Below are 44,697 nucleotides of genomic sequence, written 5' to 3' on the forward strand. Positions count from 1 at the left end.
ACTAACCCAGGTGGTGGCACTAACCCAGGTGGTGGCACTAACCCAGGTGGTGGCACTAACCCAGGTGGTGGCACTAACCCAGGTGGTGGCACTAATCCGGGTGGCGACATTAACCCAGGTGGTGGCACTAATCCGGGTGGCGACACCAACCCAGGCGGTGACACTAACCCAGGCGGTGGCACTAATCCGGGTGGCGATACTAACCCAGGTGGTGGCACTAACCCAGGTGGCGACACGAACCCAGGTGGCGGCACTAATCCGGGTGGCGACACTAACCCAGGTGGTGACACAACTAACCCAGACGGGTCGACAAATGTAGGCGAGCCATCAGGAAGTACGGAAACTACTGGTCAAGCTACTGGTCGGATCACTTTGCCAGACACGTCAGCCGAGTCTGAAAAGACGCCAGCTGACCTGAAGGCAAAGACTGCGGCAGCCTTGAAGCAGCAAAGCACAAGGGCTTCACGCAAGTTACCGGCCACTGGTGAAGCGTCTAACAACAAATTAGCAGTGTTAGGGCTAGCGATGATTGGCAGCCTGTTCGCTTTGGTCAACCCACGGCGGAAGCGCGATTAGCAAGACAGATCAAAGAGAGAGTCGGTTCACAGTGATGTGAACCGACTCTTTTTTGATGCAAATTGGTTGACATCCTTAAGCAAATCGGGCAAAATGGCTTTTATGTTAATGGCATTGACATTTACTGCTGTTAACAAAACTTATTTGGGGAAGTGGCTATTTGTGCTATCAGTGAAAAAACATGCACGATTCATCACTTTGATTGGGCTCGTTGTGGCGATCCCGTTGTTGTTGCTCTATATCGCGTTGCAATTCGTGAACTACGAACAGGCAAACACAACGCAACATATCAAGGTGGCGGTGGTTGACCAGGATCAGCCCGCGAAGTTTCAGGGCGTTTCGGTTCACGCCGGCCGCGATGTGACGCAAAAGCTACGGGACAATCACGACGTGGACTGGGCGTTTGTGTCCGCGCAGGCCGCACAAACGGGATTGAAAAAGGGCACCTATCTGATGGCGGTGACCCTGCCGGAAGACTTTTCCAGCAACGTCACCACCGCACTAAGCCCAACACCAAAGCACAGCACGCTGAAAATCGCGCTGTCGCCGCACAACAATTTCGCCTCGCACCTGATCAACACGACGGTGGCCACCAAGTTGCAGGCGCAGGTCGTGCAAAACGTTCAGCAGGCTTATGACGGGGCTGCCCTGACCGCCTTGAATTCGCTGGGCGACGGGGTAAGCCAGGCCCACGCGGCCACGGCGCAACTGGCCGATGGGTCGGATCAGGTTCAGGCTGGGCTGATGCAGCTGACGGCCAACAACGAAAAGCTCACCAATGGTGCCAAGCAGCTGCCTGATGCGATCACCAAGCTGCTGGCGGGGAACCAGCAGCTGCTCGCGGGCAATCAGCAGGTGGCAGGCGGCGCCAACACGCTGCGCCTGAGTCTTCAGCAGGCGGCGGCGCAGATCCAGCAGCAGCTCGCGGCCGGCGCACCTGACCTTGCTCGGCTTGACCAGGCCCTCACCACGATGACTGCCGGCGTCAACGCGCTGGCGGCAGGGGTCAATGACCCCGCGATGGTGACGCTGAACGGCAACATTTCGACGAATATGAAGAAAGTGGGCGCGAATGCGGCTGCGATGCAAGCCGCACTGGTCGACTTGAACGGCCAGCTTTTCGACAAGGAAAATGCGAAGTCAGCCGCCGTTCAGCTGGCAACCGCCGGCACCAACTTCACCACTGCCGGCGAGACGCTTAAGACGCTGCAGGGGCAGCTGATGAAAGAACCGGCGGTCCTGGCGCTGGCGGCGAAAAACCCAGCGCTGCTGCAGGAACTCCAGACGATTCAAAAAACGATGACCGACGGCGCGGCCGCACTGCAAGGCGCTGGCGTCTCGCTGACCCAAGGCGGGGCTGCTGCGACCAAGCTCAAAGTCGCGCTCACCGATACTGGCAGCACGCTGCCCAAGCTGGGCAATGACCTGACCACGCTCAGTGGCAAGATGACTGACTTGAAGGACGGCATCAACCAGCTGGCTGACAAAAAGCAAGGCGCGCCTGCCCTGGCTGCCGGGGTGCGACAAGCCATCGGCACGCTGCAAGGCGGTTTGAACACCGTCCAGGCTGGGCTCACGCGCACCGGCAGCACCCCAAGCACCATGGGGGCCGTGCAAGGTGCCGGTCAGCTCGCTGCCGGGTCCGGAAAAGTGCAAAGCGGCTTGGATCAGGTTCATTCCGGGTTGCAGCAGGTGGCTGCCGGTCTGAACGGGACGAGCACCAATCCCGGATTGATTGCCGGCATCACTCAGTATACGGATGGCGCTACCAAGCTTGCGGATGGTAATCAGCAGGTCGCAGATGGAATGAGCAAGCTCAACGTCAAGCTGGGCAGCGGCGCCGGGCAAGTCGTCAACTTAAGTACCGGCAAGGCGAATGTGGCACAGTTTGTCACCCCAGTGGCGACGCAAACGGCCAGTGATCCACTGGCCCGGCCACTGGCCAACATCTTAGCGCCGCTGGTGCTGCTGATGGTCAGCTTCATCGCGTCGCTTCTGACCGAGCTTGGCTTTGGACGCTACTCGAAGAGTTTTGCCGCGCAGAAGCTGGTCACCCGAATCGGGGTCGTGGGCCTGGCTGTGGCACTGCAGGCCGTCGGGATCGGTTTGGTCGCCACCGCCATGGGCGTTGCGATCGCCCATCCGATCAGCTTGTTCTTGACCCTGTTGGTTGCCGGGGCGGTCTTCACCATGATCATCTTTGCCTTTGACCGCTTCATGGGGACGCTTGGGGTCCTCGCGACGCTGGCGCTTCTGTTCGTTCAGCTGATCGTCTCTGGCGGACTGCTGCCAAACGCCATGCTGTCAGGCTTCTACCAATTTCTGGCGCACCTACTGCCCGGGACGTACCTGCTTGACTTGCTGAACCAAAGCCTCAACGGGCTGCAAACCGGCAGCCTCCTGGACGTGATTGCGTTGCTGCTGTTTGGCGTCCTCTTCGGCGTGATTCTTTGGGTGCCGCGTCGTATCAAGCAGCCCTCAGATGTGGTAGAGTAAGTGTAAGAAAATTTGAGGAGGGCTTTTTGTGGCAGAGCGCGATTTACTAGATGATTACATCGATGTCTACCTCTCTGGGTTCAAGTACATCAGCGAGCTGGTTTCTGTGCCGACCATGACCTACCACCTGTCGTTTGAGCAGTTTCTGATCATGCGTGACGTCGCGGCGGGCCAGCGCTTGTCGCTGTCAGAAGTCGCCAAGCACCGGCATGTCACGCGCGCGGCCATTTCTCGCCAGCTCAAGTCGCTGCTGGATGCCGGCTACATTGTGCAAACGCCGGACCCTAAGGACCGCCGTCGCCAGTACTTGGATCTGACCGATAGCGGCAATCAAGTGACGGTCGAGATTAACCAGGCCATTCACAAGCGCTTCTATGGGTGGGTCGAGGTCATCGGTGAAAAAGACGCCAAAGAACTGCTGCGCATTATGCGCCGCGTCAGCGATGAAGTCATTAAAAACGATCGGTCGAGCGATTAACCACAAATTGAACTCTGAAGCCTCCGAGCAGCTGCGTCTGCCCGGGGGCTTTTGCGTTGGGACGCTTGGCACAAAAAAGCCCCACAATCATCAGACTCTTTGGTCTGCGATTGTAGGGCTCTTCAGCTGAGGACGCTGCCTTGCTTAATCCTTATGGTGGCGCTGCTTGCCGGCGTTGCGGTTGCGCTTGGCAGTCGGGGCAGGTTGGTCGTTGCCGGTCAGCTCGTCCACGGTGGTCGTGGTTTCTGCTTCCGGCTCTGGTTCGTCGAAGGTGTGCTCATCAACGACGATCACCGGCGGGTTTTCCGCGATTTCCGCGTCCATGCGCTTGCGAATGTTTGGCGTGATGACGTAGGTGACGATGGCCTGCTGGATCAAGACGATGATCCCACCGGCGAGGAAGTAAAGCCCCAGGCCGGCGTTGTAAAACATACAGAAGAAGAACGTCATGATCGGGTTCAGCATGGCCGAGGTCTGCATCTGCTTGCGCTGCGCCTTCGGGTAGGCCTGCAGCATGATCATGCTTTGAGCAAAGTACAGCAGGGTCGCCGCAATGGTGATCAGCATGCTGGATTGGCCGAGCGCGATGCCGAAGAACTTGGAGCTCGAGATCTCAGGTGAGTAAGCGACCGCTTGGTACAGCCCGGAGAAAATCGGCAGCTGGATCAGCATGGTCAAGCAGCCCATTGACGGGATCATCGAGGTCCCGTTTTTCTTGTAAACGTCCTGCATCATCGCATTGAGGCGCAGGGTTTCTTCCTGCGTGATGCCCGGCTTTTTCATCTGCTTTTGGATAATGTCGAGCTGCGGTTTCAAGACGCGCTGTTTTTCCTGCGATTCGGTCATGTTCTTCTGCTGGTTCAGCATCAGCGGGAGCAGAATCAAGCGCACGGCCAGCGTGATGATGATGATCGCGATGCCGAAGCCAGAGGCGGTCGAACCGCCAAAGAACCCGGCGATCCAGACCATTAAGTGCTGAAGCGGCTTGCCGATCACGTTGTAGAAGGCGCCGAAGAAGCCGGTGGGCGGCTTCAGCTGGGTGGACGCTTGCCGGCTGCAGGCTGCCAGAAAAAGTGGAATCAGGGCCACGCCACTGAGGGCGAGCCACCGTTTAGATTTGTGCATGAGTGAATTCCTTCCTAAACTTACTGCCGACTATCTTACTTGACCGCTCGCCGGCTTTCAACCAGTAACGCGGAACTTGTCATATGCCGGGATCGGGTCGAGCAGCTTTTCTTCATATGAAGTGACCTTGCCGCTCGGGGTCGGGCTGGCTTTAATGGCGGCCGTGAAGCGCGCCATGTCGGCTGGATCGCCGACCGCTTCGATGTAGACTGAACCGTCCATATTATTCTCGACTTTGCCCACGATGTGCAGCTGCTGGGCCACCATTTGGGTCATCCAGCGGAAGCCGACGCCTTGGACACGCCCGTTTACTGTGATGCTTTTGGCAATTTTAACCATAGTATCCCTCCGCAAAGTACGATATCTCTATTAGTTTAGCATAAAGCTTAAGCGGATATGTTAGACTTAAGCCCGAGGAGGATGATCATGGAATATATCTCATCTGCAAAAAACGACCACATTAAAGCCGCCAAGAAATTGACGGTCAAAAAATATCAAAAACAAGCTGGGGCTTACCTGCTGGAAGGGTGGCACTTGGTGCAAGAGGCCATCAAGGCCGGCCAGCAGCCGCGGCGCATTTACGCCACCGAGAAGTTTCTCGCCGAGCGGGAGCTGAAGCCGTTTTACGACGTGACCACCGAGATTTCGCCAGACGTCGCCAAGCACCTGGCCGAAACTGAAACTCCGCAGGGCATTTTTGCTGTGCTGCCGCTGGAAGAGCAGAAGCTGGACAGCGCACTGAGCGGCCAGTACCTGCTGCTGGATGCCATTCAAGATCCCGGCAATGTGGGTACTTTGGTGCGGACCGCGGATGCCGCTGGCGTCAAAACCGTCGTCTTTGGCGGCGGCACCGCTGATGCGTTCAATCCTAAGGTGCTGCGCGCCATGCAGGGCAGCCAGTTCCACGTCAACATTGTCTCCGCGCCGCTGCCGCGCTTAGTCGAGAACCTGAAGAAGGCCGGGATCCCGGTGTACGGCTCGGAGCTCAACGAGGCGGCCAAGCCATACCGCGAGGTTGACCCGAGCGACCAATTCGCGTTGATCGTTGGCAACGAAGGCAATGGCATGAGCCGCGACCTGCTTGCCGCGACCGACCAGAACCTGTACATTCCAATCAAGGGCCGGGCGGAGTCGCTGAATGTGGCGATTGCTGCGGCTGTGATCTTGTTTCACCTGACGGCTTAAGAATGGCTTAACAGGCGCAATTTTTCACTGCGACCTGTTATACTATAACTGTGTTGGACAACAACACAATTGCGAGCGAAAAGGGGCCACTGAATGAGTCATCAAAAATGGTCTGACGATCAGGAGTATTTGGACTGTGTCCAAGATCTGTTGGCGCAGCCGGCGGTGCAAAAGCTGGCCGACTACACGCAGCATCATCACTCGACTCGTCTGGATCACAGCATCAGTGTTTCTTACCGCAGCTTCCTGTTGGGCAAGAAATGGCATCTGAACACTCGTGCGTTGGCGCGAGCAGGTCTGTTGCACGACTTGTTCTATTACGACTGGCGGGTGACAAAGTTTTCACTGGGCACGCATGCCTTCATTCACCCGCGGATCGCTTTGCGCAATGCAGAGAAGCTCACCGACCTGTCTGACATGGAAAAGGACATCATCATCAAGCACATGTGGGGGGCGACCCTCGGCATGCCGAAGTACAAAGAAACCGTGGTGGTGTCTTTGGTCGATGACTACGCCGCAGTGGATGAATACCTGCTGCCTGAGCTGCAGAAGGTCATGCACCCGTTTCGCCGATTAGAACATGCACATCAATAGGGAAGTCCGGAGCAGCTCCGGGCTTCTTTTTTCATGCCTGCCACCGCCTCGGGCAAAAAACTTGTAATTGATGGTGGATGGGTTATACTAATACTATCAATTTGTAAGCGTGAAAAATCATATGAGGTGATTACATGGCAGAACAGGTAGCGGTGAAAGAACCGAGTAAAGCGGAACTAAGCTTGTGTCCGAAATTTACTCAGACTTTCGTGATTTTGGGGAAGAAATGGAACGGCCTGATTTTGGAGACCTTGCTTGAGCATGGTCCTTCTCGGTTCAAGGTCATTGCAGGCACGATCAAGAAGTGCTCCGATCGCGTACTGGTTGAGCGGCTGAAAGAACTAGAAAGCCAGGGGCTGGTCGATCGCATCACCCATTCTGATTCCAGCCTGATCGAATACGCCTTGACCGCCAAGGGGGCGGCGCTTCAGCCAGTGATGGCCGCGGCGCACACCTGGGGCGACAGCTGGATCACTGACGCTGAGTGCCAGAACTAACCACGCGATTTTAGGGCAGCCTTGACGAATCGCGGTTTTTTGCTACACTGGAAGCATATATGATGCAAATACAGTGAGAGAAGCGCGAACCGGCGGCCCAGTCAGGAAAGGTGTTCAATGACTGAAAGACACCGCGGCGGCCAAAGGTTGGTTTTCACTTCTTGAGTAGACAGTCGAAAGGCTGCTCCGGTCCTGCCGTTATGAAGTTGAGTGCATGCCTATTTGGCGTGAACAAGGGTGGTACCGCGACGCTTCGTCCCTTTTAGAGGGGCGGGGCGTTTTTTTTGTGCAGGCTGCGAAGCGAGGCGCACTTAGCTCGACGGCTAGCCTAGCTCAAGGCATTGCCGGCGTTTTTTGCCGGCGAGGCTTTGAGCCTAGCTGGATGCTCACCCGTTGCCCGCCTTAGCACGACTGCGCCTTTCAAAGCATCACTAATCCAGTTTTTCAGCCCTAAAAGGAGGACAATCATGGATCTTAAAACCAAGCTGGAACAGCTTCGGGAAGAAAACAAGAAACGCATCAAGGAAACCGAAGATCTCGATGCGCTGAACCAGATCCGCGTCAATCTGCTCGGGAAAAAAGGCCCGATCACAGAAGTGTTGCGCGGCATGAAGGATCTGCAGCCGGAAGAGCGGCCAAAGGTGGGCGCGTTTGCCAACCAGATTAAGGCTGATTTGCAGGAGAATCTGCAAAACCGCAAGGAGGCCCTTGAACAGGCCGCACTGACGGCCAAGCTGGCGACGGAGACCATCGATGTCACGCTGCCTGGCGACCAGGTGGTCCAAGGAACCCCGCACATCATCGACCAGATCATGGATGACATCGAGGAGTTCTTCATTGGCCAGGGCTACCAAGTCGTTGACGGCCCTGAAGTTGAAGAGGATCACTACAACTTTGAGATGATGAACATCCCCAAGGACCACCCGGCCCGCGACATGCAGGATACTTTTTACATCGATGATCAGCTGCTGATGCGGTCCCAGACCAGCCCAGTTCAGGCGCGCACGCTGGAAGTGCACGACTTTAGCAAAGGCCCGCTGAAAATGATTAGCCCCGGGCGCGTGTACCGCCGTGACACCGATGATGCGACTCATTCTCACCAGTTCCACCAAATCGAAGGCCTGGTGATTGATAAACATATCACGATGGCTGATTTAAAGGGGACCCTGCTGGCCCTGGCGCAGCATGTCTTCGGCAAGGACCGGCAGATTCGGTTGCGGCCAAGTTACTTCCCGTTCACTGAACCAAGCGTTGAGGTCGATGTGTCCTGTTTCCACTGCAACGGCAAGGGCTGCGCGATTTGCAAGTACAGCGGCTGGATCGAGGTTCTCGGGGCCGGCATGGTCCACCCGAACGTGCTGACCAACGCCGGCGTGGACGCCGACGTGTACGGCGGTTTTGCGTTTGGCCTGGGCCCAGACCGGTTTGCCATGCTGAAATACGGCATTGACGACATCCGCAGCTTTTACCAAGGGGACGTGCGGTTCCTGTCACAGTTCAAGGAGGAGGGTTAAGCGATGAAGGTTTCATATGATTGGTTAAAAGAACTGGTCGATTTTCCTGCCACTCCCGAAGAACTGCTGGACAAGGTCTCGCGTACCGGCATTGAGGTCGATTCGGTGTCGCGCATGGCTGACGGTCTGAAGAAGGTTGTGGTCGGCCGCGTGGTCAGCTTGAAAATGCACCCTGATTCCGACCATTTGCATGTGGCCATGGTCGACACCGGTGAAGACGAGCCGCGCCAGATCGTGTGCGGTGCGCCAAACATCGAGGAAGGCCAGACGGTCATTGTGGCGCTGCCAGGCGCCCGTATCGGTGATAACGTCAAGATCAAGCGCGGCAAAATGCGCGGCGTTGAATCTGACGGCATGATCTGCGCCTTGCAGGAGCTCGGTTTTTCCAACGACATTGCACCTAAAGCCTACGATGCCGGCATCTATGTCTTTGACGAGCCGCTTGAACCCGGCAGCGATGCCCTCAAGGCCCTGGGGATGGAAGATGCCGTGCTGGACTTTGAAATCACGCCGAACCGCGCTGATGCTTTGGGCATGCGCGGGGTGGCCTGGGAAGTCGGCGCCACTTACGGCAACAAGCCGCACTTTGAGGACAAGCCGGTCGTTGAAACCGGCAAGCCAGTGGCCGACTACCTGAGCGTCAAAGTCGCTGATGAAAAGGATGCGCCTTCCTATCAGATGCGCGTGGTCGACAATATCACGATCAAAGACAGCCCGCTGTGGCTGCAGCGCCGCCTTTGGAACGCGGGCATTCGGCCGATCAGCAACATCGTTGACGTGACCAACCTGATCATGCTCGGCTATGGCCAGCCGCTTCACGCGTTTGACTACGATAAACTCGGCAGCAAACAGATCTTGGTCCGTCGGGCAACGCCAGGCGAGCCGCTCACCACGCTTGATGGCAATGATCATGAGCTAACCCCAGACGACATCGTCATCACTAACGGCGAAAAGCCCATCGCGCTGGCCGGGGTCATGGGCGGGCTGAACTCGGAAATCACCGCAGGAACAACCACCGTCGCCATCGAGGCAGCCATGTTTGCCGGCACGCCGATCCGCAAAACGGCGCTGCGGTACAACCTGCGCTCTGAAGCCTCGTCGCGCTTTGAAAAAGGCATCGATGTGGGCAGCATCAACAAGGCTTTGGACGAGGCGGCCCGGCTGATGGCCGCGCTCGGCGACGGGGAAGTGGCGACTGGCACCATCAGCGCCAGCCATGTGGACCCAGAGCCGGTCGAAGTGGACATTTCGCTGGATCGCATCAACCACATTTTAGGCACGCAGCTGGATGCCAAGACCGTGACGGGCTTGTTCGACCGCCTGGGCTTTGAGGTGACCGAAGCAGACGGCTTGTTCTCCGTGCTGGTGCCCACGCGCCGCTGGGACATTCACATCGAAGCTGACCTGATTGAGGAAGTGGCGCGCTTGTACGGCTTTGACAACCTGCCGAGCACACTGCCGACGACGACCATGACCGTCGGCGAGTTCACGGCCAGTCAGGCCCGCCGCAAGCGCAGCCGCAAGCTGCTGGAAGGCCTCGGCCTCACCCAAATCATTTCTTACGCGCTGACGACGCCGGCAAAGGCCGCCGCCTTTGCCATCGACGACAGTGAGGAGACCCATGTGGCCTTCCCGATGACCGAAGACCACCAGACGCTGCGGTGCAACCTGGTCTCCGGGTTGATCGATGCGGTGGCTTATAATGTCGCCCGCAAGCAAACCGACTTGGCCCTTTATGAGCAAGGCCGGATCTTCCCTCGAAGTGCCGGGCATACCCGGCCGCAAGAGGTCGAGTACATCGCCGGGGCACTCAGCGGTAATGTGATTCAGGCGGGGTGGCATCAGGCCGCTAAGCCAGTTGATTTTTACTATGTGAAGGGGATTGTCGACAGTCTGCTGGCAGACTACCGGCTCGCCGGGCCAGTCGAGTACCAGGCGCTGGTTGACGACCCGTCGCTGCACCCAGGGCAAAGTGCCAAGCTGGTGCTGGATGGTGAAGTGATTGGGCTGATTGGCCGGCTCCACCCGCAGTTTGAGCGCGCGCAAAAGATCAACGAGACCTATGTGTTCGAGTTGAATCTGGATGCGCTGCTGGCGGCTAGTCGCACGGAGATGACCGCTGTTGCGGCACCGAAGTTCCCGTCGGTCACCCGCGACATCGCCGTGCAGGTCACCGCGAATATCACCAATGCGGAGATCCAGGCCGTGATCGCCAAAAATGGCGGCAAGTTCCTGCAGGATGCGCACCTGTTTGATGTCTACAGCGGCAAGAAGCTGGCACCAGGGCTGAAGAGTCTGGCGTACACGCTGACCTACCGCCGCAAGGATGCGACCTTGACTGACGATGAGGTCACCAAGGCGAACGACCGGGTCGAGGCCGCCTTGAAGTCAGAGTTAGGCGCAGTCATTCGTTAAATCCCGGTTACAATCGCGTGGTGGTGGCGAAAACCTGTCGCATTTTGCGGCGGGCTTTTGTATAATTCACGTAGGTTTTCGGGCGTAATCCGCTGCATGAGGCAGCCCGCTTCTGGGCTGCCTTTTTGTACATTGCGCCGGGATGGGAGGAGAAACGTGGAGCAACAACCAAGTTCCAATCAGAGACGCAGGCGCGACCACCAAGTCGACCAAGCGTCAAGGCACGTGGTTCGCTGGGTGATCGGGATCGGACTGACGGTGCTGGTGCTGGTCGTGCTGATGGCAGGGGTCTTTGTCCACTCGGCGCTTCAGCCGGCGGATAAAGCGGCGAAGGCACCAATCCTCGTGACGGTCAAAACCGGCGAGTCGACCGACGAGATCGGGACCAAGCTTCAGCAAAAAGGGCTGATCAAGTCGGCGCTGGTGTTTAAGTTCTACGTCAAATTCCATAATGTGCCCAGCTATGAGGCCGGCCAGTACAGCTTCACCAAGGCCAATACCATGCAGGAAATGCTGGACACGCTGCGCGGCGGCAGCAGCACGACCGGCATCGGCACGGTGCTGGTCAAAGAAGGGGTGGACGCGGAGACCATCGCGGACGCGGCGGCCAAGCTGCACAAGAAAGACCCCAAGCTGACGCGCGCCAACTTCATCGCCGCGCTGAAGGATGAGGCTTTCTTCAAGCGCCTGCAAAAAGCCTATCCGCAGCTGCTGGAAAGTGCCGGCAAGGCCAAGGGCGTGCGCTACCGACTCGAGGGCTACCTGTTCCCGGCGACTTACACCGTGACGGAAAATGAATCCGCGCAGGCCCTGATCGCTCAGATGGTCAACAAGACTAACGCGGTGCTGACGCCGTACATGGCCAACATCCAAAAACAAAAGCTGAGTGTGCAAGAAGTGCTCACCCTGGCCAGCCTGGTTGAGCGTGAAGGTGTCAATGACTTGGACCGTGGCAAGATTGCCGGCGTCTTCTTCAACCGCCTTGACGCGGGGATGCCGCTTCAGTCAGACGTGGCAGTGATGTACGCATTGAACAAACATTCGACCCACCTGACGAACAAGGACACGAGCGTTGATTCTCCTTATAACTTGTATCGCAACAAGGGATACGGGCCGGGACCATTTAACTCGCCGTCAGAGTCGGCCATTAAAGCCGTTCTGACACCGCTGCAGCGTTCCGCCGGGTACTTGTACTTCGTGGCCAACCTGAAGACGGGTGAGATCCGCTACGCTCACACGCTGGCCGAGCAGAATGTGAACACAGCAGCGTTTGCCGCCGACAACGGTCAGGGGGCTAACTGATGAAACAAAAACCGATCGTGATCGGCGTCACCGGCGGCTCCGCCAGCGGCAAAACCAGTGTGTCTCGCGCCATTTTCAACCAGTTCTCAGGCCACTCGCTGCTGCTTTTGGCGCAGGACGCTTACTATAAGAAAAGCGACCTGCCGTTTGAAGAGCGCCGCAAGATCAACTACGACAACCCGCTAGCCTTCGACACACCGCTCCTGCATGACCAGCTCGAGGCGCTTATCGCTGGCCGCGCGATCGACCGGCCGGTGTACGACTACACCATTCACAACCGATCGACCGAGGTCGTGCACATGGAACCAAAAGACGTGATCATCGTCGAGGGCATCTTGATCCTCGCCGATGAGGAGCTGCGCAACCTGATGGACATCAAGGTTTACGTTGACACCGATGACGACATTCGGGTCATCCGTCGCGTTCGCCGCGACATGCGCGAGCGCGGGCGGTCTTTGGACGACATCATCGACCAGTACCTGAAAACGGTGAAGCCGTCGTACCATCAGTTTATTGAGCCGACGAAGCGCTACGCCGACATCGTGGTGCCAGAAGGGGGCCACAACATGGTCGCCATCGATTTGCTCACGACCAAGATCCGGGCGATTTTAGCGGCCCGCGGGCTGAGCGAGTGAATTGACAAATTCGCTAAATCCGTTACTATCAGCTTAGACAAAAGAATTGAGGAAAAATTATGGCAGATAAAACATATCCAATGACCGCAGAAGGTAAAAAAAAGCTTGAGGACGAACTGGAACGGTTAAAGACCGTCGAGCGCCCCAAGGTGGTTGAGCGCATCAAGGTTGCCCGCGGCTTTGGCGACTTGTCTGAAAACTCTGAATACAGCGCCGCCAAGGACGAACAGGCGACGCTCGAGACCCGCATTGTGCAGGTTCAGACCATGCTCCACTACGCCGAGATCATCGACTCCAACGAAGTGCCTCAGGACGAGGTTTCACTCGGCAAGAAGGTCACCTTTGTGGAGGACGGCGACGACGAGGAAGAAACTTACGAAATCGTCGGTGCGGCTGAGGCGGACGCATTCAATGGCAAAATCTCAAACGACAGCCCAATTGCCAAGGCCCTGATTGGCAAGAAAGTTGGCGAAAACGTCTCGATCGCAACGCCGGGTGGCGCGATGAACGTTAAAATCGTCAAAGTCGAAGCTTAATCATCAAACCAAGTGCGGTGACGCACTTTTTTTGTATGGTGCGCAGGGTTCGCGCACTTAGGGGAATGGGTAGCCTAGCTCGAGGCATTGCCGCTGGTCTTTGGCGGCGAGGCCTCGAGCGTAGCTAACCACTTCCCCGTTGCGAACCCGTAGCCCGATTAAACAAAGGTGCGAGGAACGGCGCACTTAGCCCGACGGCTAGCCTAGCATACGTCATTGCCGGCGTTTTTTGCCGGTGAGGGCGTATGCGTAGCTAGACGCTCGGGCGTTGCCGTTCCGAGCCCGATTACTCAAGGTGCGCAGGACCGACGGTTTTAGGCCAATTAGGTGCAACCAAGCTTTATTCCCAAAATCGGCCTCTGGGCGGACGGTCCCATGCCGATTTTTGGGTATACTGGAGGAAACGGAGGAGGCGGCAGCGTGAAGCGGCGATGGCAACTATTTTGGATCATTGAAATCGCACTGACCATGGTACTCGGCTACCAGATCGTCACCAATCCCGCCAGTTGGATCGGCGTCGCCAGCGGGCTGATTGCCTTGGTGATCGGCATCAAGGGTCATTTCTGGCGCACGTTCTGGCTGCTGCTTGGCGGCGTCCTCCTGGCGGTGGGTATTTTTATCAACCCGATGATTTGGGTCATTCTGTTTGTGGGGCTGGTCGGCGCCTTGTTCGGCTTGTCTGGCAAGCATGGCAGACGGCTGCCTTGGCAGCAGAAACACTACGCGGCCGTTCACGTGGTGGCGCCGACTGCCAAGGGCGGCACCACCACGCGCCATCCCTGGTTTGGTGATGAAACGATTGGCAGCTCAACGTATGAATGGGATGACATCAACATCACCGTGGCGGCTGGTGATACCATTATTGACTTGGGCAACACCTTGCTGCCACAGGGCGATGCCACAATCGTGGTCCGCAAAGGCATCGGTAAGACGCGCATCTTAGTGCCAGTCGGTGTCGGCGTCATGGTCGATCACTCCGCGCTGGCCGGCACCTTGTCGGTCGACGGCGCCGAATGTGGCCTGCATAACCAAACCGTGCGGCAATACAGCGATGATTACGACACGGCCAAGCGCCGCGTGCACATCCTCACCAACGTGTTGATTGGTGATTTGGAGGTGCTGTCGGTATGAGGCTGAAGCAAATAAGTTGGACTTTCGCGACGGTCACGCTGGCGACGGCCGCGCTGGAACTTGGGCTGGTGTTCCTGGTGAGTGTCGCAGCGGGGGGACAGTTCTTGGCGCTGCTGATGACGCAAGTGCTGGGGATGCCACTGGCTGCGTACTTGATCACCGGCGCAGTGTTGATCGGCCTAATCGCCACCACCCTGCAGTCGGCGTTTGACCAGTACCAGCACCGGCAGCTGACTCGCCGCTTGACGCAGCTGGTCGCCGGCCAAACCGACGCACTGGTACTCGCCAGGCAAAGTCAGGCGAAGGCCGCGCTCGGCCAGGACGTGGCGGCGGAGCTTGAAGCCCTGCGGCAAAAAATGATACGCTTGCAGCAGGAAATCGAGCGGTATTCCAACACCCCGGTGGTCCTGGATGGCCAGACCAAAGAGCAGATCCTCACCGAGGAGCGCCACCGCCTGGCCCGCGAGTTGCACGATTCCGTTTCGCAGCAGTTGTTTGCGGCGATGATGATGCTGTCGGCGCTGCGCAGCGTGGTCGACCGGGATAACCCAGACGCGCCAGAGGCCAAGCAGATTGAAACCATCGAAGGCGTGATCAACGAGGCCCAGTCGGAGATGCGGGCGTTGCTGCTCCACCTGCGGCCGACCAATCTGGCCGGCAAGTCCCTGAAAGACGGCATTATCAGCCTGCTTCAGGAGTTGCAGACCAAAATCAAAATCGCGATTTCCTGGGACTTGCAGGATATCCACCTGTCCCATGGCAGTGAGGACAACCTGTTTCGCATCGTTCAGGAGCTGCTCTCGAACACCCTGCGCCACGCTAAGGCCAAACACTTGGAGGTTTACCTGAAACAGGTCGAGGCCACGGTGGTGCTGCGCGTGGTCGATGATGGGGTCGGCTTTGATCCCAAAACAGAAAATACCACCGGCAGCTACGGGCTGTCGAACATCTCGGAGCGTGCGGCGGCCATTGGTGGCACCGCGAAGGTGATCAGCTTTCCCAAGCAAGGGACGAGCGTCGAGATCCGCGTGCCGTTAACAAAGGAAGAAGCACATGATTAAAGTATTGATCGTTGATGACCACGAAATGGTGCGCTTGGGCGTGTCGACGTACCTGGGGGTGCAAGATGACATCACCGTTGTCGGCGAAGCGGCCGATGGCAAAGAGGGCCTCGACAAGGCGTTGGCGCTGCGGCCTGACGTGATTTTGATGGACCTGGTGATGCCGAACATGGATGGCATCGAGTCGACCAAGCGGATCCTGGCGGCTTGGCCCGAGGCGCGAATCATCATCCTGACTTCGTTTATCGATGACGAAAAAGTCTATCCGGCCATCGAAGCCGGGGCGGCCAGTTACATCCTGAAAACCGCCACCGCGGAGGAAATCGCCGCCGCGATCCGTAAGACCGCGGCCGGGGATTCCGCGCTTGATCCGCAGGTCACCACCAAGATGATGAACCGCCTGACCAAAAAGCAGGCGCCGGAGCTGGCCGATGAGCTAACCAACCGCGAACGCGAGGTCCTGATGCTGATCGCGCAGGGCAAGTCGAATCAGGAAATTGCCGATGAGCTGTTCATTACGCTTAAAACGGTGAAGACCCACGTGTCAAACATCCTGGCCAAGCTGGAAGTTGAAGACCGCACCCAGGCGGCGATTTATGCGTTCAAGCACGGGCTGGTCAAGCAGAACGGGGAAGCCAATCAGTGATTTGGGCAGTCCGGGTCACCAGATAAAAAATGCGTTGCTCAAACGAAGAGCAACGCATTTTTAATGGCGTGAGCGGAGCCGACCTGGGGCGACCGGCGTACCGCGCGGCGGGAACCGCAGCCAGAGCAGCAGCAGCCCAATCGCCACCAAACTGATCAGGACCCCTGGCCAGAAGTACGGCGGGGTGTAGGTCATGGTGATGTCATGTTGGCCCTTGGTCAGCGGGATCGCCATCAAATAGCCGAGGACTTTTTTCACCTTGACCGGCTGACCATCGACTTTGACTCGCCAGCCGGCCGCGTAAGGAATCGAGGTCATGAGGACCTGGTGCTTTGAAGTGGCGGTGGCCGTTGCGGTCAGACCGCGGTCGGTGCGGTTTGTGAGCTGCCAGGCCTGGTCTTTCAGGGCGTTCAGTTGCACTGCCGTTTTTGACATGTCTAAGCTGAACAGGCGGAGATCGCCGAAGTCCGCGCTGTCTTTGCTCAGCGTAAAGACCAGGGTCTGCTTCTTGCCTGGGGCACTCGGGGTCACATTCAGCAGCTCGCGGTCGCGGAAGGTGTCGTAAATCGGCACGCTGCGGCCGTTTTGCGTCAGGCTCACCAAGTTGTCGGTGAAGTTAGCCCCAATTTGCAAGTAGTAAGGGTCGGTGGTGCTGGCGGTGAAGGTGTACGTGACGGTGGTCTGCTTGGCCACCGGCTTTTTGGTGACGTTGTTAGCACTGACGGTGCCGCCATGGACTGCCATCGGACTGAGGGGTTGAGCGGTGAACAAATCAGGAACCGTTTGGCCGCCGCTCAGCGCGGCCAAAATGCGCTCCTGATTGATCACCGGTTCAGACGCCATGAGGGTGGTCTTCAGGATCCGGTTTGAAGCGACAAACCCCAGCCCTGGCGCGTACGGGTTCTCGTAAACCGTGAAGGCGGTGGTTTGGGCGACCTGATTGTAGTCGAACAGGTCAGGCCGGGCAGAGACCTGGGGGAGAAAGATGCTTAGCGGTGCGTCGAGGCGCGGGGTGATAAACCCTTTGAGGTCCAGTAAAGCATCCGTGATCACTGTGCCGTCGGTGTAAGCGACAAACCCATCGCCGGCGCTTTGACCGATGGCCCCGAAGAACTTAGGGGCGGCCGGTTCCATCATGGACGTGAACTGATCGGTCCCCAGGTAACCCACCTGCATCGGGTCATTTTTCGAGCGCAAGGTGGTTTTGCCAATGCGATCGTCATCGCCGACATGCGCCTTCGCGGCCGCGATGCCGCTGCGTAGCGCTTCAGTGTAGGTGTGATAATCCGAGTGGCTGATATAAGACAGCTGGTTCAAGGTGAGCACCGCATTGCTGCCGGCATCGACCAGCATCAGCAAGCAGACGCCAATGGCAAAAGCCGGCCGCCGGTCCGACAGCATGGCCAGCCCCACCAGGGCCAGCGCGTCCAAAATGATGGTCAGCCAGATGGTATTAGTGGTGAGGTAAGGGTACTGGGCCCGGCGCAGGAACACCGTCAGGTCAAGTGCGGTGAAGACCACTAGGCTGAGCAGCAGCTGGGGCACGGTGATCCCGTTTGGCCGCAGGCGCAGCGCACGCCAGGCCAGCGCCATCATCCAGAAGCACACCACGAACGAGAAGCGGTATGGGTACCAGACCGGATACTGCATCCCGTGCCACAGCAGGTCAAGCGGCGACCAGCTGAGCGACACGGCGAGGAAGGCGGTGAACAGGAACGCGTAGACTTTTTCCTGCCAGCGGATCTCCTTGGTGAAGAAGTAAAGCAAAAAGCCGATTAGCGCAATGCCGCCGATGAAAATGTTGGCCTGCCCCGACGGCATTTGGCCGTAGGAAAACGAGCCGGCGAAAAACTTGCCCAGCTGTTGCAGCGGCGTGGTGTCAAAGTGCGTCCAGCGAATGTGGGTCTCGGTGTAGGTGCCTTTGCTTTGGCCGAGCTGGAAAACGGTCGGCAGCAGCAGCCACGCTGACAGCCCGCCGGCTAAGAGCCCGGCGCCAGCGAAGCGGCCGCATGCCCGCAGGCTTTGGCGCAATGACAGTCGCGCTTCAATCAGACGCAGGCCGAAGTAGCCCACAATGAACAGCACGGTCATGTAGGCCATGTAGTAATTGGTGATGATGGCCAAAGTCAGCCAGCCCAGAAACGGCCACGGCCGCAGCCTTTTGATCAAAGTGTCCACGCCCAGTGCAATCATTGGCAGGAACACTGCGGCGTCCAGCCACATCAAGTTGAGCTGATTGGCCAGCGCCCAGCCGGAGAGGGCGTAGGCGGTGGCAAACCCCACGACCCATGGCCAGTCGCCGCCGTGGCGCTTGACGTACAGGCCCATGGCCGCCCCGGCGGCCGCATACTTGGCGAGGGTCATCACCGTGATGGCGAGATCCAGCGCGCTTTGCGGAAACAGCAGCAGGATCAGGTTGAAGGGGCTCATCAGATAGTAGGCCCAGATCCCCAGGGCATCCCCGCCCAGGGCTTTGTTGAAGGCGTAGAAAAACTGCCCCGGATGACCGAAGAGGGTTTGCCGGTAGTAGCTGTAGTAATCGATGTACTGCTGCCCCATGTCGACGGTCATGATCGAATTGTTCCCGAATGGCCAGACTTTGGTGGCGATGTAGTAGCCGGCCATGATCAGGGCCGGGACGCACGCGGCCAAGACGAGGGGATGGTGTTTGAGCCAGTGAACCAACCGCATGGCAGGCTCCTTTCCAGCGCGCTTACAAAAGAGTAAACATTCAGGCTTCCAGCGCACGAATTTGCTTGTTCCATAGTAACATGAAAGCCAGCAAGGCGTGGCGGAGCCGGTCGGTTTTTGCTACACTTGAAGGGTTACAAAAGGAGAGAGACCGTGAAATACATTCGTACCCCCAAGCCGAAGCGCGAGCGCTCGCACATTCCCGCTCGGCTCAACATTTTATTCTTCTTCGTGTTTCTGCTGCTGGCCGCGCTGGTGGCGCAGTTAGCGTACCTGCAGATCATGAACGGGTCGAAGTTTCGCGCGGATGTAGACTCGACGGATTCCGCCGTGGTCACCTCTGCCGTGCCGCGCGGTCAGATCTATGACTCCGAAGGGCGGCTGCTGGTGGCAAATGCGGCCAACAGCGCCATCGTCTACACCAAAAGCGTCGGCGTCGCGGCGGAAAAAATGCGTCAAACCGCCGATGAGCTGGCCAAGTACGTGACCATTGATGAATCTGGTATGCGCAAGCGCGACTACGCGGACTACTACCTGGCGGATAAGACCAACGAAAAAGCGGTGATCGCCCAGCTGCCCAAGGCGCTTCAAACTACGACCGACACCAGCAAGCAGTACAAGGCGGAAGTGGCCTACGCGATGAAGCACCTGCCAGACTACTCCGACCGGGAGAAAACGGCCGCGGCGTTTTATAAGAAGATGAACGGTGCTGCCCAGCTGACGACCGTTTACCTGAAGGACCGTGACGTGACCCAGGACGAGGTCGCGCAAGTCGGCGAGCACCTGACGGCCATGCCGGGCATTAACCTGGGCACCGACTGGGACCGCTCGTATCCGAACGGCAAGTCCATGCTGAGTATCATCGGCACCGTGTCCTCGGAAAAAACCGGCTTGCCTGCCGAAACCGTCAACGAGTATTTGGCCAACGGGTACGCGCGCAACGACCGCGTCGGCACGTCCTACCTGGAAAAAGAATACGAAAACGTGTTGAAGGGTGCCAAGTCGCGGACTGAGGTCGGCATCGGCAGCAATAACAACATTGTCAGCCAAACCACCGAGTTCAAGGGCGAGCAAGGCGCCAACCTGAACCTCACCATCAACTCGGCCTACCAGCAAAAGGTGGATGCCGACGTCCAAAACGTCTTCAACCAGGCGAAGTCGGCCGGTATGACCAGCGTCTCCGACGGGGCTTACGCCGTCGCGATGAATCCCAAAACCGGCGCAATTCTCGCCATTTCGGGGCTGCACCAAGACGCTAAGACGCATGAAGTCACCAGCGACTCGCTGGGCGTGTTGAACCGCTCGTTTGCGATGGGGTCCATCGTCAAGCCGGCCATGGTGCTGGGGGCGCTACAAGACGGCGTCATCACGGTCAACAACAACACCCAGGCCGACACCGCCATTTACCTGAAGAACACCCCGGTCAAAAAATCCGACTATGGGATCAACACCTTTAGTTCCCTGAACGCGACCAAGGCCCTTGAGGTGTCCTCAAACACGTACATGATGCACTTGGCGATGAAGGAGGGGCACGCTAATTACGCACCTAATTCTCATTTGTTCATGGACAAGGACATCTTCACCAAGATGCGTGGGTACTTTAATCAGTTCGGCCTTGGTCAGAAAACCGGCATCGACCTGCCAGGAGAGATCAGCGGCCAGGAAGGGCCCACGACCATGGACGGGCTGTTCCAAGTGGGTTCGGCACTGGACTTATCCTACGGGAACTTTGATACTTACACGCTGATCCAGGCGATTCAGTACGTCAGCACGCTGGCCAACAACGGGTACCGGATGAAGCCGTACATCGTCAAGAGCGTCAGCCAGACCCTCAGCAACGGCAGCGAAGGCCCAGTGCTCGACACCACCACCCCGACTGTCCTGTCTAAGGTCAAGAACACCCAGGACCAGATCAATTTGGTCAAGCAGGGCATGTGGCAGGTCGTTCATGGGACCTCCGGTTACGCGACCGGGACGGCGCTGGGCTCCCTGAATCCGGGCGTTGCCGGCAAGACCGGGACCGCGCAGACCTTCACGCCGAATCCGACCAATCCCAATGGTGAGCCGATCGAGGCCATCACGCAGAGCTTCATCGGCTACGCGCCCGCGAAGAATCCGCAAGTCGCCGTCGCGGTCGTCGTCCCTAACCTGGGGAAGATGTCCAGTTACGCGTACGACATCGCCAAGCTGATGTTCCAGGACTACTACGATCTGTACAAGGTGCCGGCGGAGAAGAACTATAACCAAAAGGCCGCCAATCCCGGTTAATGACCGGGTTCACCGCGCCTTGGCTAGGAAAAGCCAGGCAAAGATGCTAAACTATTTAGTGAGCTTGGGAGCGTTTTTCCCTGGTCACTTGTGGCAGCCGGCAGCGGGTCCACCCGGTGCCGGTTTGTTGTCTGAAGTCTCAGGAAGGAGCCAAGCGGTTGCAATATTCACTTAGACGATTGAAGAATCAGCCGTATATGACGTACGTACTGTTTGCCCTGACGGTGTTGGTGTTCCTGCTTGAAACCGTGAACGGCGGGTCCACGAACAATTACGTGCTGGTGCGCTTTGGTGCGCGGTGGAATCCGCTGATCGAGGCCGGCCAATGGTGGCGGCTGATCACGCCGATTTTTGTTCACATCGGGCTCATGCACATTCTGGTCAACGGCGTCACGCTGTTTTACCTGGGCAGTCTGACCGAGCGGATTTTTGGGCACTGGCGGTTCTTAGTGCTGTATCTGGTGTCCGGCTTCACCGGTAACCTCGCCAGTGCGGCGTTCAACCCCACGGGGCTGGCGGCAGGGGCGTCGACGGCGCTGTTTGGCATGATGGGCGCCTATCTGATGCTTTACGACGGGTACCGCGACAATGCCGGGATCCGCGCGATTTCGCGGCAGTTCGTGATGCTGGCGGCGCTGAACATTGTCTTCGATCTGTTTATGACCGGCGTCGATATTTACGGTCACATCGGCGGCTTCATCGGCGGCTTCCTGATCGCCTACGCGCTGGGGGCCCCGAACCTTGGGGAAACCTCGATGCCGCGCCGAGTCGGGTCGCTGTTCGCACTGGTCGCGGCCAGCGCGGCACTGCTGATTTTCGCCTTTGGAAGTGCGCTATGAAGACTTTCTACGATGTACTGCAACTGCTTAAGCGTTACGGGACTTACATTCACGTCGGTAAGCGGCTCTGGGACATTGAGCTGGCCGCCGTGGAAGTGGACCGCCTGCACGAATCAAGCCTGATCGATGACCGCACCTATGCGTCGGCCAAGATCATTTTGCGCCACGAGCACGAACAGGAAGAAAAGCATCCCTTGATTAATGATGATGGAGGAAAAAGCAATGGCTGACAAAAAATTGATGGGGGTCGACCTTGGCGGTACGACCTGCAAGTTCGCAATTCTCACCGAGGACGGCGAGATCCAGCAGCGCTGGAGCATTGACACCAACATTCTGGACGAGGGTAGTCACATTATCCCGGACATTATTGCCTCGATTCAAGATCACCTGAAACTGTACAATATGACAGCCGATGATTTTGTTGGCATCGGCATGGGGACCCCGGGCACAGTCGACTCGGTCCAGGGCACCGTCATTGGCGCCTACAACCTGAACTGGAAGACCATGCAGTACCCGAAGCGCGAGATTGAAGCCGCCACTGGCATCCCGTTTGCCATCGACAACGACGTCAACGTCGCCGCGATGGGCGAGCAGTGGAAGGGCGCCGGCGACAAGTCGGATAACGTCACGCTGGTTGCTTTGGGCACCGGAATCGGCGCCGGCATTGTCTCTGACGGCATTCTGCTGCACGGCGTGGCGGGGTCGGCCGGTGAGGTCGGCCACGTCACCGTTGAGCCGAACGGCTACATGTGCACCTGCGGCAAGCGCGGCTGCCTGGAAACCGTTGCGTCGGCCACGGGTATCGTGCACGTGGCCCGCGACATGGCAGAAGAATACGCCGGGGACTCCAAGCTGAAGCAGATTCTCGACGACGGGGATGACATTTCCTCCAAGATCGTCTTCGACTGCGCACAGGCCGGTGACAAGCTGGCGCTGATGATTGTTGACAAGGTTTGCTACTACCTGGGGCTTGGCCTGGGCAACCTGGGCAACGTGCTGAACCCAGAGTACCTGCTGATCGGCGGCGGCGTTTCCGCAGCCGGCGACTTCCTGCTCACGCGGGTGCAGAAGTACTTCGACCAGTTCACGTTCCCGAACGTCCGCAACACGACCCACCTGCGCCTGGCAACGCTGGGCAACACGGCCGGCGTGGTCGGTGCGGCCAGTCTGGCGCGCCCATAGGACAATTTACGCAAAACCTTCGGCCTCGGGTCTATACCTGAGGCTTTTGTGATACACTAGAATTAACTTGTGCCGCCTGCAGACGGCGATTGAAAGGACGTTTTTGGTTATGGGGAATTTTTTGCTGGTGTTGATTGGTCTGGGCCTTTTGGTCTGGGCGGCAAATTGGCTGCTGACACAGTGGCAGAAATCGCGCCTGAAGTCAGTCGGCGGCGAGATCACGCCGGAAGAGTTTGAGCAGAACATGCGCAAGGCGCAGATCATTGACCTGCGTGAAAAAAAGGACTTTGACGCCGGCCACATTCTGGGCGCACGGGACCTGCCGTACACCCAGCTGAAGCAGCGGATGATCGAGCTGCGCAAGGACCTGCCGGTTTACATGTACGATCTGACTGGCGCCGTTTCCGTCAAGGCGGCGCGCCGCATGAAAAAGGCCGGGTTCGAGCACCTGTACTTCCTCAAGGGCGGCTACGATAACTGGTCTGGTAAAACGAAAAAAGCCAAAGAATTTGAAGACTAAATAAAACCCCTGCGCTTTGGCAGGGGTTTTATTGTGCTTAGCCTTGGTGTGATGCGTGCTGCTTGCGGTTGGCCTTGCGCCGATTCTCATTGATCTCGTCGACTTTGGTTTCTACGGGCTCGATGTAAGACTTCTTGAATGCAAACACGGAGCTGGCCACTGCGCCGGCCGAAGCGACGACGCCAACCAGGAACCCCTTCAAAAATTTGTGCTTCACGAAAATCCCTCCCTCTCTGGAACTTTAGGTGCTAATTTCATTATACTAGATGACATGACAGAAAGTGAGCAAAATCCATTGAAAACTCAAGTGTTGATGATCGGCGGCCCGACTGCCACCGGTAAAAGTGCACTCGGCGTGAGACTGGCCCAACAGTTTAACGGCGAAGTGATCAACGGGGACGCCTTTCAGATTTATCGAGGGATGGACATTGGCACCGCCAAGGTCACGCCGGAAGATATGGAAGGCGTGCCGCATCACCTCATTGACATCGTGGCGCCTGGCGAGCCGTTTTCCGCCGCGCAATTTCAAAAAAGGGCAGAGGCGGCGATTGCCGACATCAAAGGGCGCGGCAAGCTGCCGATCATCGTTGGCGGCACCGGCTTTTACCTCAATGCGCTGCGCCTGGCGCTGCCGCTGGGGGAGCACGCCGAAAGCCCCGCCCGCAGCAAGTGGCAGCAGGCCTTGGCTGACCGCGGCGAGGACTGGCTGTGGGCGCAGCTGAACGCGCAAGACCCTGAGGCCGCGCGCAAAATCCCGGTGGGCAACAGCCGGCGGGTGATCCGGGCGCTCGAGGTGATCGAAACCACCGGGCACAAGTTTTCTGCGCAGATTATTCCAGAGCCTGCTTTTGACGCGCTGGTGCTTGGCCTGACGACCGACCGCGCCGTGCTTTACGCTCGCATCGATCAGCGGGTCGACCAGATGGTGGCAGAAGGGCTTGAAGCCGAGGTGCGGCGGGTGCTTCAAACCAGCGCGTCGGATGCGCAGGCGCTCAAAGCCATTGGCTATAAGGAGTGGCTGCCGTATTTTGCCGGGGCGGCGAGCCTAGCAGACACAATCGCGCTGATCAAAAAGAATTCGCGGCATTACGCCAAGCGCCAGTTGACGTATTTTCGCCACCAGCTGCCGACGCACTGGTTGGACCTGATTGCAGAGCCCGACCAGGGGCTGCGGGAGGCCGATACCTTGGTCGCAAACTGGTTAAGCTAGGCCTTTGAAGATAAAAATTTATTTGTTTGTCAGGTTATCTGACATCAACAGTTGACGCCTTTTTCGTCTATTGGTATGGTTGTCTGCGTGAAGGAGGGACTGCCATGCCGGAACTCAGTGATATTCGCACGCGGGCGGTGCTGCCGATCAGCACAGTGATCGCGCTCACCGACCTCACGGCGCGGCAGATCCGTTATTACGAGGCGCAGGGGTTGCTGCATCCGCTTCGCACGCCTGGTAATCACCGCATGTACTCCTTGAAGGACGTTGACGACTTGGTTGAGATCCACAGTCAGCTGGCGGCAGGGTTTTCGTTGGCCGAGCTGAGGGATGCCCAAAAGCAGCCAAAGCCGAAGACAAAGCTTTCCGACGAGGAAGTCCGGGCGGCGCTTCGCTCGGAGTTGTTGAATCAGGGACGGCTGAACCCGCGTGGGGATAGTCCAACGCAGGGATTTGGGTTCAGACTGTAGGATAAACGCAAAGGAGTGGCTCATGGCTAAAGAACCGATTACTGCCGACATGATCCGGCAGAGTGTTAAGGATCAAAACGTTGAATTTTTGCGCCTGATGTTTACCGACATTAACGGCATCAACAAGAATGTCGAAGTGCCGGTCTCCCAGCTGGAGAAGGTCTTGGCCAACAAAATCACCTTCGACGGCAGCTCGATCGACGGCTTTGTCCGCATCGAGGAATCGGATATGCTGCTGTACCCGGACCTGGACACCTGGCTGCTTTTTCCGTGGGAAAACGACGGCGGCAAGATCGCCCGGCTGATCTGCAGTGTCCACACGCCGGACGGCAAGCCGTTCATGGGCGATCCGCGCAACAACTTGATTCGCGTGATGGAAGACGCCCACAAGGCCGGCTACACCGCCTTCAACATCGGCCCAGAGCCGGAATTTTTCCTCTTCAAGCTGGATGAAAACGGGGACCCGTCCCTGAAGCTTAACGACAAGGGGTCCTACTTCGACTTTGCGCCGCTGGACATGGGCGAAAATTGCCGCCGCGACATTGTGCTCGAACTGGAAAAGATGAACTTTGAAGTTGAGGCCTCTCACCACGAAGTTGCGCCTGGCCAGCACGAAATCGACTTCAAGTACGCCGATGCGGTGGACGCCGCCGATAACATCCAAACCTTCAAGCTGGTCGTGAAGACCATTGCCCGCAAGCACGGCCTGTACGCGACCTTCATGCCAAAACCAATCCACGGCATCAACGGGTCGGGGATGCATATCAACATGTCCCTGTTCGACAAGGACGGCAACGCCTTTTACGACGCCAGCACGGATGATCAGCTTTCAAGCACCGCGATGCACTTCTTGGCGGGTCTCTTGGCCCATGCCCGCGGCTTGACCGCCATCAACAACCCGACGGTCAACTCCTACAAGCGTTTGGTCCCAGGCTTTGAAGCCCCGGTTTACATCGCCTGGTCCGGCACCAACCGCAGCCCGCTGATCCGCGTGCCACAGTCCCGCAAGCTCGGGACGCGCCTGGAGATGCGCTCGGTTGATGCGACTGCCAACCCATACTTGGCCATCGCGGCGGTCCTCGAGGCCGGCCTCGACGGCGTGCGCAACCAGCTTGATCCAGAGGAAGCGGTCGATCGCAACATCTACAAGATGCAGGACACCGAGCGCAAGGCCAACCACATCCAAGACTTGCCGTCTACCTTGCACAACGCACTGAAGGCGCTGGAAGCCGACCCAATCGTCAGTGGTGCTTTAGGCGACCACTTGTACCACAGCTTCGTGGATTCCAAGGATCTCGAATGGGCAGCTTACCGCCAGAGCGTTTCCGAATGGGAACGGGATCAATATTTGGAGCTGTACTAAAAGGTGCGCAGGGTTCGCGGCTTTAGGGGGACAGGTAGCCTAGCTGAAGGCATTACCGCTGGTTTTTGGCGGGGAGGCCTTCAGCGTAGCTAGCTGCTCCCCCGTTGATCAGCCTGTCCGAGCGCAGCGAGTTACAGGCTGACATGCGTTAGCTGCGAACCCGGGGCCCGATTAGGTACCCCGCCCAAAATCTTTCCATGAATAAAAACAGACCCAGCTGAGAAAATTCTCAGCTGGGTCTGCTTTTGTATTACTTCCGGTACCGCAGTGTCAGCGTGCTGTTTGCCAGATCGATGTGGAAGTTGACCACCGTTTCCGTGCGCTGGGTCTGGGCCATATCGGCACCATGGATGATCAGGGCGAGGTGGCGGCCGGCTGGCAGATGCAGGTGAGTCGGCTGCAAATCGAAGTCTACGGTGAATGGTTCACCCGGCTTAACCGGGACGTTCTCGTAAGCGTTCTGTTGGTTTTGAACGTTGACGTGGCCGAAGGAGACCAGTTTGCTATCCGTTTCCTTGGCCGGCTTGAACTCCTGGATGCTGACGGCCTTGTAGTCGTAGCCCAGGTCCCAACCAGCGGGATCAACGACCCCGGCTACAGGGGCGAAGCGCTTGGCTTCACCGACGTCGACCAGCCGCGCGGACAAAATCGCGGTCGGCTGATCGATCCACAGGCGCAGTTTCAGATGCGGGACGCCTTCAAGCGTGACATCGTGAGTGTCGGCCGGCAGGTCCAGCCAGAGCCGCGCACCGTTGTACTTAGAGTCTGGCTTAATGATCTCAGCCTCAAAGCCGTCTGAGTCTTCCTTATCCTCATTGAAAATCGCGGTGGCGTTGTCCGGGAACCCGGCGCGCTTGCTGGCCATGTTGTCTTGCAGGTTGTAAGTTTTGTCTTCGTGCTTCGCATCTGCGGTGCCGAATTCGTCGTAGGTGTGCCAGGTCTCGGGTGCCACGTTGTCTTGAACCGTGACGTTTGGCAGGGCTGAAGGGGCGCCGTTATCAACGTCAAGCAGCTCGTAGGACAGCCACAGGTTCAGCTGGTCGGCAAAATCCAGCGAGCGAATGTTGTCGAGGTAAGTGTGCTGACCTTGATGAAGAAACAGCTTCTTGTTGATGGGCAGGTCCTGGATGCCGTTCCAGTACCGAATCGCGTTGGCTGGCTTGACGTTCCAGTCGTTCAGGCCGTGTTCGATGATGACGTCAGCCTTGATGTTTTTCAGATTGTTGCGGTAGTTGCGTTCGTCCCACCATTTGGTGTAGTCGCCGAATTCACGGTCCTGATCCTTCGTGATGGCCGCCAGGGTCTTGTCCCACTCTGCCTTGATTTTAAGCAGATCGCCGGCCTGCTTTTGCCGGGAAAAGGTGTCCACGGCCAAAACATCGGCATCTTCGCCTTGGAACCCTCCGGGCGCGACCACCAGGCCGTTTTCGCGGTAGTAGTCGTACCAGCTGGAAATGGCGGATTCGGAGATGACCGTCTTGAGCCCCTCAACGCCGCTGGTCGCGGCCGCAATCGACAGGGTGCCCAGGTAGGACTTGCCGGTCATCGCGACTTTGCCATTGCACCACCAGGCCTTGATCTCGATACCGTCGGTGCGGTTCGTGAAGGCACGGCGCTTGCCGGTGAGCCACTGGATGACGGCCACGGCTGAGTCGGTCTCGCTGGTGCCACCGGTCGACCGCATGCCGTCGGAGCCGCGCGTACCGACCCCGCCAGAGTAAACAGTGACAAAGCCGCGGCCCAGCATGTAGTCATTGAACATGTAACTGCCGCCTTGGTCGGAGTAGACCTCGGCGGTTTTGCTTTCACCGTTCACTTGCTGGTGCGGCAGCTCGGCGAGGGCCACCGGCTGGTACGTGACTTCATCCTTGGTGTAGGAATGCGTCTTCACCGCCAGCTTAGGATCCGGTTTGTGGGTGATCCAGTCGACATCGTTGGTGCCGTGAAAGTAGGGGTTAGCGGTAAATAATACAGGCATTTTGACCCCTTGGTCAGTTTCCTTCGGCCGAAAAATCGTGGTTTCCAGCATGTCGCGCTTGCCGTCGTGGTCGGTGTCCATGTCGGATTCGACCCAGACCACCTCGCGGTATACTTTGCGGGCGTCAAATACGTCCTGCGCTTTACCATTGAAGAACAGGAACTCGGGCGTGGCCTTGCCAGTCTGAAAATCGCGGTAAAAGCCCCGTGCGGCCAGCGCGTCGATCAGCGTCACCAGGTGTTTGGTGCGGGTGCACAGCAGCAGGTACAAGGCAGCCCAGAAGTCAGCGGTGGTGGTGATGTCACTGGCGACTACGGGCAGTTTGGTCTCAGCCATGAATGCGAGGCTATCTTTCAGCTGGTAATCAGTGCCTGCCTCAAAGCCCAGGAGCTGAAGGGCGACAGCGTAAAAGTCGGTGCGAGAAATCTGGTTTGGTTTGCTGGCCAGCAGCTGTGCCAGGTCCTGGGAGTCGGTTACCGCGATGGCGGCTAAGGCTTGCTGTTTGGCAGTTTCACTAAAAGCTTCTGGGAAAAGTTTGCGAAAGGCGCCGTTGGCAGCGTCTGCCAGCGATTGCACCAGGTCAGGGGCAAAGCCGATGGCCTGCAGTTCCTTGAGCTGAGTGGCATGGTCGGCTTGAATCCGGCCGTTTTGGTTGAGTTTCAAATTGATTCCTCATTTCTTTTTCATTAATAGCACCAGTGTAGCCGAGCGGCGCCTGTCATTCAAGCCGGGGCGCGTTGACAGGGCCAGCGGCGCATCCGTATAATAAACAGGTTCAATGTGCCAGTAGCTCAGTTGGATAGAGCAATGGTCTTCTAAACCATTTGTCCCGGGTTCGAATCCCGGCTGGCACAGCAAAGCTGCATTCCAAACGAGGAATGCGGCTATTTTAATGTGGTTGGCTGTGTCTGGCTATGTCTAGCGTATGGCGGATCAGGAGCAGCTCGCGGTGCGACAAGGGCTTGCCTTGATACAAAATGGTGTTGGTGTCAGCCGCCAAATCGACGACGCCAACGCCGGCCGGCGTACCGTAGCGCGGATCGATCTGGTCGCGAGACACGTCGAAAAAGGCGGCGAGCTTGCTGGCGTTGACCGCGCTCGGGGTCGTGGTGCCTTTGAAGTAGCCGGTCAGGGTGCTGCGAGGGATGTGCGTCGCGTCGCTGACCTTGGCCTGGGTCGTGCCTCGGGCCAGCAGCAAGGCGTTGAGGTGCTTGCTGATGATTGCCTTATTTGCCATTTCTTGTGGCGTTTCCGGATGACGTGCCATTGTCAAAAGCCTCCTTGAAGCTTTGAAAAGAAAAAAGCCGCCCAGTAGGCGACAGGTCATGCGCTAAAAGTTCAAATCGTCGTGCTCGCCCAGGATCTTGGCTTTTTGGCGGTCAAATTCTTCTTGGGTGATGGCGCCTTCGTCCAGCAGCTGCTTGAACTGCCTGATCCGATCGGCGACGTCTGCCTCGGCTTGTTCTTGCTTGGCCTTAGCCTCGGCCGCCGCCTTTGCTTCGGTTTGCTTGCGGTGATAGTAGTACCACACGGCAAACCCGATCAGGCCGATGGCCACGAACACGTACCAGTAGGTAACCAGAAACGAGAACAGAATAATCAGGACGATGGCGCCGCCGCAGCCCAATTTATTTTCCTTCTTCATTGGTATCACTCCCGTCATCGGCGATGATCTGCCCGGCCGCCGTCACGATTTTCGTGGTGCCGTCAGAAGCTGCCACGACGAACTGGATCGGCGCCGAAATCGCGACGGTGCCGCTGACTGTATGCCAGTCCTGGTCGCCCAGCTTGCTGGTCAGCAGCGCTTCAGCGTCCTGTGCGGACTTGACCGGTTCCCAGTCCAGCGGCTGGAAGTGGTTATCTGTTTCTGCCCGGGAGATGTCCGAGCGGTTGGTGGGGTGACCGTCCTTGGTGGGGATGTGCGTCAGGATGTGCCAGCTAACCCACCCGCCGAGCACCAGGGTGAGGGCCCCCCAGAGCCACTGGTGGGCGACAAACAACAGCCCGCCGAGGATCAAGACGACGACACCGGTGATGATGGCGCCGCGAACATCGACAAATTTTTTAGCAGTGCGTTTTGTTTCCATAGTCAACCTCGGTTTCGGTATGATAATTATATCTTCGCACAACGATGGGTGATAGACACGCGTTTTCACCAAAGTATTCTCTTCTCAGACTTAAGACTGATTTTGTCGTACTAAAAATGACAGCGCTTGACATGCTTACATAAATATAGTAAAGTAATAGACAGTCGCAATTGAAACAACCCATTCATGTGCGATACGAATGGAGGTAATATATATGAAATATCGGATTCAGTTAGATACCCAGACGCAGCAGTTCATTGCCATCGACCCAAGCAACCAAAACCACATTGGCCGCGGTGCCACGATCGAGCAAGCCGTTGCGCAACTTAATCGGTAATCAAGCTTAACCTGAGACAAAATTGTCTCGGGTTATTTTTTTGCCTGCGGGATCATGCTATACTTAAGGTCCTTGGCAGGGGCGGGTCCGCGCATTTAGCGGGCCTTTTTCTCTGCCCGCAGGTAGGTTCGCAATACCAGCAAGCCGGCAACGATGGCGACCATCCAGAGCAGGTAGAGAATGGTAAACCAGCCCCAGCCGAAGAACTTGCTGGCGAGAAGCAGCAGGATCAGGGCGACCAGCCCGGTCACCACGTAGTCAACCGGCTGCTTCAGCCGCGCGAGGGTGGTCGCGAGCAGCCCGCCGGTGATGAGAAAAATGAGGATGTTCAGGGTAATCGTCATAGCGCCACACTCCTTGAGACCAGTATAGTCGAGCGGCCAGTCGGCAACAATCATCTTTCATCGCAAGTGGCAAGGATTTTTCCTTGACAAAGCCGCAGATTCTGCTTGCGTCAAGGGGTTTAATCTGATAAACTCGTTACGTTGTATTTGTCACCCCTCATCTGCAACCGCACAACGTCAGGTATCAAAGCCTAGCACCTGGCTTGGCGAGTCCTCAGGGGAAAAAGCCTACGGGCAACAGGAGGTGCACAAGATGTACGCAATTATCAAAACCGGCGGCAAGCAGTACAAAGCCGAAGTCGGGGAAGCACTTTACGTCGAAAAGCTCGATGTTGAAGAAGGCGCAACTGTCACGTTTGACCAGGTGATCTTGGTCGGCGGTGAGGGCGATGCCAAAATCGGCACGCCAACGATTGCTGGTGCCACCGTTACTGGTAAAGTTGAGAAGCAAGGGCGCGAAAAGAAGGTTGTTACCTACAAGTACAAGCCTAAGAAGCATCAACACCAGAAAAAGGGTCACCGTCAGCCATACACAAAGGTTGTTATCGACGCGATTAACGCCTAATGAGGTGAACGCATGATCAAAGCACGCTTTCAGCGGGATGCCAGTGGTGACATTGTTCATTTTAACCTGACCGGCCATGCCGACTCAGGGGAATATGGCCATGACATTGTCTGCGCAGCGGTCTCTGCAGTCTCGATCGGCGCCGTCAACGGCATTGAGGCCTTGGCTGGGTTTGAACCCAACGTCAAGGCTGATGAAGTCAACGGCGGCCACTTGGAACTGACCTTGGATCAACCCCAGGATGGGGAGCAGGCGCACATCGCACAGATTCTCCTAGAGAATTTGCTGCTGTCCCTGCAAAGCATCCAAGAAAGCTACGGCGATTATCTCTCGATTTCAACCAAAACAGCCTAATTCAATTTCGGAGGTGTACACAATGTTGAAAATGAATCTTCAGTTCTTCTCTCACCATAAGGGGGGCGGCTCGACTTCTAACGGCCGTAACTCTGCAGGTCGGCGTCTTGGCAGCAAGCGCGCTGATGGCCAATTCGTTTTGGCTGGGAACATCTTGTACCGCCAGCGCGGCACCAAGATCCACCCAGGTGTAAACGTCGGCCGTGGCGGCGACGATACGCTCTTTGCAACAGCTGATGGCGTTGTTAAGTTCGAACGCCTTGGCCGCGACAAGAAGCAAGTATCCGTTTATCCAGCAGAAGCAAAAGCTGAATAATCAAGAGCGCTCCGGTGACGGGGTGCTTTTTTATACCCAAGGTGCGAAGGGTTCGCGCACTTAGGGGAATGGGTAGCCTAGCTCGAGGCATTGCCGCCGTTCTTTGGCGGCGAGGCCTCGAGCGTAGCTACCCACTTCCCCGTTGCGAACCCGTAGCCCGATTAGTCAAGGTGCGAGAAACGGCGCACGTAGCCCGATTACAAGTCCCCACCCGCACTTCATTTCTTCCAAGGAGGTTCATCACATGTCCCGTTTACAAAACCTGCAGGCCGAGCTGCCTGCACTGAAAGTTGACGCACTGCTGGTTACGGATCCGGTCAACGTCACGTACCTGACCGGTTTTACCGGCAACGAAAGTGCACTGCTGGTCGCCCAGGACTACGCCTGGTTTATTACCGATTCGCGGTTCACTGAGCAGGTCAAAGTCGAGGTCCACAATGCGGAATTGGTGCTTCACTCGCACGGCCTGTTGGGCGAAGCGGGCGTGATTGCCGACGCCAACGGTTTGAAGACATTGGGTTTTGAAGCCGACGTGATGACTTACGCAGACTTCCAGAAGCTGCCGGCCAATGTGACCTGGCAAGCGACGACCAACGTGGTGCCTGCGCTGCGCGAGGTCAAGGACGAAGATGAGCTAAAGCTGATCGAAAAGGCGATTCAAATCGCTGAGGCCGGCTATCAGCACGTTCTGGACACCATCAAGCCTGGCATGACCGAGCTGCAGGTGGCCACCGACTTGGACTTTTACATGCGCTCGCTGGGTGCCAGTGGCACGTCATTTGAAACGATTGTGGCTTCCGGCAAGCGCGCCGCGATGCCGCACGGTGCCGCTACCGACAAAAAAATCGAAGACGGCGACGTGATCACCCTGGACTGGGGCTGCATCTACCAAGGCTATGTCTCCGACATCACGCGGACCTTTGCGGTGGGTGAGCCAGACGAGAAGCTCAAAGCGGTTTACAAGATTGTTTATGATTGCAACAAGGCGACCGCGGCTATGATGGCACCAGGCGTTTTGGGCAAGGCCATCAACGGCTTTGCGCACCAGTACATCGAAGACAAGGGTTATGGCCAGTACTTCGGCCACGGCACCGGGCACGGCATCGGCCTGTCGATTCATGAAGGCCCAGGGGCCTGGGGCCCATACGCCAACACGCCGCAGGCAGAAGGCAACGTCGAAACCGATGAGCCTGGCATCTATATTCCTGACCTCGGCGGCGTGCGGGTCGAAGACGACCTCTTGATCACCAAGAGCGGGGCCAAGTACCTGACGACGCCGGCGCCAAGCGAGCTGCTGGTGGTCCCGGTCCGCAAGTAAGCGGCCGCCTTTTCCTTGCAAGGGCTTTTGGCGATTGATATAGTTAGTGTTAGCTAAAGAAGATAAGTGGAGGAATTACATGATTTCTGTTAACGATTTTAAAAACGGTCTGACCATCGAAGTCGATGGTGACCTCTGGCGCATCGTCGAGTTCCAGCACGTTAAGCCTGGTAAGGGCTCCGCGTTCGTGCGCTCGACTTTGAAGAACCTGCGCACCGGTGCCGTTCAAGAAAAGACCTTCCGTTCGACCGAAAAAGTCGAGAAGGCGCAGATCGATACGAAAACCATGCAGTACTTGTATGCCGACGGGGATTCTTACGTCTTCATGGACACCACCACGTACGAACAGCTGACACTGCCCGCCGAAGAGCTGACGGATGCGCTGAAGTACATGAAGGAAAACATGGAAGTCAAGATCATGATGCACGGCAACGAAACGCTGGGCGTTGAAGTGCCGAACACCGTTGATCTGACCGTCACAGCCACCGAGCCTGGCGTCCGCGGCAACACCAGTTCAGGCGGCTCGAAGCCGGCGACGCTGGAAACTGGCTTGGTTGTTCAGGTGCCGTTCTTTATCAATGAAGGCGACGTTTTGACTATCAACACGCAAGATGGGACATACATCTCCCGCGCGTAATTTTTAGGAGGCAGCTCATGGCTGAAGATTCGAATATCATTCTGGCAAATCGCACTGATGCGCAAGGCACGATCGAAATCGTGCCGGAAGTCCTTGAAGTGATTCTGGGAATCGCGGCGGTTTCGGTGGACGGCGTCTATCAAATGCGCGGCACGATGGCCAGCACGATCAATTCCTGGTTCGGCCGGGCCAACCACGGCAAAGGGGTTGACCTGACCGTGGACGGCAAGCGGTTGACCGCCGACGTGTATGTCTATCTCGACTACGGCGTTTCAGTGCCGAAGGTTGCGATGGCGATGCAGTCGACATTACGCGAGCAGCTGCTTTACATGACCGATTTGACGCTGGATGAGGTCAACGTTCACGTGGTCGGCGTGGTGCCGGAAAAGGCCCCGAAGCTCGATCCTGACAACTTATTCGCGGGTGACGCGGATGATGCCAATCCAGAGGAAGACAAGTAATGCTAGATAGACATGATACCCGAGCAGCAGCGTTTAAGGCGCTGTTTGCCATTGCGAGCAACGCTGATGCCGACCGCAGCGCGGTTTACGAAGAGGCTCTGCCCAAGGATGAAGAAGCGCCCGCTTACCTCACCACGCTGGTTGACGGCGTGCTTGCTCACCAGGACGAACTGGACGCGCAAATTAGCGCCAAGTTAAAAAAGGGTTGGACCCTGCAGCGGTTGAGCAAAACGGACCTCATTTTGTTGCGCCTTGGGCTGTTTGAGATTCAACAGGTCCCAGACGTCCCGGACAAGGTCGCGGTGAACGAGGCGCTAGAGCTCGCTAAAACCTACAGCGACGAAACAGACGCCAAGTTTATCAACGGCATCTTGGGCCATTTTGTGCAGGCCTGAATGAACGCTGGCTGCCGCGACCGCGGTGGCCTTTTTTAGTAATCAGGCGTCATTCTGATGAGAACCATGGACGGCCCCTGCGTAATCTAGGTAGAATGTAATGAAGTTCGACGAGCACTGGCACGATACACAAGGGGGAACAACCATGACAACGATTCTTGACGGCAAACAAACATCTAACGCTTTAATGGCTGACCTGCAAACTGAAGTGACGGCACTGAAGGCCCGTGGCATCGTGCCGGGCCTGGCGGTGGTCCTCGTCGGCGATGATCCGGCCAGCGCCATTTACGTGCGCAATAAGCAGCGCCGCGCCGACCAGCTTGGCATTCACTCGATCATGCGGAACCTGCCGAAAACGGCGACCCAGGCTGAGGTCCTTGCAGTAGTGGACGAGTTGAATCACGATGCCACCATCGACGGGATTTTGGTCCAGCTGCCGCTGCCTGAACAGGTCGACCCGGACGCGGTGATCGCGGCAATCGACCCGGACAAGGACGTTGACGGGTTCCATGCCTACAACGTCGGCCGGTTGTGGGAAAATAATCCGGGCGTGGTCGCCTCGACGCCGTTTGGCATCATGGCGCTGCTGAAGCATTACGGCATCACCGTTGCCGGCAAGCGCGCCGTGATCATTGGCCGCTCCAACATTGTCGGGCGGCCGATGGCGGCACTGCTGTTGAACGCCGATGCGACGGTGACGGTCACGCACAGCAAGACCCCGGACTTATTTGCGGTCACCCGCGAAGCCGATATTCTGGTCGTCGCGATTGGCCGGGCGCAGTTTGTCACTGCGGAAGCCGTTAAACCCGGCGCCGTGGTGATCGACGTGGGGATGGATCGCAATGCCGCTGGCAAGCTGGTCGGCGACGTGGATTTTGACAGTGTGGCCAAAGTGGCATCGGCGATCACGCCGGTGCCCGGGGGCGTGGGTCCCATGACCATCGCCGCGCTGATGATTCAGACGGTAGAACTAGCAAAGAGGCATCATCATGGCTGAACCCGATTATCTCACGGTCAGTTTGCTGACCGAATACCTGCGCCGCAAATTCGACCTTGACCCGTACCTGAGCAAGGTCTATTTGACGGGCGAAATCACGAATTTTCGCAAGCGGCCCGGCCATCAGTATTTTTCGCTCAAGGACGAGCACGCCAAGATCAACGTTGTGATGTTCAAAAGTGCGTTTGCGCGGCTCAAGTTTGAGCCCAAGGAAGGCGACACCGTCCGGGTGGTCGGGCGCGTGACGCTGTATCCGGCCAGCGGTCAGTACCAAATCGTCATTGAGCAAATGGCGCCTGAGGGCATCGGCGAACTTTACCTGCAATACGAGCAGCTGAAAAAGAAGCTCGAGGCGGAAGGCCTGTTCGCCAAGAACCAGCGGCCGCTGCGGCAGTTCCCGCGGCGCGTTGCGGTGATCACCAGCCCCAGCGGCGCCGTGATTCAAGACATCATGACCACGGTGGCCCGACGCTACCCGATCCTGCAGATTGTTCTGTTTCCGGCCCAAGTTCAAGGTGACCAGGCCGCGCCGACCATCGTCACACAGCTGCGCCGGGTGAAGGCGATGGGCGGCTTTGACGCGCTGATCATCGGGCGCGGCGGCGGGTCGATCGAAGACCTGTGGCCGTTCAACGAGGAAAGTGTCGCCCGCGCCTTGGCTGACATGCCGATGCCGATCGTCAGCTCGGTCGGGCACGAAACCGACACCACCATCACAGACTTTGTGGCGGATCATCGCGCCGCGACCCCGACGGCCGCGGCTGAGCTGGTGACGCCGGTCAAGCTGACTGATGGCCTCACTCGCATTCAGGAGGATCAGCTCCGTATCCGGCAAGCGATGCAGAATCGGATTCAGGCGGCGCGTGAGCGGCTGAACCGCTCAGCGCAGTCAGTGGTTTTGACCCAACCCGGACGGCTTTACGATCAGTATCTGCAGCAGGTCGATCAGCTGACTAACCGGCTGACCAGTGCGACGCAGGTACAGGTCACGGCGCTTGCTCAGCGCGTTCGGCTGGCCCGGACGAGTTTGAACCCTCGCCAGCTGACCGTGCGCGTTGAAAATACGCGGCAAACCGTGGCTAACGACCGGCGGCGTCTGCAAAGCGCCGCGCAGGCGATTGTCCAAAGCAAGCGGCAGGCGTTCGCGCTGGCCAATGAGGCGCTGGATCACCTCGGACCGGACCAAATCCTGGGCCGCGGGTACAGCTATGTCACCGGGCCGCGCGGCAAAGCGCTGACCAAGGTCAAAGATTTCAAACCCGGCGCCAAGGCGCTGATTCACGTTGAAGACGGCACCGTACCAGTGGTGGTCGAAGAAAGGAAGCAAACCAATGGCTGAATCACAGGAACCGACATTTGAGGAAAAGTTGCAGCAGCTGGAAACCATCGTTAATCAGCTGGAGCAGGGCCAAGTCCCGCTCGAAGAAGCGCTGAAGCAGTACAAGGCCGGCATCAAGCTTTCCAGTGAGCTGGAGGCGACCCTCAAGAACGCTGAGCAGACAGTTACTCAGATGGTCAAGGACGACGGGACCGTTGAAGCGTTTGACCCAAAGGCAGCAGACAAGAATGCTTGAGGAAACGGCGGCGTGGCGGCAACCGGTTCAGCAGACGCTGGATCAATACTTGGCCACGGTGAAAAATCCGCACCTTGAGGCCGCCATGGCGTACTCGGTGGATGCCGGCGGCAAACGGCTGCGGCCACTGCTGCTCTTGGCGGTGGTGACGACGTTTGGCGGCGACGGGCAGCAGGCGTTACCCGCGGCGGCCGCACTGGAGCTGCTTCACACGTACTCCTTGATTCACGACGACCTGCCGGCCATGGACAACGATGACCTGCGCCGCGGCAAGAAAACCAGTCACAAGCAGTTCGATGAAGCCACGGCGATTCTTGCCGGGGATGCGCTGCAAAGTGCCGCGTTTGACCTGCTGGCGCAAACCAACGTGAGGCCTGAGACGATCGTCCGCCTGGTGCAGCTGTTTGCCCGTGCGGTCGGCCCGAACGGCATGGTCGGCGGTCAGGTGATGGACATGGATGCGCAGGGGCACCAAATCGACCTGAGCACTTTGCAGCAGCTGCAGGCGGAGAAAACCGGGGCGCTGCTGGCTGCCGCGGCTGACATGGGCGCCGTGTTGGCCCAGGCCAGCGCCGACGATGCGGCTCAGGTGCATGCGTTTGCCACCGCGTTTGGCCGCGCTTTTCAGATTCAAGACGACATCAATGACGTCACGGAAACCGCGGCCCAGCTGGGCAAAACGCCTAACAAGGACGTGGCGGAAGGCAAGGCCACCTATCCCAGTCTGGTCGGGCTGGCCGGTGCCCGCAAGGCGTTAGGTGACGAGGTCGCCAAAGCCAAGCGCGCGGCGAGCCAGTTGAGTGTGCCGGCGCCGCAACTGTTAGCCCTGCTGGATTACTTTGAAACGGAGAAGCAATGAGTAAAGAACGAGTCGATGTCCTGCTGGTCGAGCAAGGGCTGTTTGAGTCACGTGAGCAGGCTAAACGCGCCGTCATGGCGGGGGAAGTCTATGATCAAAATAACGAGCGACTGGACAAGCCGGGGGTGAAAATCGCCGGCGATTCGGTGCTGCACGTGAAAGGCAAGAAGATGCCTTACGTCAGCCGCGGCGGCCTGAAGCTGGCCAAGGCGCTCAAGGTCTTCGACATTGATCTCAAAGGCAAGACGGTGCTCGACATCGGCTCGTCCACTGGCGGCTTTACTGACGTGGCCCTGCAAAATGGCGCCAAGCTCGGGTACGCCTTGGACGTCGGCACCAACCAGCTGGCCTGGAAAATTCGGGAAGACCCCCGGGTCGTGGTGATGGAACAAACCAACTTCCGTTACAGCAAGCCCGAGGACTTCACGCGCGGCCCGGTCGAGTTTGCGATGACCGATGTGTCCTTCATCTCGTTGAAGCTGATCCTGCCGCCGCTGCACGCGATTTTGCAGCCAGGCGGCCACGCCGTCGCGCTGATCAAGCCCCAGTTTGAGGCGGGTCGGGAGCACGTCGGCAAAAAAGGCATCATCCGCGATCCGGCGGTTCACAAGGCCGTGCTTCAAACGATTGTCGACTTTTCACTGAGCGCCGGCTACAACGTGCTGGGGCTGGACTTTTCCCCGATCACTGGCGGCGAAGGCAACATCGAGTTTTTGATCCACCTGCAAAATTCGACCGTTCCGGGCACTAAAGCGCCAGACGTTGATGTGGACAACACTTTAGCTGCCGCATACGCCGAGCTTAAGCCAGGCCACCCGAAGGCTTAGTGAATATCTATTCACTTGTTTTAGATTTTATGCAAGCTGTTGTATAATTAACGGTGAAAGCAGGTGAGCAGATGCAAAAAAATGAGCGTCAGGCGCAGATCAGAGCGCTTGTAGAAAGCACGCCGATCGAGCGGCAGGGAGATTTTGTCGCTGCGCTGGCCGCGCGCGGCATCACCGTGACGCAAGCGACGATTTCGCGGGACATCAAGGAGATGCAGCTGGTCAAGGTGCCAATGGTCAATGGCCATTACCGCTATTCGCTGCCGCCGGAGCGCCAGCTGGCTCCGCAAGATAAGCTGCGGCGCACCTTGCAGGCCGCGTACCTGCGCGGGGACGTGATGGATCAGTTTGTGTACCTGGTGATGTCACCCGGCACGGCCCCGGCCGTTGGTAATTTGATTGAGCACCTGGACGATCAGCGCATTTTTGCCACGGTGGCTGGGGATGCCTCGATCCTGTTAGTCTGCCGTGGGGCGGAAGAAGCCAATCAGGTGCTGCGGATGCTGGACGAAATGGTGTGAGCGGATGCTACAAGAATTAGTGATTCATGACTTTGCCATTATCGAAGACCTTGAGCTGAGCTTTGAGGCCGGCATGACGACTTTGACCGGCGAAACCGGGGCCGGCAAGTCGATCATCATCGACGCGGTGGGCCTGCTGGCAGGCAGCCGCGGCTCGGCTGATTTTGTGCGCACCGGCGCCAATAAGGCCACGCTGCAAGGCTTATTTGACGCGACGGCCAACCCGAAGACCCCAGAGGTGATGGCGCAGTTTGGCCTGGCGCCAGACGATGGCATGGTGCTGCTGCAGCGCGAACTTTACGCCTCTGGGCGCAACTTATGCCGCGTCAACGGTGAGCTGGTCAACACGGCCACGCTGCGCGCAATTGGCGAGACGCTGGTCGACATTCACGGCCAGAACGAGCACCAGCAGCTGGTCCATCCAGATACCCACCTGGGGCTGCTGGATCAGTTTGCCGGCGCTTCGGTGGGAGACTTGCTGGCCGACTATCAAACGCAGTACGCGACCTATCAAAAGGATCAGGCGGCGCTCACCAAGAAGCATCAAAATGAGCGGGAGTGGGCTCAGCGCCTGGACATGTTGAAATTTCAGGTCAACGAGATTCAAAGCGCCGAGCTCAAACCGACCGAAGAAGATGAGCTGATCGCCGAGCGCGACCGGTTGGCCAATTTTCAAAAGATTTCTGACGCCTTGAAGCAAAGCTACGAGCTGCTGACGGAATCGGAAGTCAGTCCGCTGGATCAAATCGGGGAGATCATGGGCAACCTGCAAAGCATCGCCGACCTCGACCCGGCCTACGCCAAGCTGGCGGATTCGATTCAGTCGGTTTACTACGGGCTGCAGGATGTGCAAGGCGATTTGTCGCGGCAGGTGGACACCCTTGAGTACGATGACGGCAGGCTGGACGAGGTCGAAAAGCGCCTGGAGCTCATTTCCCAGCTGGAACGCAAGTACGGCGCCGACCTGAAAGCGGTTATTGCCTATGGGGAAAAGGCCGCGGATGAACTGGCCTCGATGACTGCGAACGACGCGGACGAAGAGGGCTTGGAAAAGCGCGTGGCGACCGAGCATCAGGCGCTGCTTAAACTGGGGGCGCAGCTGCGCACGGCCCGCAAGCACGCGGCCACGAAGCTGATCGATGCCATTCACGGGCAGCTCAAAGCCCTGTACATGGAAAAAACGGTCTTCTCGGTGCGCTTCAGCAAGTTGCCGGCGGACACCTTGCGGCCGGATGGCATTGACAATGTGGAGTTCTACATTCAAACCAACCCCGGTGAAGCCGCCAAGCCGCTGGCGAAAATTGCCAGTGGCGGGGAGCTGTCGCGGATCATGCTGGCGCTGAAGACCATTTTTGCCGAGACTGATGGCGTCACCTCGATCATTTTCGATGAAGTCGACACCGGCGTCTCCGGCCGCGTTGCGCAGGCCATCGCCAATAAGATCTCGGCCATCGCCCGGCACTCGCAGGTGCTGTGCATCAGCCACCTGCCGCAAGTCGCCGCAATGTCCGACCACGAATTTCTGATTCAAAAGCAGGTCGCGAAGGGCCGCACCACGACCAGCGTCACCAAGCTTGACCACGCTGGCCGGGTGCAGGAAATCGCGCGGATGCTGGCCGGCGAGCAGGTCACCAAGCTCTCGGTGGCACACGCCTCAGAGATGCTTAAACTGGCAGATGCTGCGAAGGCAAAGTAATCACAGAACAAAAAAAGCGCCGCCATCAATGCTGATGGCGGCGCTGCTGCTTGGGTCAGGCCCGCTGCAGGTAAGTCACCTGGGCGAGATCGACGACACGGTAGAGGTTACTGCGGTATGCTTGAAGTAGATACCGATCATTGCTGAGCCGGCGGGTGAGGTGGCCGACCAGCGCGTCTTCTTCGCCTTCAAAGTTCAAGGCGACGCGGTAGTGCCGGGAGAACGCCTGGTCTGCAAACTGACTGACTTGGGCCGCCGGCATCACTACGGCTGGCTCTGTCAGCGCGAAGAACTCGCGCGTTGATTTGATTAACTGGTGAGAAACAGACTGCAGTGCACTCGTTTTATTTTCCATAATGGCGCCTCCGAACACTCGTTCTATTTGATGACTTCATTATGCAAACAATCGTTCGGCTTGTCAACTGGTTTGGCAAAAAACTTTTTCGCGGAAAGGGGTAATGATCATGACAGTAGGCTTAGTGCTTGGTGGCGGCGGCGCGCGCGGGGCGTTTCAGGCGGGGGCTTTGGCCGCGCTTGGGGCCGGCGGGCTCGTGCCCGACTTTGTGCTGGGGACGTCGATTGGCGCGATCAACGCGCTGGGGACGACCAAGCTGCCCCCGGCGGAGCTGGTGCAGTGGTGGCTGACGAAAATCCCGCGGAACATGTTTTTTCGGCGGCAAGGCGAGGTGCCTTACGCGACGCTGCTGCGCGAGCTGGTGGCACGGCCGACTATTCACCCTTGGCCGGTGCTCATTTTGACTGCGGCACTGCCGAAAATGCGCCAGCACGTGGTGACCATCACAGGCAAGCCCGCCGCAACGCAGCTGCAGTGGCTGCTTGCCAGCTCGGCGATCCCGCGCGTTTATCCCAAGGTGAACATCGCAGACACGCATTACGTCGATGGCGGCATGGTCAATGACCTGCCCGTCGACGTGGCGCATGATCTGGGCGCGACGCATATCATCAGCATCGGCGCCGGCGGGCTCGGCCCCAAGCCGAAAGTCGCGACTCGGCTGCACCTGGATGTCCCCAAGTGGGCCCCGCACATTTTGGATTTTCGGCAAAAGCCCCGGCCGCGTCTGATGCAGGCCGGCTGGCAAATGGCGCAGCAAATGATGAAAACGCCTGAATTTAAGGCTTTGACCGCCAGTCGGGCTTGATATTTCACAGGGCAAACTGCATAATGTTTTTAACACTAATGATGAAAGAGGTTAAATCATGCATGAACGGGGAATGCTGATCGTTTTGTCGGGACCAAGTGGGGTCGGCAAGGGGACGGTTCGGCAGGCCATGCTCGCTGATGATTTCCGCGATTTTCAGTACTCGGTCTCGATGACGACCAGAAAACCGCGGCCTGGCGAACAAGACGGGGTCGATTATTATTTTCGCACGAAGGAACAATTTGAGGCCGAGATCGCGGCCGGCCAAATGCTCGAGTACGCGAAATACGTCGACAACTACTACGGCACCCCGTTAAAGTATGTGAATAAAACCTTGGACAGCGGCCGCGATGTGCTGCTTGAAATCGAGGTCAAAGGCGCGATGCAAGTCCGCGAAAAGTGCCCAGATGGCGTGTTCATTTTTCTCACCCCGCCGGATCTGATGGAGCTGAAGCACCGCTTGATCGGGCGCGGCACCGATTCCGCCGACGTCATCAACAAGCGGGTCAAACAGGCTGCTGAAGAAGTCAAAATGATGGAAAACTACGACTACGCGGTGGTCAACGACGAGGTCCCGAAGGCCTGCAAGCGCATCGAGCGCATCATCGAAAGCGAGCATTTGCGCGTCCCACGCGTTATCGATAAGTACCGGAATATGGTACAGTAGAGAGGAAAGTGCGGAGCTGGCCGGTTTTAGCCCGACGATTAGCCTAGCTGCCAGCATTGCCGCTGGTTTTGGCGGCGAGGCTGGCAGCGTAGCTAAGCGCTCGGGCGTTGGCCAGCGGAGTACGTTTATGGTGCATGCGGAGCAGCTAAGCGTTCGGGCGTTGGCCAGCGGAGCACGTTTAGCAGACAGTGCATAGCTGGCGAAGCACGTTTACGACGCACCCGCCAAAATTCCCAGATTCATCCCTGACGTAATTAAGGAGAAGACAAACATGATTATTTACCCATCGATTGATACGTTGCTCGACAAGATTCCATCCCGTTATTCGCTGGCAGTTCTGGCCGCCAAGCGGGCCCACGAATTGGAGCAAGGCGGCATCAAGATGCTGCCGAATTACAAGTCCTTGAAAAAGGTCGGCCAGGCGCTTGAGGAAATTGCAGCCGGCGACGTCATCATCGACCCGGAGTCGAAGATGAAGGAACGCGACGCCGAAAAGCTGGACCACAAAGAAGAGTAAGTGACTGGTGCGGAAGAACCTGACAGGGTTTTGCCGCTTTTATTTTGGAAAAAATCGTGGGGCTGAGCGATTTACTCAGCCATTTATTTCCGTTAGGATTATAATCAAATTTATGGGTTGATAGGGCCGCTCCTTCGAACATGTTTAGGGAGTGTTTGTTTTTTCCTGGCTTAATGCCTAAGCACAAAGCGCTAATTGTAGAAGCTTGAGCAACCAAAACCTCACTTCGTGTCTGGGGACACGGGGGCAGTCATGCGGCAACGTCAGCCGCGTGACTTTTTTTTATAGAGGCTTTAGCCGGGCTCGCGCGGAGACGCGCGAGGCTCAAAACCACCCGCTGTGCGGGTGGAGTC

General features: G+C 57.7%; 50 protein-coding genes and 1 tRNA gene. 41 read left to right on the plus strand and 10 right to left on the minus strand.

Annotated features, from left to right (window positions below; genetic code table 11):
- The 3 genes from JUF21_RS08570 to JUF21_RS08580 all read left to right on the plus strand — a co-directional run.
- On the plus strand, positions 1–576 hold a 576-nt coding region (locus JUF21_RS08570; RefSeq protein ID WP_203664009.1), incomplete at its 5' end, for an LPXTG cell wall anchor domain-containing protein.
- Between the two features lie 162 nt (positions 577–738).
- A complete protein-coding gene (locus tag JUF21_RS08575; protein ID WP_203664012.1) occupies positions 739–3,072 on the plus strand; it encodes a YhgE/Pip domain-containing protein in 2,334 nt (777 codons plus the stop codon).
- Between the two features lie 28 nt (positions 3,073–3,100).
- Positions 3,101–3,550, plus strand: a complete 450-nt coding sequence (locus JUF21_RS08580) for a MarR family winged helix-turn-helix transcriptional regulator (protein WP_225419374.1) — start codon at positions 3,101–3,103, stop codon at positions 3,548–3,550.
- A gap of 144 nt (positions 3,551–3,694) precedes the next feature.
- Here JUF21_RS08580 and yidC read toward each other — a convergent pair whose 3' ends face one another.
- Together yidC and JUF21_RS08590 are read right to left on the minus strand one after the other, a co-directional pair.
- Entirely contained in the window at positions 3,695–4,675 is a 981-nt protein-coding gene (yidC, locus tag JUF21_RS08585) for a membrane protein insertase YidC (protein WP_203664014.1), read from the minus strand.
- Positions 4,676–4,732: 57 nt separating this feature from the next.
- Complete coding sequence (locus JUF21_RS08590) at positions 4,733–5,014, minus strand: acylphosphatase (RefSeq protein WP_203664016.1); 282 nt, start codon at positions 5,012–5,014, stop codon at positions 4,733–4,735.
- A gap of 87 nt (positions 5,015–5,101) precedes the next feature.
- On the opposite strand from JUF21_RS08590, the gene JUF21_RS08595 reads away from it, so the two are divergent.
- The 11 genes from JUF21_RS08595 to JUF21_RS08645 all read left to right on the plus strand — a co-directional run bounded on the left by JUF21_RS08595 (position 5,102) and on the right by JUF21_RS08645 (position 16,191).
- Entirely contained in the window at positions 5,102–5,860 is a 759-nt protein-coding gene (locus JUF21_RS08595) for an RNA methyltransferase (RefSeq protein WP_203664018.1), read from the plus strand.
- Between the two features lie 93 nt (positions 5,861–5,953).
- Positions 5,954–6,454 (plus strand): hydrolase, encoded by a 501-nt coding sequence (locus tag JUF21_RS08600; protein ID WP_203664020.1) that lies wholly within the window; start codon positions 5,954–5,956, stop codon positions 6,452–6,454.
- A 134-nt stretch (positions 6,455–6,588) separates the two neighbouring features.
- Entirely contained in the window at positions 6,589–6,951 is a 363-nt protein-coding gene (locus tag JUF21_RS08605) for a helix-turn-helix domain-containing protein (protein WP_125756370.1), read from the plus strand.
- Positions 6,952–7,418: 467 nt separating this feature from the next.
- Positions 7,419–8,465: a phenylalanine--tRNA ligase subunit alpha gene (gene pheS / locus JUF21_RS08610; protein WP_203624398.1), complete on the plus strand. Its 1,047-nt coding sequence runs from the start codon at positions 7,419–7,421 to the stop codon at positions 8,463–8,465.
- 3 nt (positions 8,466–8,468) lie between these two features.
- The gene (pheT, locus tag JUF21_RS08615; RefSeq protein ID WP_203664022.1) at positions 8,469–10,880 is read left to right on the plus strand and encodes a phenylalanine--tRNA ligase subunit beta; all 2,412 of its coding nucleotides are present in this window, start codon (positions 8,469–8,471) and stop codon (positions 10,878–10,880) included.
- Between the two features lie 156 nt (positions 10,881–11,036).
- Positions 11,037–12,182, plus strand: coding sequence for an endolytic transglycosylase MltG (gene mltG, locus JUF21_RS08620; protein ID WP_239061385.1), 1,146 nt, complete (start codon positions 11,037–11,039; stop codon positions 12,180–12,182).
- Positions 12,179–12,817: a uridine kinase gene (udk, locus tag JUF21_RS08625; protein ID WP_203664040.1), complete on the plus strand. Its 639-nt coding sequence runs from the start codon at positions 12,179–12,181 to the stop codon at positions 12,815–12,817. The genes mltG and udk overlap by 4 nt, the downstream gene beginning before the upstream one ends.
- 59 nt (positions 12,818–12,876) lie before the next feature.
- A complete protein-coding gene (gene greA, locus JUF21_RS08630) occupies positions 12,877–13,353 on the plus strand; it encodes a transcription elongation factor GreA (protein ID WP_125756360.1) in 477 nt (158 codons plus the stop codon).
- A gap of 420 nt (positions 13,354–13,773) precedes the next feature.
- Complete coding sequence (liaF, locus tag JUF21_RS08635; RefSeq protein ID WP_239061439.1) at positions 13,774–14,484, plus strand: cell wall-active antibiotics response protein LiaF; 711 nt, start codon at positions 13,774–13,776, stop codon at positions 14,482–14,484.
- Entirely contained in the window at positions 14,481–15,545 is a 1,065-nt protein-coding gene (locus JUF21_RS08640; RefSeq protein ID WP_203624394.1) for a sensor histidine kinase, read from the plus strand. Before liaF ends, JUF21_RS08640 begins: the two co-directional genes overlap by 4 nt.
- The gene (locus JUF21_RS08645) at positions 15,538–16,191 is read left to right on the plus strand and encodes a response regulator transcription factor (RefSeq protein WP_203624393.1); all 654 of its coding nucleotides are present in this window, start codon (positions 15,538–15,540) and stop codon (positions 16,189–16,191) included. The genes JUF21_RS08640 and JUF21_RS08645 overlap by 8 nt, the downstream gene beginning before the upstream one ends.
- Positions 16,192–16,251: 60 nt before the next feature.
- Here JUF21_RS08645 and JUF21_RS08650 read toward each other — a convergent pair whose 3' ends face one another.
- The gene (locus JUF21_RS08650) at positions 16,252–18,882 is read right to left on the minus strand and encodes a YfhO family protein (protein WP_203664025.1); all 2,631 of its coding nucleotides are present in this window, start codon (positions 18,880–18,882) and stop codon (positions 16,252–16,254) included.
- A 153-nt stretch (positions 18,883–19,035) separates the two neighbouring features.
- Between JUF21_RS08650 and JUF21_RS08655 the strand changes: the two genes are divergently transcribed.
- The 5 genes from JUF21_RS08655 to JUF21_RS08675 all read left to right on the plus strand — a co-directional run bounded on the left by JUF21_RS08655 (position 19,036) and on the right by JUF21_RS08675 (position 23,691).
- Entirely contained in the window at positions 19,036–21,150 is a 2,115-nt protein-coding gene (locus JUF21_RS08655) for a penicillin-binding protein 2 (RefSeq protein ID WP_203624391.1), read from the plus strand.
- 158 nt (positions 21,151–21,308) lie between these two features.
- Positions 21,309–21,989, plus strand: a complete 681-nt coding sequence (locus JUF21_RS08660; RefSeq protein ID WP_374706448.1) for a rhomboid family intramembrane serine protease — start codon at positions 21,309–21,311, stop codon at positions 21,987–21,989.
- Complete coding sequence (locus JUF21_RS08665) at positions 21,986–22,219, plus strand: YqgQ family protein (protein WP_125756348.1); 234 nt, start codon at positions 21,986–21,988, stop codon at positions 22,217–22,219. Before JUF21_RS08660 ends, JUF21_RS08665 begins: the two co-directional genes overlap by 4 nt.
- Positions 22,212–23,171, plus strand: a complete 960-nt coding sequence (locus JUF21_RS08670) for an ROK family glucokinase (protein WP_203624390.1) — start codon at positions 22,212–22,214, stop codon at positions 23,169–23,171. The genes JUF21_RS08665 and JUF21_RS08670 overlap by 8 nt, the downstream gene beginning before the upstream one ends.
- Before the next feature lie 109 nt (positions 23,172–23,280).
- Positions 23,281–23,691 carry a rhodanese-like domain-containing protein gene (locus JUF21_RS08675; protein ID WP_203624389.1) on the plus strand — a complete coding sequence of 137 codons (411 nt, stop codon included), beginning with the start codon at positions 23,281–23,283 and terminating at the stop codon, positions 23,689–23,691.
- Between the two features lie 37 nt (positions 23,692–23,728).
- On the opposite strand, the gene JUF21_RS08680 is transcribed toward JUF21_RS08675, so the two are convergent.
- A complete protein-coding gene (locus JUF21_RS08680) occupies positions 23,729–23,908 on the minus strand; it encodes a DUF3042 family protein (protein WP_056989194.1) in 180 nt (59 codons plus the stop codon).
- Between the two features lie 54 nt (positions 23,909–23,962).
- On the opposite strand from JUF21_RS08680, the gene miaA reads away from it, so the two are divergent.
- The 3 genes from miaA (at position 23,963) to glnA (ending at position 26,734) form a co-directional block, all read left to right on the plus strand.
- Positions 23,963–24,901, plus strand: a complete 939-nt coding sequence (gene miaA, locus JUF21_RS08685) for a tRNA (adenosine(37)-N6)-dimethylallyltransferase MiaA (protein WP_203624388.1) — start codon at positions 23,963–23,965, stop codon at positions 24,899–24,901.
- A 104-nt stretch (positions 24,902–25,005) separates the two neighbouring features.
- Entirely contained in the window at positions 25,006–25,371 is a 366-nt protein-coding gene (locus JUF21_RS08690) for a MerR family transcriptional regulator (protein WP_203624387.1), read from the plus strand.
- Positions 25,372–25,393: 22 nt separating this feature from the next.
- Positions 25,394–26,734 carry a type I glutamate--ammonia ligase gene (gene glnA, locus JUF21_RS08695; protein ID WP_125756338.1) on the plus strand — a complete coding sequence of 447 codons (1,341 nt, stop codon included), beginning with the start codon at positions 25,394–25,396 and terminating at the stop codon, positions 26,732–26,734.
- Between the two features lie 250 nt (positions 26,735–26,984).
- Here the strand turns inward: glnA and JUF21_RS08700 are convergent, their stop codons facing one another.
- Positions 26,985–29,375, minus strand: coding sequence for a Xaa-Pro dipeptidyl-peptidase (locus JUF21_RS08700; protein WP_203624386.1), 2,391 nt, complete (start codon positions 29,373–29,375; stop codon positions 26,985–26,987).
- A 117-nt stretch (positions 29,376–29,492) separates the two neighbouring features.
- On the opposite strand from JUF21_RS08700, the gene JUF21_RS08705 reads away from it, so the two are divergent.
- Positions 29,493–29,566 (plus strand) — tRNA-Arg (locus tag JUF21_RS08705).
- 35 nt (positions 29,567–29,601) lie between these two features.
- Here JUF21_RS08705 and JUF21_RS08710 read toward each other — a convergent pair.
- The 3 genes from JUF21_RS08710 to JUF21_RS08720 all read right to left on the minus strand — a co-directional run bounded on the left by JUF21_RS08710 (position 29,602) and on the right by JUF21_RS08720 (position 30,799).
- Positions 29,602–29,979, minus strand: coding sequence for a helix-turn-helix transcriptional regulator (locus tag JUF21_RS08710; protein WP_203624385.1), 378 nt, complete (start codon positions 29,977–29,979; stop codon positions 29,602–29,604).
- Positions 29,980–30,042: 63 nt separating this feature from the next.
- Positions 30,043–30,357 carry an SHOCT domain-containing protein gene (locus tag JUF21_RS08715; RefSeq protein WP_239061384.1) on the minus strand — a complete coding sequence of 105 codons (315 nt, stop codon included), beginning with the start codon at positions 30,355–30,357 and terminating at the stop codon, positions 30,043–30,045.
- The gene (locus JUF21_RS08720; RefSeq protein WP_203624383.1) at positions 30,341–30,799 is read right to left on the minus strand and encodes a hypothetical protein; all 459 of its coding nucleotides are present in this window, start codon (positions 30,797–30,799) and stop codon (positions 30,341–30,343) included. Before JUF21_RS08720 ends, JUF21_RS08715 begins: the two co-directional genes overlap by 17 nt.
- A 214-nt stretch (positions 30,800–31,013) precedes the next feature.
- Between JUF21_RS08720 and JUF21_RS12045 the strand changes: the two genes are divergently transcribed.
- Positions 31,014–31,136 (plus strand): hypothetical protein, encoded by a 123-nt coding sequence (locus JUF21_RS12045; RefSeq protein ID WP_255533311.1) that lies wholly within the window; start codon positions 31,014–31,016, stop codon positions 31,134–31,136.
- A 95-nt stretch (positions 31,137–31,231) separates the two neighbouring features.
- On the opposite strand, the gene JUF21_RS08725 is transcribed toward JUF21_RS12045, so the two are convergent.
- A complete protein-coding gene (locus JUF21_RS08725) occupies positions 31,232–31,480 on the minus strand; it encodes a hypothetical protein (protein WP_203624382.1) in 249 nt (82 codons plus the stop codon).
- Between the two features lie 253 nt (positions 31,481–31,733).
- Between JUF21_RS08725 and rplU the strand changes: the two genes are divergently transcribed.
- The 14 genes from rplU to recN all read left to right on the plus strand — a co-directional run bounded on the left by rplU (position 31,734) and on the right by recN (position 42,000).
- Entirely contained in the window at positions 31,734–32,045 is a 312-nt protein-coding gene (gene rplU, locus JUF21_RS08730; protein WP_203624381.1) for a 50S ribosomal protein L21, read from the plus strand.
- Between the two features lie 12 nt (positions 32,046–32,057).
- Positions 32,058–32,399, plus strand: a complete 342-nt coding sequence (locus JUF21_RS08735; RefSeq protein WP_125756325.1) for a ribosomal-processing cysteine protease Prp — start codon at positions 32,058–32,060, stop codon at positions 32,397–32,399.
- 22 nt (positions 32,400–32,421) lie between these two features.
- Positions 32,422–32,715, plus strand: a complete 294-nt coding sequence (gene rpmA, locus JUF21_RS08740) for a 50S ribosomal protein L27 (RefSeq protein ID WP_054663471.1) — start codon at positions 32,422–32,424, stop codon at positions 32,713–32,715.
- 244 nt (positions 32,716–32,959) lie between these two features.
- The gene (locus JUF21_RS08745) at positions 32,960–34,033 is read left to right on the plus strand and encodes a Xaa-Pro peptidase family protein (RefSeq protein ID WP_203624380.1); all 1,074 of its coding nucleotides are present in this window, start codon (positions 32,960–32,962) and stop codon (positions 34,031–34,033) included.
- A gap of 79 nt (positions 34,034–34,112) precedes the next feature.
- Positions 34,113–34,670, plus strand: coding sequence for an elongation factor P (efp, locus tag JUF21_RS08750; protein WP_125756321.1), 558 nt, complete (start codon positions 34,113–34,115; stop codon positions 34,668–34,670).
- Between the two features lie 17 nt (positions 34,671–34,687).
- Complete coding sequence (locus JUF21_RS08755; protein ID WP_203664027.1) at positions 34,688–35,131, plus strand: Asp23/Gls24 family envelope stress response protein; 444 nt, start codon at positions 34,688–34,690, stop codon at positions 35,129–35,131.
- Entirely contained in the window at positions 35,131–35,526 is a 396-nt protein-coding gene (nusB, locus tag JUF21_RS08760) for a transcription antitermination factor NusB (protein WP_203624379.1), read from the plus strand. The genes JUF21_RS08755 and nusB overlap by 1 nt, the downstream gene beginning before the upstream one ends.
- A 145-nt stretch (positions 35,527–35,671) precedes the next feature.
- The gene (gene folD / locus JUF21_RS08765) at positions 35,672–36,523 is read left to right on the plus strand and encodes a bifunctional methylenetetrahydrofolate dehydrogenase/methenyltetrahydrofolate cyclohydrolase FolD (protein ID WP_203624378.1); all 852 of its coding nucleotides are present in this window, start codon (positions 35,672–35,674) and stop codon (positions 36,521–36,523) included.
- Entirely contained in the window at positions 36,513–37,862 is a 1,350-nt protein-coding gene (gene xseA, locus JUF21_RS08770) for an exodeoxyribonuclease VII large subunit (RefSeq protein ID WP_374706449.1), read from the plus strand. Before folD ends, xseA begins: the two co-directional genes overlap by 11 nt.
- The gene (locus JUF21_RS08775) at positions 37,855–38,097 is read left to right on the plus strand and encodes an exodeoxyribonuclease VII small subunit (protein WP_203624376.1); all 243 of its coding nucleotides are present in this window, start codon (positions 37,855–37,857) and stop codon (positions 38,095–38,097) included. Before xseA ends, JUF21_RS08775 begins: the two co-directional genes overlap by 8 nt.
- Positions 38,090–38,956 carry a polyprenyl synthetase family protein gene (locus tag JUF21_RS08780; protein WP_203624375.1) on the plus strand — a complete coding sequence of 289 codons (867 nt, stop codon included), beginning with the start codon at positions 38,090–38,092 and terminating at the stop codon, positions 38,954–38,956. The genes JUF21_RS08775 and JUF21_RS08780 overlap by 8 nt, the downstream gene beginning before the upstream one ends.
- A complete protein-coding gene (locus JUF21_RS08785; protein ID WP_203624374.1) occupies positions 38,953–39,783 on the plus strand; it encodes a TlyA family RNA methyltransferase in 831 nt (276 codons plus the stop codon). The genes JUF21_RS08780 and JUF21_RS08785 overlap by 4 nt, the downstream gene beginning before the upstream one ends.
- A 71-nt stretch (positions 39,784–39,854) precedes the next feature.
- Positions 39,855–40,304 carry an arginine repressor gene (locus tag JUF21_RS08790; RefSeq protein WP_125756305.1) on the plus strand — a complete coding sequence of 150 codons (450 nt, stop codon included), beginning with the start codon at positions 39,855–39,857 and terminating at the stop codon, positions 40,302–40,304.
- 4 nt (positions 40,305–40,308) lie between these two features.
- Positions 40,309–42,000: a DNA repair protein RecN gene (recN, locus tag JUF21_RS08795; RefSeq protein ID WP_203624373.1), complete on the plus strand. Its 1,692-nt coding sequence runs from the start codon at positions 40,309–40,311 to the stop codon at positions 41,998–42,000.
- Between the two features lie 55 nt (positions 42,001–42,055).
- Here the strand turns inward: recN and JUF21_RS08800 are convergent, their stop codons facing one another.
- Complete coding sequence (locus tag JUF21_RS08800; protein WP_239061383.1) at positions 42,056–42,355, minus strand: hypothetical protein; 300 nt, start codon at positions 42,353–42,355, stop codon at positions 42,056–42,058.
- A gap of 109 nt (positions 42,356–42,464) precedes the next feature.
- On the opposite strand from JUF21_RS08800, the gene JUF21_RS08805 reads away from it, so the two are divergent.
- The 3 genes from JUF21_RS08805 to rpoZ all read left to right on the plus strand — a co-directional run bounded on the left by JUF21_RS08805 (position 42,465) and on the right by rpoZ (position 44,344).
- Positions 42,465–43,160, plus strand: coding sequence for a patatin-like phospholipase family protein (locus JUF21_RS08805; RefSeq protein ID WP_203664036.1), 696 nt, complete (start codon positions 42,465–42,467; stop codon positions 43,158–43,160).
- A 58-nt stretch (positions 43,161–43,218) separates the two neighbouring features.
- Positions 43,219–43,827, plus strand: a complete 609-nt coding sequence (gmk, locus tag JUF21_RS08810) for a guanylate kinase (protein ID WP_203664038.1) — start codon at positions 43,219–43,221, stop codon at positions 43,825–43,827.
- A gap of 271 nt (positions 43,828–44,098) precedes the next feature.
- Positions 44,099–44,344: a DNA-directed RNA polymerase subunit omega gene (gene rpoZ, locus JUF21_RS08815; RefSeq protein WP_203624369.1), complete on the plus strand. Its 246-nt coding sequence runs from the start codon at positions 44,099–44,101 to the stop codon at positions 44,342–44,344.
- The last annotated feature ends 353 nt before the right edge of the window (positions 44,345–44,697 follow it).

Source organism: Lacticaseibacillus sp. 53-4, assembly GCF_016861805.1.
In the GTDB taxonomy this organism is placed as follows: domain Bacteria; phylum Bacillota; class Bacilli; order Lactobacillales; family Lactobacillaceae; genus Lacticaseibacillus.

Bases quoted from the DNA above. Each gene is read 5' to 3' on its own strand.
- miaA (WP_203624388.1), top strand. From the start codon at position 23,963: ATGACAGAAAGTGAGCAAAATCCATTGAAAACTCAAGTGTTGATGATC.
- yidC (WP_203664014.1), bottom strand. From the start codon at position 4,675: ATGCACAAATCTAAACGGTGGCTCGCCCTCAGTGGCGTGGCCCTGATT.
- JUF21_RS08690 (WP_203624387.1), top strand. From the start codon at position 25,006: ATGCCGGAACTCAGTGATATTCGCACGCGGGCGGTGCTGCCGATCAGC.
- JUF21_RS08775 (WP_203624376.1), top strand. From the start codon at position 37,855: ATGGCTGAATCACAGGAACCGACATTTGAGGAAAAGTTGCAGCAGCTG.
- JUF21_RS08665 (WP_125756348.1), top strand. From the start codon at position 21,986: ATGAAGACTTTCTACGATGTACTGCAACTGCTTAAGCGTTACGGGACT.
- JUF21_RS08780 (WP_203624375.1), top strand. From the start codon at position 38,090: ATGCTTGAGGAAACGGCGGCGTGGCGGCAACCGGTTCAGCAGACGCTG.
- JUF21_RS08725 (WP_203624382.1), bottom strand. From the start codon at position 31,480: ATGACGATTACCCTGAACATCCTCATTTTTCTCATCACCGGCGGGCTG.
- greA (WP_125756360.1), top strand. From the start codon at position 12,877: ATGGCAGATAAAACATATCCAATGACCGCAGAAGGTAAAAAAAAGCTT.
- JUF21_RS08710 (WP_203624385.1), bottom strand. From the start codon at position 29,979: ATGGCACGTCATCCGGAAACGCCACAAGAAATGGCAAATAAGGCAATC.
- rpoZ (WP_203624369.1), top strand. From the start codon at position 44,099: ATGATTATTTACCCATCGATTGATACGTTGCTCGACAAGATTCCATCC.
- efp (WP_125756321.1), top strand. From the start codon at position 34,113: ATGATTTCTGTTAACGATTTTAAAAACGGTCTGACCATCGAAGTCGAT.
- JUF21_RS08595 (WP_203664018.1), top strand. From the start codon at position 5,102: ATGGAATATATCTCATCTGCAAAAAACGACCACATTAAAGCCGCCAAG.
- JUF21_RS08650 (WP_203664025.1), bottom strand. From the start codon at position 18,882: ATGCGGTTGGTTCACTGGCTCAAACACCATCCCCTCGTCTTGGCCGCG.
- JUF21_RS08715 (WP_239061384.1), bottom strand. From the start codon at position 30,357: ATGAAGAAGGAAAATAAATTGGGCTGCGGCGGCGCCATCGTCCTGATT.
- JUF21_RS12045 (WP_255533311.1), top strand. From the start codon at position 31,014: ATGAAATATCGGATTCAGTTAGATACCCAGACGCAGCAGTTCATTGCC.
- JUF21_RS08590 (WP_203664016.1), bottom strand. From the start codon at position 5,014: ATGGTTAAAATTGCCAAAAGCATCACAGTAAACGGGCGTGTCCAAGGC.
- JUF21_RS08675 (WP_203624389.1), top strand. From the start codon at position 23,281: ATGGGGAATTTTTTGCTGGTGTTGATTGGTCTGGGCCTTTTGGTCTGG.
- JUF21_RS08645 (WP_203624393.1), top strand. From the start codon at position 15,538: ATGATTAAAGTATTGATCGTTGATGACCACGAAATGGTGCGCTTGGGC.
- JUF21_RS08785 (WP_203624374.1), top strand. From the start codon at position 38,953: ATGAGTAAAGAACGAGTCGATGTCCTGCTGGTCGAGCAAGGGCTGTTT.
- JUF21_RS08790 (WP_125756305.1), top strand. From the start codon at position 39,855: ATGCAAAAAAATGAGCGTCAGGCGCAGATCAGAGCGCTTGTAGAAAGC.
- recN (WP_203624373.1), top strand. From the start codon at position 40,309: ATGCTACAAGAATTAGTGATTCATGACTTTGCCATTATCGAAGACCTT.
- JUF21_RS08745 (WP_203624380.1), top strand. From the start codon at position 32,960: ATGTCCCGTTTACAAAACCTGCAGGCCGAGCTGCCTGCACTGAAAGTT.
- JUF21_RS08670 (WP_203624390.1), top strand. From the start codon at position 22,212: ATGGCTGACAAAAAATTGATGGGGGTCGACCTTGGCGGTACGACCTGC.
- nusB (WP_203624379.1), top strand. From the start codon at position 35,131: ATGCTAGATAGACATGATACCCGAGCAGCAGCGTTTAAGGCGCTGTTT.
- JUF21_RS08805 (WP_203664036.1), top strand. From the start codon at position 42,465: ATGACAGTAGGCTTAGTGCTTGGTGGCGGCGGCGCGCGCGGGGCGTTT.
- JUF21_RS08720 (WP_203624383.1), bottom strand. From the start codon at position 30,799: ATGGAAACAAAACGCACTGCTAAAAAATTTGTCGATGTTCGCGGCGCC.
- JUF21_RS08600 (WP_203664020.1), top strand. From the start codon at position 5,954: ATGAGTCATCAAAAATGGTCTGACGATCAGGAGTATTTGGACTGTGTC.
- JUF21_RS08605 (WP_125756370.1), top strand. From the start codon at position 6,589: ATGGCAGAACAGGTAGCGGTGAAAGAACCGAGTAAAGCGGAACTAAGC.
- JUF21_RS08755 (WP_203664027.1), top strand. From the start codon at position 34,688: ATGGCTGAAGATTCGAATATCATTCTGGCAAATCGCACTGATGCGCAA.
- pheT (WP_203664022.1), top strand. From the start codon at position 8,469: ATGAAGGTTTCATATGATTGGTTAAAAGAACTGGTCGATTTTCCTGCC.
- JUF21_RS08735 (WP_125756325.1), top strand. From the start codon at position 32,058: ATGATCAAAGCACGCTTTCAGCGGGATGCCAGTGGTGACATTGTTCAT.
- JUF21_RS08800 (WP_239061383.1), bottom strand. From the start codon at position 42,355: ATGGAAAATAAAACGAGTGCACTGCAGTCTGTTTCTCACCAGTTAATC.
- pheS (WP_203624398.1), top strand. From the start codon at position 7,419: ATGGATCTTAAAACCAAGCTGGAACAGCTTCGGGAAGAAAACAAGAAA.
- rpmA (WP_054663471.1), top strand. From the start codon at position 32,422: ATGTTGAAAATGAATCTTCAGTTCTTCTCTCACCATAAGGGGGGCGGC.
- glnA (WP_125756338.1), top strand. From the start codon at position 25,394: ATGGCTAAAGAACCGATTACTGCCGACATGATCCGGCAGAGTGTTAAG.
- gmk (WP_203664038.1), top strand. From the start codon at position 43,219: ATGCATGAACGGGGAATGCTGATCGTTTTGTCGGGACCAAGTGGGGTC.
- JUF21_RS08640 (WP_203624394.1), top strand. From the start codon at position 14,481: ATGAGGCTGAAGCAAATAAGTTGGACTTTCGCGACGGTCACGCTGGCG.
- folD (WP_203624378.1), top strand. From the start codon at position 35,672: ATGACAACGATTCTTGACGGCAAACAAACATCTAACGCTTTAATGGCT.
- rplU (WP_203624381.1), top strand. From the start codon at position 31,734: ATGTACGCAATTATCAAAACCGGCGGCAAGCAGTACAAAGCCGAAGTC.